The organism is Rhodococcus sp. NPDC076796, from assembly GCF_040702765.1.
Classification (GTDB): Bacteria; Actinomycetota; Actinomycetes; order Mycobacteriales; family Mycobacteriaceae; genus Rhodococcoides.
The window spans coordinates 691,551-749,221 of the sequence record NZ_JBFBMS010000003.1; the positions used below are offsets into that span (position 1 = coordinate 691,551).

Genomic DNA, 57,671 nt, shown 5'->3' on the forward strand with positions numbered 1-57,671 from the left:
TGCCCGTGCATCACATTGTGGCCGAGCTCCATGTTCTCGATGATCTTGGCGACACTGAGCATCGCCGTGCCTGCGATCCAGGCCGGCCGATACTTGCTGCCGAGCAGCACCGCACGGCCACCGAGCTCGAGCAGCCGCTGCAGCCTGATGGTCCGACGGATGTAGGCGGCATCGCGCTCGCCGCGGCTGTCTTCGACGTCTCGACGAATCGCATCCAGTTCACGACCGAACGCTTCCATGTCCGCTTCGCTGAGATGAGCGAACTCTTTGATGTCGGTGATGGCCACCGGGTCCTCCAACAGTTGAGTGCAGTGCCCGAAATATCGGGTTTCGACGTGGGCAACCTACGTAAGCGTAACCGAACAGCCTGAGAAGGCAGTGTGCGAAAAACAGACCTACAGTTCCAATGTGCAGTCGCCCGCAGCTGCGGAAATACACGTCTGGACGCGGTCGCCCTCGCTGTGTTCCTTACCGGAACGCAAGTCGATGACATGTCCTGCTGTCAACGGCACCACACACGTCTGGCAGATACCCATCCGGCAACCGAACGGCATCTGAACGCCGACGTTCTCGCCGGCTTCGAGCAGACTGGTCGCGCCGTCGACGGTGGTCTTCTTGTCCGACCTGGAGAACGTGACGGTGCCGCCGGCACCGGAGGTGTCGGCGCGCGAGATCTCGAACCGCTCCAGATGAAGCCTGTCCTCGATTCCCTCGCGCTTCCAGGTCTTCTCGATTTCTTCGAGCAGTGCTGCCGGCCCGCACGCCCAGGTGTCGCGCGTGCGCCAGTCGGGATAGAGCTCGTCGAGAGAGGCGAGTGCGAACTTGCCGTCCGATCGCGTCAACTGCACGTGCGAGGTGAAGTTGGGATGGGACTTCTCCAGCGCGGCGATCTCGGCGGCGAACATGACTTCGTCCTCGGTGGGTGCCGAGTGGATGTGCACGGTGTCGGGCATGTCGCCGTGCCGATCCAATGCCCGCAGCATCGAGATGATCGGCGTGATGCCGCTGCCTGCCGTGACGAACAAGATCTTGTTCGGCGGCGGCACGGGCAGCGCGAAATTGCCCTTCGGGGCGGCCAGCCGAACGATGGTTCCCTGAGGCACACCGCCGACGAGGTGCGAGGAGAGGAAGCCTTCCGGCATCGCCTTGACGGTGATGGAGATCAGCTTGTCTTCCCAGTTCGGTGGGGAGGTCAACGAGTAGGACCGCCAGTGCCATCGCCCGCCGAGGTGCAATCCGATCCCGATGTACTGGCCGGGCCGGTAGTCGAAGTTGAAGCCCCAACCCGGCTGGATCACCAGGGTCACCGCCGTGGCGGTCTCCTTCTCCACCCGCACGATCCGGCCACGGAGTTCGCGTGCCGACCAGAGAGGATTCGCCAGGTGCAGGTAGTCGTCGGGCAACAAGGGAGTGGTGATGCGGGTGAAGGCACCACGCACCATGTTCAGCCTGGGACGCTTGGGGGCCGATATACCGGCCGCCGGAGCCTCCAGCCACTTCTTCAGATCCATCGGGTGTTCCATCCCCTCGATCGAGATACTGAACCGCTTGCGGTCATCGAGGTTACGCTACCGTAGGTTCGGGTCCGGGAACACCTGTGCCGGTGTCGATAGTGCGCGAACGAACACCGCGGAGCTACAGCAGTTCGAGCAGAAACGACAATTCTTGCGGGGCGTACCACGCGAGCGTGTGATCCTCGGCGTCTCCGAGCACGAACTCCGCGTCCACGTCACCCATGTCCGCGGCATCGACAGCGGCAACGGCCTTCGCGACCGCCGATTCGGCCCCTTCGAGATCGACATGGACCGATGCGACCTGATCCATCCGCAACGGTTCCTTGAGCCGGACTACGGCATCGTCCAGATCGGGGCGCAGAGTGGGATCGTCCACATCGGCCGCGATCACCGCCCGCCGGTACACCACCCCTTCGGCGACCGTCCCGGTGTCGGTCTCGTCGTCGACTGCAGCAGCGATCAGACGCAGAGAGGCCCGAGCGGCCTCCCCCATCGCCACCTCGGAGAGCTCCTCGTCGTCGCCGGACGAGTACGCCTCACGCAGCGTCGGTGTCACCGCGAAGGCCGTGCGCGAGACCGGGCTGAACTCGCCCTCTGCCGACAACACTTTCAAGAACTCCAGCGTCGCCGGAACGTAGACACGCATTGCAGAAGACCTCACACTCTCGATTCGTTGCTGGCGTCGACCAACTCTTCCAGCGCCTCGTGCAGAAGCGCCGTGACGACGTCCACGTCCGGCATGGCACCTCGATCGGCATTGAGCCCGAAGAACACGTAGCCGTCGTAGGACGTCAACCCGATGCTCATCGCCTGGTTCTCGAACAGCGGCGACACCGGATACATCTCGAGCATGCGCGCACCGCCCACGTACAGCGGGAACTGGGGTCCTGGTGCGTTGGTGACGATCAGATTGAACACCCGCTGAGAGAGCCGACTGCCCGCTCGCGCACCCATCGCGTGCAGGCTCGCCGGGGCGAATCCGGAGATGCGCATCAGTGTCTGTGCAGTGACTCCGCGACTCTGTTTGGCGTGCGCCTCGGTGGCGTGCGCAATGTGCGAGAGCCGCACCACGGCATTCGATTCACCGACGGGCAGGTCGACCAGAAACGACGAGACCTCGCTGCGATCTTCCTCGGCCGGCTCGACCGGCCGGTCGGCCGCATCTCCGAAACCGACCCGATCGGCCGACACGTACACCGACATGGGGACCATGGCCCGCACCGTCGAGGAGGCCGTCACGGGCTCGCCCCGAGAGAGCAACCAATTGCGCAGTGCCCCGGTGACGACAGCGAGCACCACGTCGTTGATCGAGCAGTCGAACCTGTTGTGAATTCTGCGGTAGTCGGCGAGCTCGGTCTTGGCCACCGCGAATCTGCGGTTTCGCGAGATCGGGGCGTTCAGCGGACTCGACGGTGCACTCTGGGTCGCGGTGCGCAGCACCGCCGCGACCTTCGCTGCGGCCCGCAAGGCTTCACCCGCGACACCGGCAGCCCCGTGGACCGCGCCGCGCAGAGCCTCGACGCTCTCCCCCGGACGTACCACCAACTCGGTCAGCGCATCGATGACCAACGCCGAATCCTTGGGCTCGCGCGCAGGCATCCAGAGTTCCTCGGCCATCGGCGGTGGATTCTTGCTCGCATCCAGGATGACCTGACCGATGTCGAGCGCGTGTTCGCCGTCGACCAGCGCCGAGTGGGACTTGGTGAAGACGGCGAAGCGATTCTTCGACAACCCCTCGACCAGGTACATCTCCCACAGCGGCCGAGTGCGATCGAGTGGGCGCGAGGTCAGCCGCGCGATCAGATCGTGCAACTGATCGTCCGAACCCGGCTTGGGTAGTGCCGATCGCCGGATGTGGTAGGTGATGTCGAAATCCGCGTCGTCGACCCACACCGGCCGAGCCAGACCGAAGGCGACCTCACGCACCTTCTGCCGGTACCGGGGAACCAATGCCAACCGCTGCTCGACCAACGACAGCAGTCGGTCGTAGCTGAATCCACTGCGCGGAGTCCGGAAGATGGCGAGCGACCCGAGGTGCATAGGGCTGCTACTGGCCTCGAGAAAGTAGAACGACGCATCCTGCGCTGTCAGCCTGGTCGCCATCGCGTGTTCCAGTCCCCGTCCTCGCGTGAAGTACGCGCCGATTCCTGTGGCCGAGCGCGCAGTGTGCTCGAACCTAGAGTACGTGGCGGACATTTGTCGGTCTCGGGGTCGGTCGAGGACCGTGTCGCGGGCCGATCCAGAGTGCGGACGGGAACCGAACGCGCTCTCGGACCGTCAATGTCGGTGTGAGCGTCATCGAATCGAACGACCCGCCGGACATCACGGACACGTCGGACACGGGCCCGCGACTCCGCGCCGAACATCATTGCTTTCTCTCGCGTGCCGCACCGTTCGAGCCGCCGCTCAGCTCCGGCGCCGTGCACACGTGGGACCCGGCGGCAGCCACCGAACCGCGGCCGGCCCGACACCGACCATCCGTACGCAGCAGCCGTTCTCGACCACGCGTCGAGCCTCCCGGCCGGCCACCGGTGCCCGTCGATGCACGTTCGAGTGCCGACCGCGCGATGCGCATGATGATCGAGGTGATCGATCGACGACGCAGCGCAGACCAGCTGGCGCCGTTGTTCACTGCGTCGATGATCGATCTGGTGCGGACCATAGTGCGGAACCCGCCGCCGGGCAGACGACTCGGATTCGCAGCAGTGCGACGAGTCCATGTTGCGTATCAGTCGGATGTCTCGGCGGAGATCTTCGGCTCCTACACCCGCGGCCCGCGCACGTTCGCGTTCGCAGGCCGAATCGAGCTGGCGATCGACCCGCGCCGCCCCGGGTGGACGGTCACGTCGCTGCGAGTGGGGTGAGGGCCGCGTCGCCCAGTGGCGACGCGGCCGTCGTGCACTACCTCTTGCGCTTGGAGCGAGCTGCCTTCTTGGGTGCCTTGCTCTGAGTCCTCGCTGCTTCGCGACGCTCGCGGCGGGTGCCCTCGGCGGCGGACTCGCTGCCGGACGGAGACGAGCCGGAGCGGCGAACGGCAGTGCCACCGCCCTCGGCCGGACCGGAGAAGGTCAGTCTCTGCTCTTCCTGCTCGTCGAGACCCTTCGCCCGCAGAGCCGAGGGCACTGCAGGAGCGGAAGGTACCGGAGCCGTCGGTGCCGGAGCCGTCGGTGCGGGTGCCGTCGGCGCGGGTGCTGCGGCGGGTGTCGCTGCCGGGCGGCCGGAGCCCACCGGAGAGGACAGTCCCGGAGCCACGGCGAGACCCGCCGAGGCCGCAGGTCCTGTCGGAGCCGGCGTCGCCTCGACCTGCAGGTTGAACAGGAATCCGACCGACTCCTCCTTCAGGCCGTCGAGCATGCCCTGGAACATGTCGTAGCCCTCACGCTGGTATTCGACCAGCGGGTCGCGCTGCGCCATCGCACGCAGGCCGATGCCTTCCTTGAGGTAATCCATCTCGTAGAGGTGCTCACGCCACTTGCGATCGAGTACCGACAGCAGCACTCGGCGCTCGAGTTCGCGCATCCCGTTCTCGCCGGCGATACCGTCGATCTCGGCCTCGCGGGTGGCGTACGCAGATCGCGCGTCCTCGAGCAACGCCTCACGCAATTCGTCGCGGCTCAGGTCGCCCTTCTCGCCGTCCTCGTTCTCACCGGCGAGCACCTTGTGGTCGACTCCCACCGGGTAGAGAGTCTTCAGCGCGGTCCAGAGCTGTTCCAGATCCCAGTCCTCGACGTAGCCCTCGCCGGTGGCACCGTCGACGTAGGCGGTGATCACGTCGGTGATCATGCCCTCGACCTGGCCCTCCATATCGGCACCTTCGAGGATGCGGCGGCGCTCCTCGTAGATGACGGTGCGCTGCTGGTTCATCACCTCGTCGTACTTGAGAACGTTCTTGCGGATCTCGAAGTTCTGCTGCTCGACCTGCGTCTGAGCACTCTTGATGGCCTTGGACACCATCTTGGCTTCGATCGGGACGTCGTCGGGCAGGTTGAGCCGGGTCATGATCGACTCGAGTGCGCCGCCGTTGAATCGACGCATCAACTCGTCGCCGAGCGAGAGGTAGAAACGCGATTCGCCCGGATCTCCCTGACGACCGGAGCGGCCTCGAAGCTGGTTGTCGATACGGCGCGAATCGTGCCGCTCGGTACCGAGGACGTACAGCCCACCGGCCTCGCGCACGGTATCGGCGTCGGCCTTGACCTGTGCCTTGACCTCTTCGAGCGCGGGCTCCCAGGCGGTCTCGTACTCCTCGGGGGTCTCGACCGGATCCAAGCCCTGCTTGCGCAGCTTCAGGTCGGCGAGGATGTCCGGGTTGCCGCCCAGCACGACGTCGGTGCCACGACCGGCCATGTTGGTCGCCACGGTCACCGCGCCCTGCCGACCCGCCTCGGCGATGATCGTCGCCTCCTGCTCGTGGAACTTCGCGTTCAACACGTTGTGCGCGACGCCGCGCTTGGTGAACTGCTTCGACAGGTACTCCGAGCGCTCGACGCTCGTCGTGCCGATGAGGACCGGCTGGCCCTTCCCGTGCCGCTCGACGACGTCGTCGACGACGGCGTCGAACTTGGCCTCTTCCGTCTTGTAGATCAGGTCGCCGTTGTCCACTCGGACCATCGGACGGTTCGTCGGAATCGGAATGACGCCGAGGCCGTAGATCTGGTGGAGCTCGGCGGCCTCGGTCTCGGCGGTACCCGTCATGCCCGAGAGCTTGTCGTAGAGGCGGAAGTAGTTCTGCAGAGTGATCGTGGCCAGAGTCTGATTCTCGGCCTTGATCTCCACCTTTTCCTTGGCCTCGATCGCCTGGTGCATGCCCTCGTTGTAGCGGCGTCCCACCAGGATGCGGCCGGTGAACTCGTCGACGATGATGACCTCACCGTCGCGGACGATGTAGTCCTTGTCCTTCGTGTAGAGCTCTTTGGCCTTGATCGCGTTGTTGAGGTAGTTCACCAGCGGCGAGTTGGCGGCCTCGTACAGGTTGTCGATGCCGAGCTGATCCTCGACCAGTTCGACGCCTGCCTCGTGCACACCGATGGTCCGCTTGCGGATGTCGACCTCGTAGTGGGTGTCGACCTTGAGCATGGGCGCGATACGGGCGAACTCTCCGTACCACTTGCTCGACGCGTCGGCCGGTCCCGAGATGATCAGCGGCGTGCGGGCCTCGTCGATGAGGATCGAGTCGACCTCGTCGACGACGGCGAAGTTGTGGCCGCGCTGGACGAGGTCGTCGAGCGAGTGCGTCATGTTGTCGCGCAGGTAGTCGAAACCGAACTCGTTGTTGGTGCCGTAGGTGATGTCCGCGGCATACGCGGCGCGGCGTTCCACCGGGGTCATGCCGGAGAGGATCACGTCGACCGAGAGACCGAGGAAACGGTGGACGCGGCCCATCCACTCCGAGTCGCGCCTGGCGAGGTAGTCGTTGACCGTCACCACGTGCACACCCTCGCCGGAGATGGCGTTGAGGTAGGCGGGGAGAACACACGTCAGTGTCTTGCCCTCACCGGTCTTCATCTCGGCGATGTTGCCGAAGTGCAGGGCGGCACCGCCCATCACCTGAACGTCGAAGTGTCGCTGCGACAGCACTCGCCAGGACGCCTCACGGGCCACGGCGAAGGCCTCGGGCAGGAGCTGATCCAGGGTCTCGCCTGCGGAGTACCTCTCCTTGAACTCCGCGGTCTTGCCGCGCAGTTCGTCATCGGAGAGGCTCTCGACGTCCGGAGACAGGGTCGAGACGTGGTCGGCGATGCTCTTGAGCCGCTTGACCATGCGACCTTCACCGACACGGAGCAGCTTGGAAAACGACAGCGACGGCACGGGCTTTCTCGTCCTCGATCCTCGGTTCACGGGTACTGGTACGAACAACACTGCATACTGCACGAGCTCACGGGTCGTCACCACGACTTCTGCGCGGCGGGTAACCCGAACGCGTCCATGGTAGGCGGTGTCGCTGCGAACCCGGCAGCCCGACTATCGGTCGTCGGAGATCGCCGGTCGGCCATTCGGACAACACCGACACAGCACTGCAGGCTCGACGTGGGGATCGAGTCTCCGGTGTCGAGCCTGCAGCGGTGCAAAGATTTCACGGACGGCGAACGTGTCGAGCCGTCCCGGGCGGTCCGGTCAGGTGAGTCTGATCAAGCCGTAATCGAAGGCGTGCCGTCGGTACACAACCGAGGGGCGATCGCTTGCGCTGTCGTGGAACAAGAAGAAATCGTGACCGACGAGTTCCATTTCGTACAGTGCGTCGTCCACGCTCATCGGTGCGGCCGAGTGGATCTTCGTTCGCACGATGTGCCCGGGACCGCTCTTGTCGTCCTCGAACGAGTCGAGTTTCGTCTCGGGATCGAGTGCCAGCGTGTCGTCCTCGGCGAGTTCGGCAGTGGCCTCGGCAACGGACACGGGCCTCTTCTCGCCGTAGTGGACCTTGCGACGGTCCTTGGTGCGCCGGAGCCTGCTCTCGAGTTTCGACGTCACCGCTTCGAGTGCGGCATAGAAACTGTCGGCACACGCTTCGGCTCGAACGACCGGGCCCTTGCCCTTCGCGGTGATCTCCACGCGTTGACATGCCTTGGCCTGGCGGCGATTTCGTTCGTGCTGCAGTTCGACGTCGAACAGGTAGATGGAGGGATCGAAGCGCTCGAGGCGAGCCAATTTCTCGGAGACGTATATCCGGAAATGATCCGGTATCTCGACGTTGCGGCCCTTGACCACGACGTCCGCATTGCTCTTGGCGGGTTCTTCCGAGGGCTTCTCGTCGAAGAAAACCGAGGCTTGTGAAGGGGTCGTCACGCGTACCTCCCGATATCGGCCACGCCCACTGTTGGACGTGGCAAGTGTGCATGCCGAATGGGGAACCTTCCGGCATCTCGAGTCCGGGGCATCACCTCATATCTGGTCCAGTCGGTGCGTGTCCGCGACGTTAGTCGGTCATCGACTCGTGTGCCACCGTTCACCCCGAATTGGTTGTCGGCGTGTCCCCCTTCCTTTCCGTCACGCACTGGCCACAACCAGCGCGCCGGCCACCGGCACTCCGAAATCGGTTAGCACTCTTGCCGATTCGGCCAACGTCGCGCCGGTGGTGACGACGTCGTCGATCAGCAGAACGGTGAAGTCCGCCGACCCCGTCACACGTGCGCCTGCTCGCGGACCAGCCACCCCGACGGCCTCGATCCGGCCCGCCACGTTGTGCTGGCGTTGCCCGGCCGACAGTCCGACCGAATCGCGGACTCCGCCGGTCATGCGGAGCAACTCGGGAACGAGCACTCGCTCCGGTGCCAACTGTTCGGCAGCGATTCGAGCGCATCGCAGAACGGGATCACCCCCGCGAGCGCGGGCCGCACGAGCCCGAGAGGGCGCGCAGATCAGAATCAGCGAACTCAGCTCGGGTGGATCGATCTCACCCGCGTCGCGAAGATGTCCGACGGCCTCGGCGAGCGCTCGCCCGAAAGGCCGGGCCACCGACCGTCGACCTCGCTCCTTCAGGGCGATCACACCACTGCGGCGCGGCCCGCTGTAGGTACCCAGGGACCAGCACGGCACACCGGGATCGACTCGTGGTCGAACGGCGATGGGCGGGACGAACAGGGCCAGGGAACACACCGTGCACCAGTGCTCCCCCGGCACACCGCACCCGGCGCATTCGAGGGGCAGAACCAGATCGAGGAGCGTCCGCATGGATGCAGAGTCTGCCCGGGCCCACCGACAGACATCCCCGGCCGACGTCAGCCGGGCAGAATCGGCACTGCTTTGACTCCGGCCAATCCGGTGACCTCGCGCCAGTACCGGTCGCCGACCGGATCGGCATTGTTGAGGGCGAACACGGCCCGTGCATCGGCCACGTACTCCGTTTCCGGCGAGGCATCGACCGCCAGCACCGGAGTGGTCAGATTGCGTGAGGGCAGCGGATCCATCCGGGATCCGTCGACGGTCACCTGGACCACCGGTGTGTCGGTGGCGACCCGCGCGATCACGATGGTGTCGCCGGTACTCCAGTCCAAACTCGTGGCGTCGCTACCGAGTCCGATGGCCACGGCCCTGGGCTCGGTCAGGGAGTACACGCCCGAGGGCTCGCGCACCACCGTCGCCACGTACACGACGCCGTCGACGATGAGCGCCGCTCGCACTCCGTCTCGGGCAAGTCGCAGTTCGGTGATCCGGTTGCCGAGTGTCGTGACGGCGGTGGCCTCGACCGGTATCACCGATACCTGACCGGTGGAAGGATCGCGGGCGGCGCGGATGACGTTGGTGCCGTCGATCACCGCCCACGCCGCGTTGTCGTCGGCCCCCCACGTGGGCCGCGTGATCGATTGCCCCTCCGCTACGGGGAACGCGCCGCCGTCGTAGCTGCCGACCATGAGCGTGCTCGACGGCGCAGGGGAAGGCCGTCCGGTGTCCGCGACGCCTGCCACGAGTGTGCCGTCGTTGGACAGCGCCACCGAGCGCAGGTTGCGGGCCTGCCCGAAGTACCCGGGAGCGGGAGTGGTCTCCGCCTCGTCGACGCGAAGCAATGTGCCGGACGCCAGTGCATGCAGTCCGACACTGTCGTCGGTGCTGCCCAGCGGATCGAACGAGTCGACGCCTGCGGTCGTCCACCCGTCGGGCTTGGTGGTGTCGATGGGTTGGCCGTCGGCGAGCAACACGTACGGCCCTGCCACCTCGGCCGAGGCGAGGGTCCAGATCACCTGAGCAGCAAGCAGTTCGCGGTCGCGGTCACCCTTGTTCTGCAGGCCGCCGAAGTCGATCTTGATGCCACCGAGCCCCACCCCCACCTGCGCGGTCTGACCGTCGGCCTTGGTGATGGGCCCGCGAATGCTCACATCCTCGGACAGTTCGTTGCTCACCGCGGCCGACAGCGCCGACTTGGGGCCGTCGATGAGCAGCTGCACGAGTTGGTTGGCGAGTTGGTCCTGCGATCCGCTGGTCCACCGGACATCGGGCACGAGCACGCCACCGAGCGGATCGACGAAGTAGAGCGATCGCTGCTGATAGGTGTTCAGAAACGCGGATCGATCGATGACGACGCCGGGCGGCAATTTCGAGATGCGCCACTGCCCGTCCACTCGCGCCATCTCGATCGCGGCGTCGAAGGTGTCCGAGCCGGCCTGGTATTCGCCGCCGGAGGCCAGCATTCCGGCCGTCGCCGAGCGGATCGTGAACTGCGCGGTGTCGGAGGTACGCGGTCCGGACAGGGTGTCGATCCGGTCCGCGACAACGGTGCGTGCGCCGTCGTCCCAGGTTCCCGACGCCTCCTCGGTGAGAAACTGGCGGGCGGCCTGGTGCCGGTTGGCCGAGACGGCGCTGGCCTCGAAGAAGTCGTCCAACAAGCGATCGGGCTCGCGTCCCGGCTCGGGAGCCGGAGCACTGGTGGGCACGGCACCGGCGGTCAAGGTGCCGATGGCCTGGGGGCTGGACGACTCGGGAAGGCTCGCGCATCCGCCGACGAGGGCGACGACGAGCGCGCACATCGCCAGCACGCGGGTGCTGCGACGAAACGAGAAGGTCACGTCGCAGGCTCCGACGCGGATGTCCTCGGCGCGGATGTCTTGGGGGCGGTTATCGCGGGAATCGGTTGTCCTTGTGCGAATTTCTTGGTGCTGGGCTTGAGGGGCAGTGGGGATCCGATCACCTTGTGCCCGCGCACGAGCGGCAGGGTGAGTCGGAAGCATGCGCCTTCGCCTACTGCTCCCCACGCTTCGAGCTTACCGTCGTGCAGGCGGGCGTCCTCGACGCTGATCGCCAGCCCCAGGCCGGTGCCGCCGGATCGCCTGACGCGGGAGGGATCCGAGCGCCAGAACCGGTTGAACACCAGCTTCTCTTCTCCTGGTCGCAGACCGACCCCCTGATCGCGCACCACGAATGCTGCCGCATCGGCGTCCGAGCGCAGCCGCAGCAGGACCGGCTTGCCTTCGCCGTGGTCGAGTGCGTTGGCCAGCAGATTGCGCAGAATCCGTTCCACCCGTCGGGGGTCGACCTCGGCGACCACTGCGGTCTCGGGCATGTCGACGATCACTTCGGTACCGGTCTCGCGCGCCAGGTGCCGCACGGTCGACACGGCCGCTCGCGCGCACATGCGCAGGTCGAGCTGCTCGGCGGCCAGTTCGGCGACGCCCGCATCGTGACGGCTGATCTCGAGCAGGTCGCCGAGCAGGGTCTCGAACCGATCGAGCTCGTTGACCAGCAGCTCCGAGGATCTCTTGAGTGCGGGCTCGAGGTCGTCGCTGGCGTCGTGGATGAGGTCTGCGGCCATCCGCACGGTGGTGAGCGGGGTGCGCAGTTCGTGGCTGACGTCGGAGGTGAATCGGCGCTGCAGGTTACCGAATTCTTCGAGCTGGGTGATCTGCTTGGAGAGGCTCTCGGCCATCTCGTTGAACGACATCGCGAGTCTGGCCATGTCGTCCTCGCCGCGGACCGGCATGCGCTCCTTGAGCCTGCCGTCGGCGAACCGCACCGCGATTCTCGACGCCGAACGGATGGGCAGGACCACCTGACGTGCGACGAGCATCGCAATCGCCGCGAGCAGTACCAGCAGCACCACCGCGCCGATGAACAACGTGCCGCGCACCAGAGAGAGCGTGCGATCCTCGCTGGCCAACGGGAAGATGAGATAGAGCTGCAGAGCCGAGATGTCGGATCCGGTGGGAGATCCCATGATCAGCGCAGAGCCGGTATATCCGCCGTCACTGTCGGTGACCGTCGCATACTGCGAACTGATCAAGCCCTTCTTGACGAAGTCGCGCAGGCTGTTCGGGATCTGATCGACCGGACCGACCGAGGCCTCCGCGCGGGTGGCGTCGCCTTCGACGATCAGGACCGGGTCGAACGATCCCGCCGACCCGGTGGTCGACGCGGCGTCCAGGTCCTGATTGGTCAGTGCTGCTCTGGCTCGTTCGAGGCGCGTCGCGAGCCCGCTCGAATCGTCGGCTCCGGCCAGGTTGCCCTCGACGGTGGTCCGCGAACGGTCGAGTTCCTCGGTGGCGGCGGACAGCTTCGCTTCGAGTAGTCGATCGGTGATCTGACTGGTCAACACCACCCCGAGGATGAGGATAACCACCAAGGACAGCGTCAACGTCGACACGACGACGCGTAGCTGTAGTGATCGACGCCAGGCATGGCCCAGCGACGTACTCAGCGAACGAAACCAACGCAGCACGGGAGAGAACTTGCCGTTGATTCGCCGCCGAGAATGGGAGAAACGGATCACGGCGGTCCGGCCTTGTAGCCGACCCCCCTCACGGTCAACACCACCTCGGGGTTCTCCGGATCCTTCTCGACCTTGGCGCGCAGGCGCTGCACGTGCACGTTGACCAGTCGGGTGTCGGCCGCGTGGCGGTAGCCCCAGACCTGTTCGAGCAACACCTCTCGGGTGAACACCTGTCGCGGCTTGCGCGCCAATGCCACGAGCAGATCGAACTCGAGTGGGGTGAGGGAAACGAGTTCGTCGCCGCGACTGACCTTGTGGGCCGGAACGTCGATGACGATGTCTGCGATGGACAGCAGTTCGGCCGGTTCGTCCTCGGTCCTGCGCAGGCGCGCGCGCACCCGAGCGACCAGTTCCTTCGGCTTGAAGGGCTTCATGATGTAGTCGTCCGCACCGGACTCGAGACCCAGGACGACGTCGACGGTGTCGGTCTTGGCCGTCAGCATGACGATCGGCACGCCCGAGTCGGCTCGCAGCACGCGGCAGACGTCGATGCCGTTCATGCCGGGAAGCATCAGATCGAGCAGCACCAGGTCCGGCCGGTTCTCGCGCACAGCAGCCAGTGCTTGAGTGCCGTCGCCGACCACGAAGGGCTCGAATCCCTCACCGCGCAACACGATGGTGAGCATCTCCGCCAGAGCCGAATCGTCGTCCACAACCAGAATCCGAGGCTTCATGGTCCTATGGTGTCACTTTCCGAACGCCTGATGGCTGATTGAACATGTCGGCGGCGAGTCGATCGGGATCGACGTCGGCGCTGACGACTCGCCACGGCGACACCCAGTGCGAGGCAGCGAGGCTGCCGTACGCAGCCGAGGTTCGGTTCTGCAGCGAACTGTCACGTTCGTAGGCATCCCTGGTGCGAGCGGCGTCCGCACTCTCACGGGCCGCAGCCCGCTCGGCGGCCAGCGCCACCGGGACGTCGAGGAGAATTTGGACGTCGGGAACAGGTACTACGAATCGGTCGAATTCGAGCGACCTGATCCATTCGACGGCCTCGCCGTCGGCGGACTGCTCGAGCCGAGCGGCGGTGTAGGCCGCATTGGATGCCACATACCGATCGAGCAGAACGATATCGTTGTCCGCGAGCAACTTTCGGATCTCGTCGCCCGCGTCCCGGCGATCGAGCGCGAACAACAGGGCCATCGCGTGCACGCTGCCCGCGGTGTCACCGTGTTCGCCGTGCAACGCCTCCGCCGCCAGATCGGCATGGATCGACCGGTCGTACCGGGGAAACCCGATGCGCTCGACCGACAGGCCGTCACCTTCCCACGCCGAAACGAGCCGACGGGCGAGCGTGTTCTTGCCCGCTCCGTCGACTCCTTCGATGACGAACAGTTTTCCCACTGCCGGACCGGTCCTTCGGTCAGTAGCGGTAGTGCTCGGGCTTGTACGGGCCCTCGACGTCGACGCCGATGTACTCGGCCTGCTCCTTGGTGAGCTTGGTGATCGAGCCACCGAGCGCCTCGACGTGGATGCGTGCGACCTTCTCGTCGAGGTGCTTGGGCAGGCGGTAGACCTCGTTGTCGTACTCGTCGGGCTTGGTCCACAGTTCGATCTGAGCGATGACCTGGTTGGAGAAGCTGTTGCTCATCACGAACGACGGGTGGCCCGTTGCATTGCCGAGATTGAGCAAGCGGCCCTCGGACAGCACGATGATCGAGTGCCCGTCCTTGAACTGGTACTCGTCGACCTGCGGCTTGATGTTGATCCGCGTGACATCGGGGGCCTTCTCCAGCCCGGCCATGTCGATCTCGTTGTCGAAGTGGCCGATGTTGCCCAGGATTGCCTGGTGCTTCATCTTGCGCATGTGCTCGAACGTGATGATCGACAGGTTGCCCGTCGAGGTGATCACGATGTCGGCCTGCTCGATGAACTCCTCGACCGTGCGTACGTCGAAGCCGTCCATGAGCGCCTGCAGCGCGTTGATCGGGTCGGCCTCGGTGACGGTCACCCGTGCGCCCTGGCCCTTGAGCGCCTCGGCACAGCCCTTGCCCACGTCGCCGTAGCCACAGACCAGCACGGCCTTGCCACCGATGAGGACGTCGGTGCCGCGGTTGATGCCGTCGATCAGCGAGTGCCGGGTGCCGTACTTGTTGTCGAACTTGCTCTTGGTGACCGAGTCGTTGACGTTGATGGCGGGGAACGTGAGCTCTCCCGCGGACGCGAACTGGTAGAGCCGGAGCACGCCGGTGGTGGTCTCCTCGGTGACGCCCTGCACGGACTCGGCCACCTGCGTCCACTTGGACTTCGATGCCTCGAGCGAGCGACGAAGCAGGCCGAGGAACACCTTGTACTCGTCCGAATCGTGATCGTCGTCGGTCGGCGGGACGACGCCTGCCTTCTCGAACTGCGCGCCGCGCAGTACCAGCATCGTGGCGTCGCCACCGTCGTCGAGGATCATGTTGGCGGGCTGCTCGGGCCAGGTGAGCATCTGCTCGGCCGCCCACCAGTACTCTTCGAGGCTTTCGCCCTTCCAGGCGAACACCGGGACGCCCTTGGGCTCCTCGACGGTGCCGTACGGGCCGACGACGACGGCCGCTGCTGCGTGATCCTGGGTGGAGAAGATGTTGCACGACGCCCAACGAACTTCGGCTCCGAGTGCAACCAAGGTCTCGATCAGCACGGCTGTCTGCACGGTCATGTGCAGCGATCCCGAAACCCGTGCTCCCTTGAGCGGCTGAACGTCGGCGTATTCGCGACGCAGCGCGATCAAGCCGGGCATCTCGTGTTCGGCGAGTCGGATTTCCTTGCGGCCGAATTCCGCGAGCGACAGGTCTGCGACCTTGAAGTCGATTCCACCGCGGTGATCCACGGTGAGTGCCGATCCTGACGTAACTGAGGTCGTCATCTTGCCTCTCCTGTTGACTGAGTATCTGTGGTCCAGGCTATCGGGTCCGCGCGGCGGCACCCCCGGCTGCCCGAGCGTGCAGGAGTGGAACCGACGAAACGACCGATTGTCGAGAACCCGCTCTATCCGTTTCGTCCGGCTCGCGCCAGGATTCGTTCCCTTTTGCGGGGCAGGATGTTCGCGCGGGTGATATCTCCCTGGTAATGCGCCGATACCCGCGGATCCATCACCCGACGCCACAGCGGCGGAATTGCGGCGAGCATCACCATCGACGCGTAGCCGGCGGGCAGCTGCGGAGCCTCGTCGCAGGAGAGCAGGGTCTGATAGCGCTTGCCCGGATTGGCGTGGTGGTCGCTGTGTCGCTGCAGGTGGTACAGAAAGATATTGGTGCAGATCCTGTCGCTGTTCCAGCTGTGGCGGGGCGAGCACCGAACGTATCTGCCTCGATCGTTCGTTTCGCGGAGCAGGGCGTAGTGCTCCACGTAGTTCACCATCTCGAGCAGGACGAATCCGACGACGGCCTGCAGCAGCAGGTACGGCGCGATGGACCAGCCGAACACGATCAGCAGCGCGCCGAACAGCACGACACTGAGCAGCCACGTGTGCAGCAGGGCATTGGTCGGGCTCGCGACCGAGCGGCCCTTGCGGCGAAGTCGCTGCGCCTCGAGCTTCCACGCGGAGGCGAGTCCCAAGACGGTACTGCGCGGCACGAACGTCCAGACGCTCTCGCCGAGTCGTGCGCTCGCGGGGTCGTCGGGCGTCGCCACTCGGACGTGGTGTCCGCGATTGTGTTCGACGAAGAAGTGCCCGTACAGCGTCTGGGACAGGGCGATCTTGGCCAACCACCGCTCGTGTTGCTCGATGCGATGGCCCAGTTCGTGAGCGGCATTGATACCGGTGCCTGCCACCAGGCCCACCGTCACCGCGAGGCCGATCTTGTCCACCACGTTCAGCTCGCCGTACGCCCACATCCAGCATGCGACGAAGAGTCCGACGAACTGAACGGGCAGGAAGAGGTATGTGCACCACCGGTAGTACCGATCGTTCTGCAGCTTTTCGCTGGCCGAGGCATCCGGGTTGTGCCCGTCCTCGCCTGCGATCAGATCGATCACCGGAATGATCACGAAAAACACCAGCACGCCGCTCCACCAGAACAGCGGCATGCCCGTCCAGTAGACCAACTGCGACGGCAGTAGCGCCGACGCCGGGGCCAACAGCCCCAGCATCCACAGATAACGTTTGTTGTCCTGCCAGCGAACCGACCGTTCACTGGCCTTCGAATCCCGCCCCCCGAAAGCGACACCCGAACCCTCCATCGAAGGAATTCGGCCGTCCACACTCACTGTTGCAACACCCTCTCATCGAACTTTTTGAGTCCTCCAAGTCTGTTTTCGAGGGTATAACATTCCAGCGGTTTGATGTGACGCTATCTAAAGTCAGCCGGAAGTCCCTGCTCAGGACGTAACTCGGCGCTTACGCGTCGCCGATGCCGGGTCAGTGCTCCGACTTTTCGACACGAACTTTTTCGGCTTCCCGCATTCCCATCACCGAGTGCCGTCTGCTGTACACGACGTAGATGACGACACCGGCGGCCATCCAGACCAGGAAACGCAGCCATGTTTCGACCGACAGGTTCAGCATCAACCACAGGCACGCGAGGACCGCGAGAATCGGCACCAGCGGAACCCACGGAACGCGGAAACCACGCTGGAGGTCGGGGCGAGTTCTGCGCAGTACGAGAACCCCGGCCGAGACCAGCACGAACGCGAACAGCGTACCGATGTTCACCATTTCCTCGAGCGTGCCGAGCGGAACGAAAGCGGCGAGCAGGCCGACGATGACACCGACGAGAATCGTCGTCCGAACCGGCGTGCCCTTCTTTCCGGTGCGCGCCAATGCCCGCGGCACCAGCCCGTCTCGCGACATCGCGAAGAGCACCCGGGTCTGCCCGAGCATCAACACCATCACCACGGTCGTCAGACCGGCGAGTGCGCCGAACGAGATGATGTTCTTGGCCCAGGTCAACCCGTTCAGCTCGAATGCCGTCGCCAGCGTGGAGCTGTCACCGGCCAGATCGGTGTACTTGACCATCCCGGTCAGAACCAGCGTGACGGCCACGTACAGCACGGTGACGATCGCGAGCGATCCGAGGATTCCGCGTGGGAGCGCCTTCTGCGGTTCCTTGGTCTCTTCGGCGGTCGTTGCCACCACGTCGAATCCGATGAAAGCGAAGAACACCAGAGACGCCGCGGCCAGCAGTCCGTACCAACCGAACGTGCTGCCTCCCGCACCAGTGACGAACGAGAGCAGAGACTGATGCAGCCCCTCGCCCGTCGAGCCCGGTTCCGACGACGGAATGTAGGGGTCGTAGTTGGCGACCTTGATGTAGAAGGCTCCGAGCACGACGACGAACAGAACGACGATCACCTTGATGGCGGTGATGACCAACGACACCCGTGAGGACAATTTGGTTCCCGATGCGATGAGCACCGTCAGCACCACCACGATCAGCAGTGCACCCCAATCGAAGTTCAGTGAGCCGATCTCGAGCACCGGGGCGGCCGTACCGAGCAGATCGCCCAGATAGAGCGACCACGCCTTCGCTACCACGGCTGCTGCGAGGCCGAACTCGAGGATGAGATCCCATCCGATGATCCAGGCGATGAACTCACCGAACGCCGCGTACGAGAACGTGTACGCGCTTCCTGCCACGGGCACGGTGGACGCGAACTCCGCATAACACAGCGCCGCGAGGCCACAGGCGATCGCCGCGAGCACGAAGGCCAACGACACTGCCGGCCCCGCAACGTTTCCGGCGGTCCGCGCGGTCAGGGTGAAGATGCCTGCACCGACGGCCACGGCGACGCCGAACACGGTCAGATCCCAGGATCCGAGTTCCTTCCGAAGTTTCGTGTCCGGTTCGTCGGTGTCCTGGATCGACTGCTCGATCGATTTGGTCCGGAACCAACCCGTCGTGCGTGGGGTCTTCGCGGGCCGGTCTGCTCTGGTCATCGGGTCTCCGTATCGCCACTTCACATCTACCGACGGATCACCGAACACATCCGTCACTTCGATTCACTGTGGCATCAGACTATTGCCTCCGGACGGACCGTTCGCACAATTACGCAGTTCGAAACCGCAAGCGGCGCAACGATGCCCGAATTGCCCGATCTACACGCGTCCGACGGAGGCCACGAACACCTCGGCCTCGCCCGAATCGGCGGTCACGGTGACGGATTCGTCTGCAGCGGGTATCCAGGCAGAGCTGCCCTGCGGCACCGTCAGCTCGACCTGTCCGCCTTTCGTACCGGCCACGACGGTGCCACTGGTGCACAACAGAATTCTCGGGCCGGAGCCGGGAACGGCGACCGTCTCCCCCGCCGCAACCGCAGTCCGGCTCAGTGCGAATTCGGGTGCAGGCGTCGGATAGAGGTAGGTCGGTCGATCGTCGACACCCGGGGTGATGGGCGAGATGTCGGCAGGCTCGAAATCCAACACACGCAACAGTTCCGGAACGTCGACGTGTTTGGGAGTCAGTCCGCCGCGCAGCACGTTGTCGGAGTTCGCCATGATCTCCACGCCGGTACCGCGCAGATACGCGTGCAGGTTCCCAGCGTCGAGGTACAGACCCTGGCCGGGAGTCAGTGTCACCCGATTGAGCAGCAGCGCCGCGAGCACTCCGGCGTCACCGGGATACGACTCCCCGAGCTCGAGCAGAGTTCTGGCCTCGGCGGCGAATCGTCCACCGTCCGTGCGTGCGGGACCGGAGAGATAGTCGATGCATCCCTGGGCGACGGCAGGCAAGATGTCGTCCAATGCCTGCCCGGGCAGCGTGATCCACGAGGTGAACACGGTGCGCAGCCCGGAAGCGTCCGGCTGGGCGGCCAGCAGGGTTCGATACCCACCCAGGGCGGGGACGGCCAACGCGTCGAGCAGTTCGACGGTGTCGGCGGGCCGCCGGAAGCCCGCCAACGCCTCGAACTCGGTGAGCGCGACGATCAGCTCGGGCTTGTGGTTCGGATCCCGGTAGTTGCGTACCGGAGAGTCGATGGGGACACCCGCGGCGTTCTCGCGTGCAAAGCCTTCCCGGGCCTGAGCACTGCTGGGATGCGCCTGCAGCGACAACGGCTCTTCTGCGGCAAGCAGTTTCAGCAGATACGGCAGGCGCGACTCGAAGTGCTGTGCAGAGCCGCCCAGGTGCGTGCCCGGGTCGCCGTCGATCAGCGTGAGCAGTGGTGTGCTGCCGCCCTCGTGCACGACGTGCGCGGAGTCGGCCGGGTGAGCGCCGAGCCAGATCTCTGCCTCGGGATGATCGGACGGCACCTGGCGGCCTTGAATCCGAGCCAGCGCCGTTCGCGAACCCCATGCGTAGGACCGCACCGCGCCTCGCAAGAGCTGCACTAGCTACCGCCCATCAACAGCAGATACGCGGCAGTGGTGTCCAACCGCGTCGCCAACACGGACATCGTGTCGAGCACCGAAAGTCTATCCGGATCCGGCACCGGTGCGGGGTTGTCGAATTCGGATCTCACGCGATCGCCGCCGAACAGCGGCTCACTCGAATCGGCGAGCAACAACTCCGATTCCGGAACACCGGCGATTCGTCGTTCGGTCATCGCGCGATCGGCCTCCGAGGCCACCACGACGACGCGCATCGGCAGCACCGGCGGTGGTCCGTCGAGCTGCTCGTCGTGAAAGAACGAGTCGAATGTCTGTGGTGTGCCGGATGATTCGACGACGGACGCCCGGATGGATGCAGCAATGACGTCGCCCAGCTCCCCCGCACCGACGACGACACCCGCAACGCGCAGCAGCACCTCGCTGCCGTGCCGAGCGACCTCGACCGCAGCGGGACTGCCCCCGGTCAGCACCACCCGCCGACCGTTCAACCCACTGGCGAGGGCCTTGGCCGGATTGTGGAACATCTCGTTGGACGGACTGTTTCGTACCGCCTCTGCGTCGAGCAGGTCTGCAAGACGAGACAAATTGGGCAGCAACGTCTTCCACGACCCGCCGGCAACCGCCCCCAGTACGGCCACGAACGCGGCGAGGTAGCGCATCAGAGCATTGTGGTCACGGACTGCGATTCGCGGCGGCAGCCACATGACTCTGGCTCCCCGAACGGCACGCAGAGGCCCCTCCTCGGGGGCGACCACCACGACTTCGGCACCGCGCCGGGCTGCCGCGTCGACCGACTCGGCCAGTCGTGGATCCCCGGCGTCGTCGCCTGCCACCACCACCACGTCGAGTGGGCCGATCCACGGCGGAGTTCCGGTGCTTCGTACGAGAGGGACCCCGAGGCGATCACCGAGCGCGGCGACGAGCAGTGACGCTGCCCGGCTGCTCCGTCCGTCGCCGGTGACGATCACCACGCTCCGGGGACGCAGATCGGCCAGCCGGGCCAGAACCGATTCGTCGACCGCGGTCGCAACGGCACGAACCTGCGCGCCCGCCAGCGCTGCGCTACGCAGGGAGCCCTCACGATCGGCTGCGATGAGAGCATCCGAATCGTCGAGATCGACCAGAGACGACACTGCCGTCATGGCTGCGACACCTCCCCTTACCTCACCCGCTCGAAACGTCTGCATACCCACTCATGAACCCTTGGTAACCACTATTCCAGTCCAGCGCGAACGATGCTCAATATCTCTGTCGAAAGCGCGTCGACATCCGCTGCGGTGCGTGCTTCGACGTTGAGCCGCAGCAGCGGTTCGGTATTCGAGGCCCGCAGGTTGAACCAGGCACCGTCGGCGAGATCGACCGTCACACCGTCGAGTCGGTCGATACCCGCAGTCCGATCCGCGAACGCCGCCAGTACCGCCTCGGTGCGTTCTGTTGCATCGTCGACGGTCGAGTTGATCTCGCCCGATGCACTGTAGGTCTCGTAGGTGGCCATCATTTCCGAGAGCGGGCGATCCTGTGCCCCGAAGGCAGCGAGAACGTGCAGCGCGGCGAGCATGCCGGAGTCTGCACCCCAGAAGTCACGGAAGTAGTAGTGCGCAGAGTGCTCTCCGCCGAATATGGCTCCGGTGTCGGCCATCTCCTGCTTGATGAACGAGTGCCCCACTCGGGTGCGGACCGGCGTGCCACCGAGCTTCTCGACCAGCTCCGGTACTGCTCGCGAGGTGATCAAATTGTGGATGACGACCGCGCCCGGCTCCTTGGCCAGTTCGCGTTCGGCCACCAGGCAGGTCACCGCCGATGGTGACACCGGGTCGCCCTTCTCGTCGACGACGAAGCACCGGTCGGCGTCGCCGTCGAAGGCAAGGCCGATCTCGGAACCGGTCTCGACGACGAATCGCTGCAGGTCCACCAGGTTCGCCGGGTCGAGTGGATTGGCCTCGTGATTGGGGAAGCTGCCGTCGAGTTCGAAGAACAACGGTTCGATCGTCACCGGCAGCGGCGCGAACACGGCGGGCACGGTGTGTCCGCCCATGCCGTTGCCTGCATCCACCGCGATCTTCATGGAGCGAATACCCGACAGATCGACCAGGTCGCGCAGGAACTGGGCGTACTCGGCCAGCACGTCACGAGACGCCACGGTCCCGGCGGGGCCGTCGAACTCCGGCACCCCGTCCACCAATTCGGCCTTGACCGTGGCCAGGCCGGTGTCCTGGCCCACCGGCTTGGCACCGGCGCGGCAGAGCTTGATCCCGTTGTACTTCGCCGGATTGTGACTGGCGGTGAACATCGCTCCCGGGCATTCGAGCATGCCGGAGGCGAAGTAGAGCTGATCGGTCGACGCCAGCCCGATGTGCACCACGTCGAGGCCCTGAGCGGTGACGCCGTCGGCGAACGCCCGCGACAGTGCCGGCGAGGAATCACGCATGTCGTGCCCGATGACGACCGATCGCGCGGCCCCGGCCTCGTCACGAACCAATCGTGCGAACGATGCACCGACGTCACGCACGAACGCCTCGTCGATCTGCTCACCTACGACGCCACGGACGTCGTAGGCCTTGATGACGGCGTTCACGGACTCTGCGGTTCGGGCCACGAAGATTCTCCTGGTGATCGTTGTCGACGACGCCGCACATCGGCGTCGGATATCGAGCGTCGGTAGCGGTGCGATCCACACCAAGTATCGGCGGACCGTCGCGGTCCGTTTCGGTCCTGCTCACGGAACCTTGCCAGACGGCAGACGGACCGGCCAGTCGGACCGATGCACACCACACTCGGTGTGCTCGGACGGCTCAGGACGTGGGGTCGGGAAGAACTCGAAGGTGCCCGCGCCTGCCCGTTCGGACGGCCGGAGCGGATCGGCGTTCGGTGTCGGACGGCCGAGAGATCGAGCGGTCGGAGCTCTCGCGATCCTCGGAGCGGACGCGATCGCCGCGGCCCGCTTCGCGTACGGCTTCCGCGAGGGCCGTCAGATCGTCCTCGTCGGGGCTCGACGTCGAGTAGCCGCCTTCGTACCGCACCAGTTCCCAGCCCTTGGGAGCGGTGGTGGTCGACGCGTGCACCTCGCACAGATCCCAGGAATGCGGCTCGTCGACTGTGGCCAGCGGTCCGACGACCGCGGTGGAATCGGAGTAGACGTATGTGAGCGTCGCAACGGCAGAACGGTTGCAACCAGGCCTGCAGCAGCCACGCAGTGATCTCACGAGTGCAGAGTATCCGGTGGGTGCAACCGACCGAACGACCGACACACCGGACGAGCGCGATAACCTCCCCCTATGCCTCGATTCTCTTCCGCGCGCAGGATCACCTCTCGATCCGTGGCCCGGCACGGCCGCGGCGTGCGCGGACCGGTTCTGCCCGAGGACATCCCGGCCAGGCGTTCACGAGCGGAGAAGTTCGACCGGCTGGTGCTCGAGGCGTTCGCTCGGATCGATCATCGGTGGCACGAGAAGCTCTCGAAACTCGACATCGCCGTGGACGAGGTACCCAAGATCAGGGCGTTGGATCCGGAATCGGTGACGTGGCCACCCGAGGTGGTGGCGGAAGGCCCGGTACCGCTCTCACGACTGGTACCCGCCGGGATCGACAAGCGCGGGGAGACGACACGCGCCAGGGTGGTGCTGTTCCGGCGACCGCTGGAACGGCGGGCCAAGCACCCGGAGGATTTGGAAGATCTGTTGTTCGAGGTTCTGGTCGAGCAAGTGGCCACGTATCTCGGCATCGACCCCGACGAGATAGACCCGGCCGGGGAATGATCGATCCGCCCGGAGACGGAACCGAACCACTCAGCCGATTCCGCGCTTGAGCCTGCGACGTTCCCGCTCGGACAGCCCACCCCAGATGCCGAACCGCTCGTCGTTGGCGAGCGCGTACTCGAGGCACTCGTCCTTGACCTCACAGCCGAGGCAGATGCGCTTCGCCTCGCGGGTGGAACCACCCTTTTCCGGGAAGAAGGCCTCGGGGTCGGTCTGCGCGCACAGAGCGCGCTCCTGCCACTGGTCCTCGATCTCCTCGAACATCTCGTCGAAACCCGCGACGAGACTGAGAAACGGCTTGGCCGGTGGAACCGACTCGGCGACGAACGGCATCGAGTCGGCGTCGGAATCCGAGTCGAGTTCGACGTCGGTGTCGATGACGTCGACGTCGGTCTCGTCCGTCGGTTCGACGTACGCAGAACCCGCGTCGATCGAGACGCTCGAATCTGCGCCGATGCCGGACTCGGTTTGCGGCGCGTCGTCGACAGCGCTGAGATGTGCAGTGGGTCCGCCCCGCTGATCACGTGTCACGTGCTGGTCATACATCGCTTCCGCCTCCTCACCTGTGGTAGCGCAGATACTTTCGGTCCTCGTGTTCTCGAATACCTTGCCCCGCGCCGATATTCGATCGAGCTGGTCCAACGTGTCGGTCCGACTCTCGACCTCTACTCGACGTCCAGTCAGGGACGAACAGAAAGGGAACGAGTGTTCGAAACCAGGTTCGCTGCAATCGAACTCGTGCTGCGAACACTGAATGACATACCTGTGATTAGACACGTCCAGGTGTGTCGCGGTCAAGCCGATCGAGCAAATCCAATACCATCACATGCCCGAAATCGGCGCTCTCCCCGGATCGGAGCCCGTCCCGTGCGTGTCGCGGCGGTTATGGCACCTGCACACCGTCCTCTCGCACGGGTGCGGCACCGGGTGGGCGCTCACCACGCACCACCGCAACCCCACTAGGCTCGCGTGTTGTGAAAGTTACTGTTCTGGTCGGTGGTGTCGGTGGCGCTCGGTTCCTTCAGGGTCTCAAATCCTTGTTCGGCGACAACCCCGAGCACGAGATCACCGCCGTGGTCAACGTCGGCGACGACGTGTGGATGCACGGACTCCGTATCTGCCCGGATCTCGACACGTGCATGTACACCCTCGGCGGAGGAATCGACACCGATCGCGGCTGGGGTCGCATCGCGGAGACCTGGAACGCACGGGACGAATTGGCAGCCTACGGTGCCGATCCCGACTGGTTCGGACTCGGCGACCGCGACATCGCCACGCACCTGATCCGCAGTCGTATGTTGCGCACCGGCTATCCGCTGTCGGCCGTGACCGAAGCCCTGTGCAACCGTTGGCAACCCGGAGTCCGGCTCCTGCCCGTCACCGACGATCGCTCCGAGACCCACGTCGTCGTCACCGATCCCGACGACCCGAGCGGGGAGCAGCAGCGCGCAATTCACTTCCAGGAGTGGTGGGTTCGGTACCGCGCACAGATTCCGACCCACAGTTTCGCCAACATCGGGGCCGAACAGGCAACTCCGGCACCGGGAGTCGTCGAGGCGATCACCGAGGCCGACGCCGTCGTTCTCGCGCCGTCCAATCCGGTGGTGAGCGTCGGTGCGATCCTCGCGGTGCCGGGTATCCGCGGGGCGCTTCGCACGACGGCTGCCAAGGTGGTCGGGCTCTCCCCCGTCGTGGACGGTAAGCCGTTGCGCGGCATGGCCGACGAGTGCCTGTCCGTCATCGGAGTCGAGACCACGGCGCAGGCGGTGGGCCGTCACTACGGAAGCCGAAGCGGTACCGGCATTCTCGACGCATGGCTGGTGCACACCACCGATACGGCGGTCGTCGACGGGGTGGACGTGCAGTCGGTTCCGTTGCTGATGACCGACCCCGAGACCACAGCGGTCATGGCCCGCACCGCTCTGCGCGCAGCCGGACTCGACCTGTGACCGACTCCCACTCCACACACACTGCACCGGGTGATCACGCTCCCGGCGGGGCGATCGAAATTCTGCCGGTGACCGGGCTCCCCGAGTTCCGGCCGGGCGACGATCTGGCTGCGACCGTGGCGGACCGAGCGCCGTGGCTACGTGACGGCGACATCCTGATCGTCACCAGCAAGATCCTCTCCAAGGTCGAGGGCCGTCTGGTGCAGGCACCCCGTGATGCGGACGAGCGAGATGCCGCCCGCAGAGTCCTGGTGGAGCAGGAGGCCGTGCGCATCGTCGCCCGCAAGGGCCGAACCCTCATCACCGAGAATCGACTCGGCATCGTGCAGGCCGCGTCGGGAATCGACGGCTCCAACGTCGACGGTGGCGAACTGGCACTGCTGCCCGAGAACCCCGACGCCAGTGCCGCAGCGCTCCGCACTGCACTCGGCGCGCTGCTGGGGGTGACGGTCGCCGTGGTCGTCACCGACACCATGGGTCGGGCATGGCGGATCGGCCAGACCGACGCCGCCATCGGTGCCGCCGGCCTGGGCGTCGTACATGCGTACGCCGGAGCCGAGGACGGTCAGGGAAACGAGCTCGTCGTCACCGAGGTCGCGATCGCCGACGAGCTCGCTGCCGCGGGCGATCTCGTGAAGGGGAAGCTCGGCGGGGTTCCGATCGCCGTCGTGCGTGGACTGACTCCCGTCGACGACGGTTCCACCGCCGCGACGCTGCTGCGCGGCGGTGAGGACGACCTGTTCTGGCTCGGCACCGCCGAGGCACTCGATCGTGGTCGACGCGAGGCGCTGTTGCGTCGACGGTCGGTGCGCTCGTTCACCGACGAACCGGTCGATCCGGACGCCGTTCGCGGCGCCGTTGCCGATGCCCTCACCGCCCCGGCCCCGCACCACACCCGTCCGGTTCGGTTCGTCTGGGTCAGGACCCCTGCGCTCCGACGCCGGCTACTCGAGACGATGCGTGAGCAATGGCGAGCCGATCTGGCCGGCGACGGGCTGAGCGAGGAGCGGATCGCCGCCAGACTCGGCCGCGGCGACATCTTGTTCGACGCCCCCGAGATCGTGATCCCGTTCTGCGTGCCCGACGGCGCGCACTCGTATCCCGACGAGAGGCGTCGGGCCGCGGAGGACACGATGTTCACCGTCGCGGTCGGTGCCGCCGTTCAGGGGCTGCTCGTCGCCCTCGCGGTGCGCGAACTGGGCAGCTGCTGGATCGGTTCGACGATCTTCGCCGCCGATACCGTGCGCGCCGAACTCGGCCTGCGCGCAGACTGGAAAGCGATGGGAGCCATCGCAATCGGGCACCCGAGCGAAACGCTGACCGTCAGGGATCCGGTGGTTCCCGGGTCCTCGCTACTGGAGCTCTGAGTCGTGTCGGAGTCGCCACTGCCTCATTCGACACTGCCTCACTCGAAACTGTGGCACTCGGCTGCAACGACACTCGACCGGTGGGCACCGTCGGATGCGGGCGAGGAATCGCTTCGGCATACCATGCTGGCGTTTCTCGACAGCAACCCGAACGCCTGCCTGCGCGCCAACGAGGCAGGCCATTTCACCGCATCCTCGTTGGTACTCGACACGTCGGGAACCCATGTGCTGCTGACGCTTCACCCGAAGGTCGGTCGGTGGATTCAACTCGGCGGCCACTGCGAACCGACGGACGACACGGTTGTCGACGCGGCGCTGCGGGAGGCCACCGAAGAATCCGGGATCGCCGAGCTGACGGTCGATCCGATTCTGCTCTCCGCGCACACGCACCCGATCACCTGCTCGCTAGGAAAGCCGACGCGGCACCTCGACCTGAGGTTTCTGGTGCGGGCTCCGGACGGCGCGCGAGCAGTGCGCAGCGAGGAATCGACCGATCTGCGCTGGTGGCCGGTCGATGCCCTGCCCGACGACGCCGAGCGCGAGACGATCGATCACCTCGTCGCGCTTGCCGCGCTTCGCTGATCGATCGCCCCCACCGGCGTCGTGACGTCAGACGTCGGTCGAGAAACGCACTCCACCGTCGGGCAATTTGACCCCGGGCCACACGCGCGCGCCGCGGAGCAACTCGCAGCGAGCCCCGATGTCGGCACCGTCGCCGATGACTGCGTCGCGCACCAGTGCACGGGGTCCGATACGGGCACCGAAGCCGAGAATGGATCGCTCGACGACGGCCCCTGCTTCGACGATCGCACCGTCGAACACGACGGCACCGTCGAGGCGGGCACCCGCTCCGATTTCGGCACCGCGTCCGACGACGGTTCCACCGATCAGCAAGGCACCCGGTGCCACGCCTGCACCTGGGTGGACCAACGATTCGCCGCGATCACCGTGCAGTGCGGGCGACGGCGCGATGCCGCGAACCAGATCGGCCGAGCCCTTGACGAAATCCTCCGGTGTTCCCATGTCTCGCCAGTACGCACTGTCGACGTGCCCGTAGACCTTCTTGTCCTCGGCGAGCAAGGCGGGGAACACCTCTCGCTCCACCGACACCGGGCGATCGGATGGAATGGACTCGATGATCTCGCGCTTGAAGACGTAGCAGCCCGCATTGATCTGATCGGTCGGCGGATCCTGAGTCTTTTCGAGAAACGCTGTCACTCGGCCGGATTCGTCCGTCGGCACGCAACCGAACGCGCGCGGGTCACCGACGCGAACCAGGTGCAACGTGACATCGGCCTCGGTGGTTCGATGCGTGTCGAGGACAGCTGTCAGATCGGTACCGCCCAGGACGTCACCGTTGAAGACCATGACGTTCTCGGCGCGCAGACGCGGCAACACGTTTCTGATGCCACCGCCGGTGCCCATCGGCTCGGTCTCGAAGACGTACTCGAGTTCGATACCGAGCGAGGATCCGTCCCCGAAATGCTGCTCGAACACTTCGGCTTTGAACGAAGTACCGAGAACCACGTGCTCGATACCCGCAGCCTTGATGCGCGCCAGCAGGTGCGTGAGAAACGGCAGCCCTGCGGTGGGAAGCATCGGCTTGGGTGCCGAGAGCGTCAGCGGCCGGAGCCGAGTTCCCTTGCCGCCCACCAAGATGACTGCGTCGGTACGTGCGGCGACCGATGTGGAACTATCCGACATGTCCAGCCTCTGTTCTCTCGTCCGATTCTCGTCCGTCAACTGCACGCGCCCGAAGCGCCGAGGCCACAACGATCTTCGAGCGAAGACCGAGACCGCCGCGCAGTGCCCATCGTAAGGGAGCCTGCCACGTCCGGTCGTGCCGATCGGCCTGGAACCGGTACGCGCTGGTGTGATGCGCGGGCAACATCACTTCCGGATGCCGTCCTGCCGCATGGCCTTTCGAGTGGGTCACCTCGACATCGGGAACGTAGACGTTGTGCCAGCCCGCTCTGCCGAGCCGGTCGCCGAGATCCACGTCCTCCATGTACATGAAGTAGCGCGAGTCGAATCCACCGATCGAGTCGAACGCCGAACGCCGCAGCAACAGGCAGGATCCCGACAGCCACCCCACCGGCCGCTCGCTGACCGTCTCGTTCTCCTGGCGATACCGCCGAGTCCACGGGTTCGTCGGCCAGAGCTTGCCCAACACCGCGTGGCCCGCACCGGACGTGAGATCGGGCACCGACCGTGCCGACGGGTACCGCGAGCCGTCGGGCTCGCGAATGAGCGGTCCGAGGGCACCCGCCCGTGGCCACCGCGCCGCAGCGTCGAGCAGGCCGTCGAGCGATCCGGGATGCCACCGCACGTCGGGATTGGCCACGACGACGAACTCGATGTCGGGGTCGATCTCGGCCACCGCGCGATTGACTGCTGCGCCGTAGCCGATGTTCGCGCCGGTTCGCAGCAGCTCCGCCTCCTCGAACGCGACCTCGGCTGCCTCGGGCGTACCGTCGACCGAGCCGTTGTCCGCCATGATCACCCGAAGGGGACGCGTCGTCGCCTCACGTAGAGACGTCAGGAACTGGTCAAGGTATTCGCCGGGTGAATAGGTCACCGTCACCACGGCCAGCTCGGAACTCACGCGGGCAAGACTAGCCCGATCTCGCGTCGAACCCTCATGTCGACTGCGCCAAGGCTGCTGTCAACGCGTCCGACCACGGCCGCGCCTGCGTCAAACCGGACTCGACCCACGCGGTCGGTGAGAGCACCGAGTACGCCGGGCGAGGTGCCGGAACCACGTACTCGGCACTCGAGCACGGCTGCACTCGCTCGGGATCGGCTCCGATCCCCGCGAACACCGCGCGTGCGAGGTCGAACCAGCTGGCCTGCCCCGCATTGGTGTAGTGCAGCGTTCGTGCGCGCACAGCAGGGTCGGCTTCTATCTCGAGCAGGCCCGACGCCAGATCGAGGGCGAACGTGGGCGAGCCGATCTGGTCGTTCACCACAGAGAGCGTCTCGCGCTCACCTTCGAGTCGGCGCATCGTGGTCACGAAATTCTTGCCCGTGTTGTCGTACACCCATGCGGTCCGCACGATCACGGCCTCGGGCAGCTCCTCGTGCACAGCGAGCTCGCCGGCGAGCTTGGTGCGTCCGTACGCCGACTGCGGCGCGGTCTCGGCATCGACCTCGTACGGTTCGGTTGCTGTGCCGTCGAACACATAATCGGTGGAGACGTGGATCAGCCGGGCTCCGACACGCCCGCAGGCGCGCGCGAGATTTCGAGGGCCGTCCGCGTTGACCGCGGACGCCCTGGCCTCGTCGGTCTCGGCGGCATCGACGGCGGTGTACGCAGCACAGTTGATCACCGTTGCCCCCGCGCTCACCGCGGCAGCCACGGCGTCGGGGTCGGTGATGTCCAGGTCGGCGGAGGAATATCCGGACACCTCGACACCGTCACCTCGTTCGGAGGCCAGAGACATCACTCGGCGGCCCAACTGGCCGTGTGCACCGGTCACCACGATCGCATTCACGGTTGCCAAGTGTGGCACGCCGCGTTCGCTTCGGCGAGGCAGCGACCGGCGACAAGTAACCTTCGAACGGCGGGGGGAGAACAACGAAGTAGGCGGGTGTTTCAGACCGGCCGGAAACGAGAGAGGGTCGTCACGGTGCCACGAGATCCAGGCACGCCCGGAGGTGAGCGCACTCCCCCGCCGAGGCGGAGCGCTCCCCGGCGACCCGACGGTCCCCGAGCGCGCACCACGGGCCGCCCCAGCGACCGAGGCGGCGCTGCCCACCGATACGGCGACGACGAACTCCGCGGAGAACGCAGGCAGAGAACCCGCAGCGAAGGTACGGACAGACCGCGCCGGCCGGATCGGCGCAACCCACGCGGTGGCGTCGAGCAACCCGAATCCGGCGGCAGGTCGCCTCGCGCCGCCGGTACCCGGTGGCCGGCGACCCACGTCGCGGTCGCCGTGCTCTCGATCCTCGTCCTGCTGGTGACCGGTTTCGCATGGCGCAGTGTCGACAGCCTGCGCTCCAACATCGCCACCGCGGGTGGTCTCGGTCTCGGCGGAGCCGCCGACGGTGCCGTCGACATTCTGATGGTCGGCACCGACAGTCGTACCGATGCCCACGGCAACGCGTTGTCCCCCGCGGAACTGGCGTCCCTCAATGCCGGCGAAGAGGTGGCGTCCAACACCGACACGATCGTGCTGATCCGCGTCCCGAACGACGGTTCGTCGGCCACCGCGATTTCCATCCCGCGAGACTCGTACGTCGAGGTACCCGGCATCGGAATGTCGAAGATCAACGCTGCGTACGGCGCGACCAAGGAGAACAAGCGGCTCGAATTGGTGGAGCAGGGTGTCACCGACGCCGATGCCGAATCCCAGGCCACCGAAGCCGGGCGCGAGGCCCTGATCGACTCCGTCGCCAACCTCACCGGTATCACCGTCGATCACTATGCCGAGGTGGGGCTGCTCGGTTTCGTGCTGCTGACCGATGCCGTCGGCGGTGTCGAGGTGTGCCTGAACAACGCTGTGCAGGAACCACTGTCGGGTGCGAACTTCCCGGCGGGCGTGCAGAAGCTCGCCGGTTCGCAGGCTCTGAGTTTCGTCCGTCAGCGGCACGATCTTCCCCGCGGAGATCTGGACCGCATCGTGCGCCAGCAGGTGTTCATGGCCTCGCTCGTGCGGAGTGTGCTCAGTGCCCAGACGCTGAGCAACCCCGGAAAACTGGGCCAACTCAGCACTGCTGTGCAGCGATCGGTGACGCTCGATTCCGATTGGGACATTCTGCAGTTCGCCACTCGCCTGCAGGATCTCGCCGGCGGCAAGGTCAAGTTCGAGACGATCCCGGCAGTCGACATCAATGCGACGACCGAGTTCGGCGAATCGATCGTGCAGGTCGATCCGGCTGCGGTGAAGAAGTACGTCGAAGGACTGCTCGGCGACGGCAATTCGGCAGAGACCAACGCCGAGGATTCGGACGCACCGGTTGTCGATCCGTCGACGGTGACGGTGGATGTCGCGAACGACAGCGGGATCGACGGACTCGCCAACGGTGTCGCCGGTTCGCTGACCGCATTGGGATATGTCGACGGCACCATCGGCAACTACGAGGGCACGTCGATCTCGGCGAGCCGCATCCAGGCTGCCGATGTGGACAGTGACGCCGCGCGCGCCGTCTCGGCAGCGCTCGGCGGACTACAGATCACCGCCGACGACTCGCTGTCGGCGGACACTGTGCGCGTGGTACTCGCGAACGACTACGCGGGGCCCGGCTCGGGTCAGGCCGCGACTGCGGAAACCATTGCTCCCGAATCGGGTACGGCGATTCCCGAGGCACCGGCCGCTCCGATCGACGCCGGCTCCACCGGTCCGATGTGCGTCAACTGATCGGTACCGCTCACAGCGTGTGAATCGGTGTCGGCGAGCGTCATCTAGGGTCGTGGGGTGGCTTCGAATCTGACTCAGACCCTGCTCGACCCGATTCTCGCCGCCGATCCGGCCGGTCCGCGCGTGACGTTCTACGACGATGCGACCGGTGAGCGGGTCGAGGTGTCGGCGGTGACCCTCGCGAACTGGGCGGCCAAGACCGCCAACCTGTTGCGCGACGAGTTCGGCTTCGAGGTGGGTGGCAGGGTGAGTGTGCTGTTACCCGCGCATTGGCAGACGGCTGCGGCGCTGCTGGGAATCTGGTGGGCAGGCGGCGAGGTGGTCGTCGGGGCCGACGACTCCGCGGACGTGGCGATGGTGTCGGGTGATCGGCTCGATGAGTCTCCCGACGCCGACGAGGTGCTGGCGTTCTCGCTCGACGCATTCGGCAAGGCAGTCCCCGATCTGCCGATCGGTATGACCGATTACGCAACGTCGGTGCGGGTGCACGGCGATCAGTTCAGGGTCGCGGGTTCCGGGAGCGGAGGCGCGGCGCTGGACGGGCGTTCGGTGGACGAGGTACTCGCTGCCGCTCGTGAGAGAGCCGACGCGCGGTCGTGGTCGGCCTCGGACCGAGTCATGTCCAGCGCGTCCTGGACGACGGCCGACGAGCTGGTCGACGGTCTGCTCTCGGTTCTCGTCGTGGGTGCGTCACTGGTTCAGGTGGCCAATGCGGACGAGGCGAAGTCGCAGCGGCGCGCCGAGACCGAGAAGGTCACCGCTACTACTGCTCAGCCGGGCTGACGGTAGCCACCGTCGGCGAGTCCGGCCTCTATCTCGTACTTGTTCGCCGGGCCCCGATGTCGCGCTTCTTCGGCGAGGTAGCGGAACGGGAAGGTGAGCCCGAAGTTCGCCCATTGGTCCGCATGTACGGCCTCGTGCCGCAGTACCCGACGGGCGGTGTTGCCCTTCGTCAGATAGGCACCGCCGAATGTCGTTCCGCCGCGGCCGAACCCACCGCGCAGCCCGGTGCACACGAACAGGGAGAACTCGTCGTCGAAGCGCGCCGTGCCGCGCCAGAGCCGGGCATAGAGCAACGCCGACCGCGTCACGAACATGGACTGCCGACTACCGCGACCCGCGCGTCTGATCTGCTCGCTCCGAGACACGGCTGCGTTCACCCGAGCAGAGTGGTGCGCAGCGCTTTGTCCTTCTCCAGCACCATGGCCTCGAGAGTGGCCTGGAACGCAGACATCCGTTCTTGCAGAGCCGGATCGGACGCACCGAGAATCCGGACCGCGAGCAGCCCGGCGTTGCGTGCACCACCGATGGAGACCGTGGCCACGGGAACACCGGCAGGCATCTGGACGATCGAGAGCAGTGAGTCCATACCGTCGAGGTACTTCAGGGGCACCGGAACGCCGATGACCGGCAGCGGCGTCGCCGACGCGACCATGCCGGGCAGGTGGGCCGCTCCCCCGGCCCCGGCGATGATCACCCGGATCCCGCGGCCTGCGGCCTCGCGGGCGTAGTCGAGCATGCGCTGCGGGGTGCGGTGCGCCGACACCACGCCGACCTCGAACCGAATTCCGAACTCCGCGAGCGCTTCTGCCGCGGATTCCATGGTCGGCCAGTCGGAGTCGCTGCCCATGATCAGGCCGACGGCAGGAGTGGAGCCTGCGGAACGACCATCGGGGGCAGGAGTGGAGCCTGCGGAACGACCATCGGGGGCAGGAGTGGAGCCTGCGGAACGACCATCGGGGGCAGGAGTGGAGCCTGCGGAACGACCCTCGGACGCAGGCCCGGCCGGATCGAGAGTGGAGTTGTCAGTCATCGTGCGGGTCCCATCCGTCGGTCCATTCGGCGTGCGACATCCAGTGCGCTGCGCGTTCGGCTCGCTCGCGCACCGAGGCCACGTAGGCGGGGTCGGCGAGCGAACCCGACTGCGCGCCCAGGATGTTCACGTGGCCGATCTTGCGATCCTTGCGCTCACTCTTGCCGTACAGATGCACTTTTGCATCGGGCATGCGGGCGAACAGGTGATGCAGCCGCTCGTCCATCGTCATCTCGGGGGCCTCGGGCGCGCCCAGAATGTTGGCCATCACGGTCAGCGGAGCGAGTGGATCGGTGTCACCGAGCGGGTAGTCGAGTACCGCACGTAGGTGCTGCTCGAACTGCGAGGTGCGGCACCCGTCCATGGTCCAGTGACCGGAGTTGTGGGGTCGCATGGCGAGTTCGTTCACCAGGAGCTTGCCCGAGGTGGTCTCGAACAGTTCGACCGCGAGGTCGCCGACCACACCGAGCGCACCTGCGATGTCGAGGGCCAGCCTGCCTGCGAACGTGGCCACGTCCTCGTCGAGGTCGGGAGCCGGGGCCAGCACGACGGCGCATTGGCCGTTGCGCTGCACCGTCTGCACGACGGGCCATGCAGCTCCCTGGCCGAACGGCGACCGTGCAACCATGGCCGACAGCTCGCGGCGCATGGCGACCTTCTCCTCCACCATGAGCGGTACACCCAGGTCGAGTTGGGCCGTGACGATCGCCTCGGCTTCCTCGGCGTCGGCGGGCATCCACACTCCGCGCCCGTCGTAGCCGCCGCGAACGGCCTTGAGTACCACCGGCCACCCGTGCTCGTCTCCGAACGCGATCGCGTCCTGCGCCCACGAAACCTCGGCGTAGGCGGGGCCGGGCGCGCCGAGTTCGGCGAGCTTGCGACGCATCCGAAGTTTGTCCTGGGCGAAAATCAACGCGCTCGGCGGCGGTTGTACGTTGACGCCTTCTGCCACGAGAGTCTCGAGGTGCTCGGTGGGCACCTGCTCGTGATCGAAGGTGAGCGCATTGGAACCGGTCGCGGCCGTACGCAGCGCATCGAGATCGTCGTGGTGCCCGAAGACGACGTCGGGGCTGACCTGAGCTGCCGGCTCGTCGGCCCCCGCGGCGAGGACGCGAAGAGTCTGTCCGAGCTCGATCGCGGACTGATGAGTCATTCGGGCGAGCTGACCGCCGCCGATCATCGTCACCACGGGCATTCCGGTCGACGACGGGCGCGCAGCAGTGGGGCGCGGTTCGGTACCTGTCACGGCTCACCATGGTGTCATGTCGCGCGCATTCGGTCCGACCCGGCGTCTGGCACGGAAGACGGCAAGCTGGGCGAGGACCTGTGGAAACCCTGATGATCAGAGCCTCGGTTCGGCGAAACCGGGGTGTGTTTCGTAGACTTCACCGTTGTGCCGACGATCGCAAGCGTGCTTCAACGCTTACCCACGCCCATTCGGGATCTCGCGATTCGGCACAGTGAGCTGATCAAGTTCGCCATCGTGGGTGGCACGACGATGGTCTTCGACCTCGTCATCTTCTACTCACTGAGCCTGACGGTGCTCGAGCAGAAGCCCGTGATCGCCAAGATCATCTCGGGTGTTCTCGCCACCCTGCTCAGCTACTTCCTCAACCGCGAGTGGGCCTTCAAGCATCGCGGCGGACGCGAGCGACACCACGAGGCACTGCTCTTCTTCGCGATCAGCGGCATCGGCGTGCTCATCGCAGCCGGTCCCCTGTGGATCGCGAACAACATCTTCGACATTCGCGACACCAGCGAATCCCTGACGACGGTGGTCATCATCGACTTCGTCCTCAACTACATCATCGGCAACCTGCTGCAAATGGCATTCCGGTTCTGGGCACTGCGCCGCTTCGCTTTTCCCGAGGACAACGCGCGGACGATCCTGGAAGTGGACGCCGAACGCAACGAGGACCCGACCGACGCAGCGGACGCACTCGACCAACCCTGAGACGCTCAGCGCGGCTCGCGTCGAGGCACGGCAGGCGACGGTTCACGCCACGCAGGCAGGAACACCGAGAAGAGCGCGGGACGGCGTCGCTGCAATTCCAGCCTGCCGCCGTCCGCCTCGATCAGGGCCCGGGCCAGAGCGAGCCCGACACCGGTGGAACCGGCTCCGGAGAATCCACGGTCGAAGATGTGCGGAGCGAGTTCGTTGCTCACCCCTGGCCCCTCGTCCGAGACCTCGACACAGACCAGTCGTTCACGGCGTCTCTCGGTGCTCTCGACGGCCGAGACGGCACGAACCGCCACCGTGCACGCCCCGTCCCCGTGCACCAGAGAATTGTCGATCAGCACCGAGACCGCTTCGCGCAACCGCGATCCGGTCACCGAGGCCTTCAGATCCACGTCACCCTTGATCACCAGGGTCCGCCCCGCGTCCTCGAAGTTTCGCTGCCATTCGACGATGGTGCCGATCAGTTCCTCGACGACCGAGACCTCGTGCGCGTCGGCCGCGCCGTCACTACGAGAGGATCGAACGAGCTCGTCGATGGCAAGGGTCAGTCGGTCCACCTGATCCATCGCCTCGTTGGCCTCGTCGACCACCGCCGGATCCGGGTGCGTGGAAATCTCGTCCAGGCGTAGGCGGACAGCGGTCAGGCGGCTGCGGAGCTGATGCGAGACATCGGCAACCAACGTGTGTTCACGCTGCAGCCGTCCGGCGATCTCGACGGTGGCCGAGTCGAGAACTTCCGAGACCCGATCGAGCTCGGCGATGCCGTGCCGTCGTGGGTCCGGCCGGAAGTCGCCCTCCGCCAGGCGAGCAGCTCGCCGCGCCACATCCTGCAGCGGATCGGCCAGCCGCTTGGCTGTCACGACGGCCACGACGGTGCCTGCCATTGCAGAGGCGAGAACGACGAGGGTCACCGCTCCGAGCGCCTGACGCTGAAGAGAACGCATGTCGTCGGACGGCACTTCGAGCCGAAGCGAACCCGAGGTACCCATCGACAGCGACTCCACCAGTGGTCGAGGCACGGAGGACTGTCCGATGTCCGCGCGCGATGCGGCATCCTCGGGGGTCGGGTAGATGACCACGAGCCGGCCACCCTGCGGGATCGCCAACCGAAGCGAGCCGATGTCGAGCTGGCCCTCGATCAGCCCGGTCGACCCTTCCTGCGAGATGATCTCCGCCGCCATTCGATCCAGGCGTGCCTGCAGGTCGTTGCGCGTGAAATCCTCCACCCACAACCAAGCGGTGTACATCAGCGGCAAACCGAGCAGCAACGCCGTCATGACGACGACAGCGAGAATCGAGACCAGAATTCGACGCCGCATCGACCGCTAGTCGCTGTTGATACGGAAGCCGACGCCGCGCACCGTCGCGATACGACGCTCGGCCACCGGTCCCTCGTCGCCGATCTTGCGACGCAGCCAGGACATGTGCATGTCGAGGGTCTTCGATCCACGCAGCTCCGCGTCGCCCCAGACCTCACGCAGGATCACTTCGCGAGAGACGACTTGGCCCGCATGGTCGAGCAGAACCTTGAGCAGCTCGTATTCCTTGTTGGCGAGAGATATCTCGCTGCCGCCGACCAGGACGCGTCGAGCAGCGGGTTCGAGGCGAATGGCACCGACCTCGATCGGGGAGTCCTCCCCGGCACCACGGCGACGAAGCAACGCACGTACGCGGGCCATGAGCTCGGCGAGCCGGAAGGGCTTGCCGACGTAGTCGTCGGCCCCGGCGTCGAGACCGACCACGAAGTCGACCTCGTCGGTTCGTGCGGTGAGCATGAGTACGGCAACCTCGGATCGGTTGGCACGCACCTGCCGACACACTTCGAGGCCGTCCATCCCCGGTAGGCCGAGGTCGAGTATCAGCAGATCGAATTTTCCGTCCAGCGCGCGCTGAAGGGTTGCGGGGCCGGTCTGTTCGACGGTCACCGTGTAGCCCTCACGCCCGAGAGCTCGGGACAGGGGCGCAGCGATGGCTTCGTCGTCTTCGGCAAGCAGCACGTCGGTCACATCGGTCACCATACGGTTCGAAGGTGAGAACAGCCTGTGTTACCTGCGTTTCCCAGCTCGCCAACCGGGCTTGGACTCGGCAGCCGAATCCTCGGGCATCGGCTCGAACGCAGCCTCCCGGCCGTGCACGGATTCGCGGCGGTACTCCATCGAATCGAATACCTGCTGGTAGAGCAGGGAATGCACTCGTTGCACGTGCGGAATGTCGTCGAACTCGAGTGGATCGTCCGATGCCGAGGCGATGATGAGCGTGCCGGTCCGCAACATCCGGTCGATCAGTCCGTGTCGAAACTGGACGTTGCTGATTCGGCTCATCGGAATGTCGATGCCGGAGTGGGTGAGCACGCCCTGCCTGATCAACACTCGTCGATCGGTGACGATGAAGTGCGTGCACTTCCAGCTGATCAGCGGCACCAGGCACCGCCACACGACGATCGCCGCCCACAGCACAGCGGTGGCGATCATGGCGACGTTCGCAGCGGTCGATTCGAGCCGCGCACTCGCGACCCCGAGGCCGACGCCTGCCAGGCCCGTGACGAGCACGAAGGTCACCGACGGCAGGACGAGCATCTTCCAGTGGGGGTGATGATGAAGCAGGAGCTCTTCCTCGTCGGCCAACGCGTCCTGTGGATAAGCCACGTGCACTCCTGACTACTCGCTACGACTTCCGTCGAGTCGATATGGTCTCACGAGAGAGGTCGGAGATGAGTGACATCACCGGCCGCTACGGCCAGCACCGACGGCCGGTCGGACCCGGGTTGCTCGACCTCGATCACGATCCGGCCGTGCTCGTCGACGTCGACCGCGGTTCCGACCTTCTCGTCGCCGCCGGGCAGATCGACTCGCACGCGCTGCCCGATGGTGCCGCACCTCTCCCGGTACCGGTGGACGAGGGCGTCGGTGTTCCAGTTCGAGTCCCGCCACGAGTCCACCTCGGCGGCCATTCCACGCAGAATCGCCCGAACCAACGTGTCGCGGTCGAGAACCGCGGCCCCCTCCAGCGCCAGTGACGTCGCCGTGGGTACCGGCAGCTCGTCGACCGTCATCGACACGTTCACTCCGAGACCGATGACGACAGTGGGCGACGGTCCGTGTGCGGCGACCTCGGCCAGGATGCCCGAGACCTTCTTGCCACCGATGAGGACGTCGTTGGGCCATTTCAGTCGAGCATCGACTTCACCGACGGTGCGCAACGCGTCGACCAGAGCGATTCCGGTCATGAGCGACACCCACCCGAGCACCGCAGGATCGATTCCCGGGAACTTCAGCAGCATCGACACCAGAATCTGTGACCGCGGCGCGCCGGAGAACGGTCGCGCGTGCCTGCCGCGTCCGCTGTCCTGATGTTCGGCGATCAGTGCCGTGCGGTCGGCGTAGTTCGCTGCCCCCGCGATCAGGTCGGCATTGGTCGAACCGGTTTCCGCTACCACGTCCACCCGCGACCAGGAGGCCTGCGGGCCGTCCACCAGTGCCCGGCGAAGCGCGCGAACGTCCAGTGGTGGGCGGTCGAGGTTTGTCCACATGCGCACCAGCATATGGGCTCGTCCGACAGGCCGACGACCTCGGCGAACCACCCTCGGTCGGGGCGCAGATCACACTCGCAGTTAAAGTGGTTCCCCATGACCAGCGTCCAGGATTCCACTGCACACGGGTCGGCCGAAGCCCCCGATATCCATACCACTGCGGGTAAATTGGCCGATCTTCGTAAACGTCTCGCGGTTGCGGAGATTCCGTCCGGTGAGGCAGCGGTGGACAAGGTCCACGCCAAAGGCAAGCTGACCGCCCGCGAGCGGATCACCGCCCTGCTCGACGAGGGCTCGTTCGTCGAACTCGACGCCCTGGCCAGGCACCGCTCCCAGAACTTCGGGTTGGCCGACAACCGGCCCTTCGGTGACGGTGTCGTCACCGGCTACGGCACCGTCGACGGCCGCGATGTGTGCGTGTTCTCCCAGGACGCGACCGTCTTCGGCGGCTCGTTGGGGGAAATCTACGGCGAGAAGATCGTCAAGGTCATGGACCTGGCCGTCAAAACCGGACGCCCCCTGGTCGGCATCAACGAAGGCGCCGGAGCCCGCATCCAGGAAGGGGTCGTCTCCCTCGGACTGTACGGCGAGATCTTCCACCGCAACGTCCGCGCCTCCGGGGTGATCCCGCAGATCTCGGTGATCATGGGACCCGCCGCGGGCGGGCACGTCTACTCCCCGGCGTTGACCGACTTCGTGGTCATGGTCGACGGCACGAGCCAGATGTTCGTCACCGGACCCGACGTCATCAAAACCGTCACCGGCGAAAACGTCACCATGGAAGAACTCGGCGGCGCGAGAACCCACATGGAGAAATCCGGGGTCGCACACTACGTCGCCTCCGGAGAACAGGACGCCCTCGACTACGTCCGCGACCTCCTCTCGTACCTGCCGTCGAACAATCGCGCCGACGCCCCCCGCACCGCACCCTCGGACCCCGTTGTCGGGTCGATCGAGGACTCGCTCACTGCCGAGGATCTCGAACTCGACACCCTGATCCCCGACTCGCCGAACACTCCGTACGACATGCACGAGGTCATCACCCGGATCCTCGACGACGACGAATTCCTCGAAGTCCAGGAAGGTAGGGCCCGCAACATCATCGTCGGGTTCGGGCGCATCGACGGCCGATCGGTGGGGATCGTGGCCAACCAACCCACCCAGTTCGCGGGCACATTGGATATCGACGCCTCCGAGAAAGCGGCGCGGTTCGTGCGCACCTGCGACTGCTTCAACGTCCCGATCATCACCCTGGTCGACGTACCGGGCTTTCTGCCCGGCACCGGCCAGGAATACAACGGCATCATCCGACGCGGCGCGAAACTGCTCTACGCCTACGGCGAAGCGACCGTCGGGAAGATCACCGTCATCACCCGCAAAGCGTACGGCGGGGCGTACGACGTGATGGGATCCAAGCACATGGGAGCCGACGTCAACCTCGCCTGGCCCACCGCGCAGATCGCGGTCATGGGAGCCTCCGGTGCCGTCGGGTTCGTCTACCGCAAACAGTTGCTCGACGCCGCGAAGAACGGTGAAGACGTCGACGCCCTCCGCCTGACACTGCAGCAGGAATACGAGGACACCCTCGTCAACCCCTACATCGCCGCCGAACGCGGCTACCTCGACGCCGTCATCCCCCCGAGCCACACCCGCGGCCAGATCGTCACCGCACTACGACTACTCGAACGCAAACAAGTCACCCTCCCACCCAAGAAACACGGAAACATCCCACTATGAGCGGCGAAGCGAATCATGACGCAGTGAGCGCCGAAACGAATCCCGAAGAGGTGGTCTCTCCGACCCCCGCTGCCGTTCGAGTGGTGAAGGGCAATCCGAGCGACGAGGAACTCGCCGCGCTGGTGACGGTTCTGACGGCTGCGCAGAGCGGATCGGAGTCGACGGGCGATTCTCGGCCCCGTGAGCTGTGGGGTTCGCCGGAGTTGCTGCACCGCCGGTTCGCGGCTCAGTCGGCGTATTCGTACGCCGCGTCGGGCCGCCACACCCGGTGACGCTCCGGTCCTCCGACGCGGTGCCTGGCGCTGTTCGTCTCGTCCTGGCGTCGGCGTCGCCTGCGCGCCTGTCGGTGCTGCGCGGTGCCGGGGTGGAGCCGATCGTCCGGGTGTCGGGTGTCGACGAGGATGCGTTGACCGCAGCACTGGGGCCGTCGGTGACTTCGGAAACGGTGGTCACGGAACTCGCCCGGGCCAAGGCTGCGGCGGTGGCCGAGACGTTCGCGGATTCGACCGACGATCTGGTGATCGTCGGTTGCGATTCGATGTTGGCCATCGGCGGGGAGCTGCACGGAAAGCCACACTCGGTCGAGGTGGCGCGCGAGCGATGGCAGTCCATGGCGGGCAACAGCGGCGAATTGCTGACCGGCCACGCTGTGCTCCGGGTGACCGACGGCGTGGTCGTGGCGCAGGCCGCAGCGCACAGCACGACCGTCGTGCATTTCGCGACGCCGTCCTCGGTGGACCTCGAGGCCTACCTCGACTCCGGTGAACCGCTGGCGGTGGCGGGGGCGTTCACGCTGGACGGTCTCGGCGGCTGGTTCGTCGACCGCATCGAGGGCGATCCGTCCTCGGTGATCGGGATAGGCCTACCGCTGGTGCGCACCCTGCTCACTCGTGTGGGTACGTCTCTCGCCGCTCTGTGGGACGGAACCGCGTCCTGATCGTTTCGGCTCCGCCGGCCGCTGGGCCATCGGAGCCGATTCCTACCGTCAGGGCAGCAGGTCGATCAGTTCGCGAGCCCACTCCTCGGCCATCGTCTTCGGCTTGATGTTCGACGAGCTGTCGTGCCGAGCGTGGGTGCCGACCTGCTTGCCGCCGAGTTCGGTGAGCTTCTCGGCCATGATCTCGCCGCCGCGGTTGAACGTGTCCTCGTAGACCCGGTCGCCCAGTCCGAACACCGCGAACTGCAGTCCGGCGAGGTCCGGCGCGTCCTCGACGAGTGCTTCGTAGAAGGGTTCTGCCCCGGTGGGGAGCTCTCCGTCTCCGTAGGTGGAGCAGATGACCACGTGGAAGTCGTCGGTGTCGATGTCGGACACCTCGTACTCGAGCATGTCGCGTACCTCGGCGTCATGATCGCTGAGGACGTCCGCAATCTTGTCGGCGACCTCCTCGGCCGTACCGGTCTCGGACCCGAACAACACGACCACTGCCATGGATCGCTCCCCTTTCTCACACCTGCCCGAACACTCGAACAGTCGGAAAGCATAGCCTCACCGGCGATCCGGTCGAAAATCCGTCCTCGCATGCAGTTGTGACTTGTCTCGAGGTCACCAGAATTCGGGCGTCAGGCCCCATCGATCGAACTCCGCCTCCACCAGCCCTCGCAGGTGTTCCTTGCTGGGAAAGCTGTCCGGATCGAGCCCGGTGACGCACAGGGTCGCGCGTTCTCCCGATTCGTTCCACCAGGCACTGACGCCACCGCCGGTGCGGCGCAGCAAGGCCACGTCGGTGTTCTGCGTGATCGACCTCATCGCCACCGCGGTGGCGTCGACACCACCGATGGTGCGCAGTGCAACACCTCTGGCACCGAGATTCGAGCACAGGCACAGCGGAGCCGAGCCCGACGCGGCGAGTTTGGCCACGATCGCGTCGGGCAGCAACTGCATCAGCGGTTTGAGGAGCTCGAACGTCGTCGTGACCGTGCGATCGGCCTGGGTCCTGAATGCCTGCTTGCTCGACGCTCGAATCGCACCGAGATCGTCGAGGTACGCCGCACCCGGGTCGACGTGGATCGAAACACCGGATGTCGCGTTGGCGCGTCGATCTCCCGCGGTCCTGGTACTGACCGGGAGGGCAACGCGTACCCGGTCCTCCGTGGACACTCGGCCGCTCCCGGTCAGGATGCCGAGCACCACCGCGACCAGCAGACTGTTGGAACTGCCGCCTTTGCTCGCCGCGGCAGCAGACCACTGCGCGGACAGGCAATCGACGACGACGGTGCTCGGCGTCCACGCACCCTCCGCAGGTGCGACGATCACACGTGGACGGTCCGCAGCGGTCCCGCTTCCGTTCGGCATGCCCGCGCTCGGGTCGGCGGACGCCGTGGATCGTGCCCGTACCGCCTCCACCGCGGTGCGGCCGAGCGCTCGTGCCGCACCCGAGAGCGCCGCACCGACACGGCCGACACCATCGAACAGATCGGCGCGCGAGATCACCGACGCGGACGCGGAACCGTCATCGAGCCCGACCCGCGCGAAATCGTCGGGAACAGCGTGTCCGGCCAGTGCGGCCGCGGCCGCGCTGGTGAGGGCTCCGCCGTCGCCGACGACGTGAGAGCCGACCAACGACACGACCGTGCCGCCGTCGTCCACCGAGGTGGCCGACAATCGCCACGCCGGTCCCCCGATCGGGTCCAACGACACCGCGGCCTCGTCCTCGATCCACCTGTCGACCGCCGCGCGGGCGATCGGTGATCCGATGACCACGGGATCGGCGGATCGACGCGCTGCGGTCCAGCTGTCACGGGCTCCGGGCACCCGGGCCCGCCGAACGGTTCGATCGATGGGGCCCGAGGCGAGCATTCGCCACATCGATCGGAGCGCGTCCGGTGCGACGGCGCGGTCGAACCGCCAGACGATCTGGTTCACCACGGGTACCCCGAGAACGCATTCCATGCGGAGGAACAGGTCGTCGTCGTACGTCAGTCTTTCCACCACGCGAGACTATCGCTGCGCGAGTGCGGACGCAGGTGGGCCGCAAATGTGTTTCCCGCCATATGTTTTCCGACCCGGACTGCGGCGGGCGGGACTGATAGGTTGAGGACGTTTTCCACGCCGACGCGACTGCGAGTGACCCTATGAAGTTCGTGATGCCATTCAACGGCAGTCGCGGTGACGTGACGCCCGGTCTTGCACTCGGCGTAGAGCTCGCGGATCGCGGACACGACGTGGTGTTCGGCGCACCACCCAATCTGATGGAGTTCGCTCGCGCGAAAACGGCTGAGTCCGAACGCGTCAGCGTGGTCTCGTTCGGGCCCGACACCCAGCGGCTGTTGGAGTCGGAGTTGATCAGGGTGCGCATCAAGTCGCGTAACCCGCGAACCAGGATGGCGGCACTCGCGGAACTGGCCAATCACGGCTGGGATCGGATGACCACCGAACTCGAACGGATGGCCCAGGGTTGCGACGCGATCGTCACCGGTTCACTGGGGCAGGAGATGGCGTTCAACATGGCGGAGTCGGCGGGCAATGCCTTTGTGGCACTCCATTATTGCCCGCTTCGACGCAACGACGTGGTGCCCGTGACCCCGGGTGTCGCGTTGCCCGGATACGTCAATCGATCGATGTGGGCGCTGGCGGAGTCGATGCGCTGGAAGTCCATGAAGGCTCGCGAAAATGCGCAGCGAGTGTCTCTTGGCCTGGCACCGACGAGGAATTCACTGCCCGTTCGATCCGAACGCTACGGCGGAGTGGAGATTCAGGCCTACGAGTCGGCACTGTTTCCTGGGCTCGCCGAACAGTGGGGCCCGCAACGGCCGTTCGTCGGATTCCTGGGGCTCAGCAGCGTTCGCGTCGACGCCGATCCCGCGCTCGAACGATGGCTGCAGGCGGGCTCCGCGCCGGTGTACTTCGGATTCGGCAGCATGCCCGTGCCCGATCCCACGGCGCTGTTGCGCATGATCGAGAACGTGACCGGGCGGCTGGGCGTTCGCGCTCTCGTCTGTGCCGGCTGGAGCGACCTTGCCGGTGCCGATCCTGGTGCCGCCCAGTCGAACTCGAACATCATTATCGTCGAGTCCGTCGATCATGCGAGCATTCTGCCGCGCTGCCTGGCTGCGGTCCACCACGGCGGCGCGGGTACCACGGCCGCGACGGCGCGGGCCGGAGTGCCGACGCTCGTCTGCTGGTTCAGCGCCGATCAGCCGTTCTGGGGAGCCGCGCTGCGCCGGATCGGAGCTGGGACCAGCACGAAATTCTCGGCGTTGACCGAATCCGTTCTACAGCAGGGCATTTCCGATATCACCACCGACCGAGCCAGGCAGGCGGCACGCCGACTCGCCGACACCGTCGCCCCGACCACAACAGCGGTGGCCGCAGCTGCCGACATCACCGAGGCGGCAGCGCGGAACCGCTGACGCACTCACCAGAAGCGCGCAGTCAATTCCCAGCGACCGAGCGCCTCCGCCAGGTGGTCACGCAGCGCCTGGTCGTCGGCGAATCGATCGGGATCCATGGCGTGGACGGTCACGGTGACGCTCGCGCCCGTCTCGCACACCCACGCCGTGAGGCCACCGTCCAACGACCGCGCGAACGCGGCGTCGGCACCCGCGAAGGTCGCTCTGCCCGATACTGCGCGAGCTCGAATACCGGCCACCGTGGTGAAGACCTCGGGCAGAACACCCAGGTTCGACGCCAGACCTTCCGCGCCGTCACGCGGTTGCGGAACACGCGCGACCACGGCGTCGGGCAGCATCTGCACGAGGGCCTGCGAGATGCCTGCGGGCGGCAGACCGGCAGCCTGCCTCGCAGCGAAGGCGGTGAACGCCGCCTTGCTGGTTGTCCGAATCGTCGACAGATCGCGGTCGGCCGCGTCGGTGACGGGGACCTCGATCTTGACGATCTTGGTGGCATTGGAGCGGGTGTCGTCGGCGGTGCGATCGCTGACCGGCAGTGACCACTGCACCGAGTCTCCGATCGAGGCTCGCCCGGCCTGCCCGGAGGCTGCCGTGAGGACCGCGATGAACAGGGAGTTCGACGTGCCACCCCATCGCTGGGCGGTTGCTTTCCAGGCATCTGCGTCCACCTCTGCCACCGCGTGGGGCGATACCCAGTCGGCGTTCACCGCCCCGGCGGTCGGCTGCGAGCGAGTCGGCTGCGAGCGCGGGACAGCAGCGTCCGGACCGGGTCGGGTGGGAATCGGGAGTGCGGACGCCGCGGTGTTCACCAACCAGCCGGCGACGGACCACGCCTGCTCCACGGCGTCTCGTAGGTCCGAGCCGATTGCCGCGGCGATGCCGTCCGCCGCCGGAACCGATCGAGGTTGCTCGGACGATGAATTGGCAGCACCGAACGCGGCGATCAGGGCGCCGCCGTCGGCGACCATGTGCGAAGCGACCAACGACAGCACCGTCCCTCCGTTCGCCAACGGTGCCGCTGCCAGTCGCCAACCGAGCCCGGTCTCGGGATCGATGTCGCGATCGAGGCAGCCGTCGGCCCAGGCCAACACGTCGGTCGATTCGATGAAGTGTGGGTGAAAATCCAGTGAATGGGAGACGTTCGAGGCGACCCATCGATCGCGGGCACCAGGCACCGTCGACGCGACCACTCGGCGCGCGAGCAGACCGTCGGACAGGTTGTCCCGTAGTTTTTCCAGGTCGATTCGCTGGACGGATTCGTCGAACCACCACAGGAACTGGTTGTAGACGGGATATCCGATGCCGTGATGCATTCGCAAGAATAGGTGATCGGCAAATCCAATTCGAGTCACGCGCCGAACCTACTACATGGGAGAAACAGGGGCAGCGGTGTCAATTCGCCACCACCGATGCATTCACATTCGGCAATAGATGCACAAAAAGGGGACCTGATTGTGTCCCTCACCATGTTCGGGCCATTCAGTGACGTAGGTCGTGCGCCGACCTATGAGGCAGTCCGCATCACGCTCCGACTGTGAACTGTCATCACTACGACCAGCAAAATCAGTGATCCGATCGTAGGATACGACAATCGGACACACCGACGACTCCTGATCGGAGACCGGCGGGTCAAGACGCTCGACAGTGAGAAGTATTACTTTTTTGCGTCGCGAAATAATTTCGCTTTCGCCCTATCGTGAGTGCTGATCTCACTTCGGGTCGACGGCAATGACGTTGTTCTTTCAATGCGGAAAGCAGCAATCAAACAGCAATCCAACAGCAATCGGATAAACGACTGATCGACTGAACCAGCACCGCTGACAGGTTTACACGATCGACTCGACCGTAATCGAACGTGAAATACCGAACCAACGCCGCACACCGCCGACCGAGCCCGGAACGGAAGAGGACTCCCATGGAATACACCGAACTCGCCGACTACCCCCTCCCCGCCGGTCGCCTGACCGAGTGGGTCCCCCGCGTCGAGGACGACCGTTGGGCACCGGACCCCCGCGGGCTGTCGTTCACGCACCAGGACCATTGCGAGCGAAGCGCACCGGGCTCGTGGATCGGCACGGTGTTCGAGATTCATCGCCGCTACGACGTCGAGGCAGTGCGCGCAACCATCGCCGCATACATGGGCCGTCACGAGGCATTTCGGACCAAGGTTCGGCGGGACGAGGAATCCGGTTCCTGGCTGCGTTACACCGCACCGACAGATGCGGTGCAGGTGATCGACCGGGCACACACCGAACCTCGGACCGAGACTCAGGTCTTCAGCCATCTGCACTCCTGGTTCGGCGAAACCGTGTCTCCGACGGCATGGCCGCACTTCGTCCTCGCCACCATCGAACCGGACGATGCCTCACGTGCTCTCTCGAACGGGCCAGGAGAGTCGTTCCTGCTCGCGTTCGCTGCCGACCACTCGGTGATGGACGCCTACAGCCAGATCTACGCCATCAACGAGATCGACCGGCTCTACGCACACGCCCTCGAAGGCATCGACCCGGAGTTGCCCGAAGTGGGCAGCTATGTCGACTTCAGCGAGTCCGAGAGGGCCCTCGGTGAGACGCTGACCGGTGACCACAGCGCCGTGCGCACCTGGCAGGACTTCCTGGCCGTCGAGGACGGACGCTTCCCCGCGTTTCCGCTTCCGGTCTCGGTCGACCGTTCGCTCACCGGCACCGGCCCGGCCGCGCAGAGCAGCATCTCGTCCTGGCTGCTGACCGCCGAACAGTCGGATGCCTTCAACGCCGCATGCCGCGCCGGCGGGTACAACATGCAGGCCGGGATACTGGCCGCTCTGGCGCTGACCAACGTCCGCCTGTCCGGCCGTACGACGTTGCGCACCGTGATGCCGATGCACACCAGAGACGAACAGAAGTGGGCCGCGGCGGTCGGCTGGTACGTCGGAATTCTGCCCATGGAGATCGAGCTCGACAACGCTCACACGTTCGGGGAGGCGCTGGAGGCGGCGGCAACTGCAGGCGCGGCCAACAAGGGGTTGGCGCGTATGCCGTACTCGAAGATCGCTCAGATCCTCGAATCGACGGAAATTCCTAGATTCGTGGTGTCCTACATCGACCTTCGGTTCCTCCCGGACGCCGAGCAGTGGCAGGGCCGAAAGGGTCGGGCTCTGCGGAGCAACTGCCACGCCGACGACGAGGTCTACTTCTGGGTCAACCGGACGCTCCAAGGGCTCAACATCTCCGCTCGATTCCCCAGCTCGGACGTCGCGTCCACCAACGTCCACCGCTTCATCACCGAGTTCGTCGCGGTGTTGACGGCAGTGATCGACTCCGACGGTGGTACCGATACGGTGCTCACGTCGGCCTCTCGGTCGGTGACCGTCGCCGCAGAGTGAGCCATCGAATCAGCCCGCGGCCCTTTTCGAGGAGGATGAAGCGACGATGATCATCACCGCTATGGGCAGGTGGAATCCTGCTCCCGGCCGGCTGCTCGAATGGCACCCCACTTCGGCTGCCCGGGCGAGTGCCGAAGCGGCTCCTGTCGATTCGGCTCCGGCCTCGTTTCTCCAGGAGGACCACCTGAAGGCCGCGTGGGCGGCCCGCGAACGCGGCGATGTTCACACCGCGTACACCGGGGTGGCAACCGAGATCGACGGTGACGTGGACACCGACGCGATGAGCCGCGCGCTGGCCGCCTACGTGCTGCGGCACGAGGGTCTTCGATGCTGGTTCGAGGTCGAGGGAAACGACGTCGTTCGGCATCTCGCTCCACCCGAGGTCGCGGCGTTCGAAGTGTCCGACGCCGGAGAAGCGACGGACGACGACGAATTCCAACGGTACGTACGTGGGCGCTTTTCGTCCGAGGCGACCGCGGACGCCTGGCCCGGATTCGTCGTCGGCGTCGTGGCCAGGCCCGGCAGCTTCACCTTGTACTACGGCGCAGATCACGCATTCACCGACGGCGGCTCGCAGGCGTTGGTCATCAGCGAGTTGGCCGATCTGTATGCGCTGGAGACCGGTGCGGACGTACCGATCCCGGCGGAGGCAGGTAGCCATCTGGTCTACGCGGCCGACGAGCGGACGCGGGCCGCGACGTTCGGGGCCGATTCGCCCGAAATCGCCGCTTGGCGAGACATTTTCACCCGGCACGACGGCCGAATGCCTCGGTTCCCGCTCGACCTCGGACTCGCGCCGGGCGAGAAAGCTCCGGTTCGGATCGTCGAACGCGACCTGTTGAGCAAAGAACTGACTGCCGCCTTCGACGCCGCATGCAAGGCCGCCGGGGCCCGGATGAGCAGCGGCATATTCGCCGCCGTCGGGATCACCGACTTCGAATTGGCCGGAAACACCGACTACTTCGGGATCACAGTGCTCAGTACCCGGCACCACGGTGACTACGGACAATCCCAGGGGTGGTTCGTCAATTTCGCTCCGGTCGCGTTCGAGGTGGCAGGAAACGACACCTTCGCCGACGTCGCCGTTCTGGCCCACCGCGGCTTCGAGCAGGCCAAGCAGATCGCGGAGGCCCCGGTGCACGCCGTACTGGGCGCTCTGGCCGCCGACGGCACTCTCGGTAGCGAGTTGGCAGTGAGCCCGAACATGCTCTCGTACATCGACTTTCGCTGGTTCCCCGGCGTCGGGCGAGACGCGGACACGCGCGCCGAGCATTTCACCGGTGAGGGCTCGACGTCGAACGCATCGATGTGGATCAACCGAGACGGTGAGCACCTGTACCTGGTGGCCCAGACTCCCGATACCGACGTTGCCGCCGCAGCGGTGAAGCGGTACCACGATCATCTGGCGCACGTATTGGAAACCATTGCACGCGAAGGTGACTACAGCCTGACGCTCGACGATCTCGTTCAGGAGCCGGCCGGTGCGGGTCACCTCGATCACTGAGTACACACCACGCGCGGGCACGGTCGTCGAGTTCACCGCCGTCGTCACCGGGGAGCCGCAGCCGTCACCGATTCCACCGTCGTTCAACCAACGGTTTCACCTCGGTGATCTGGACGAGGCCGAGCGCGTCTGGATAGCCGGAGCCTTCGAGGTGGAGGGTAGCCTCGATACTCGGGCACTCGGGTGGGCCTTCGAGCACCTGATCGACCGCCACGACACCCTGCGCAGTTCCTTCGTTCGCGTGGCGGCCGGAATCGAGCGGACGGTCTACGAACCGGGTTCGGTGCAGATGAGGCAATCCACTCGAACCACCTTCTCGTCGGCCTCGACGCTCCGGAATCATCTCCGAAGCACACTCGAACTGCACTGCGATGCACGACGATTCCCGTCGTACACCTGTTTCGGAATCGACCGGCCGGACACCTCGACGATTCTGTGCGCATTCGACCACTCCAACGTCGACGCTATGTCGATCGCCGTCGTGGTCGACGAGATCCACACCCTGTACGACGCCTACCGCCGCTGCCCGTCGAACCCGGAAGCAGACCTGCCTCCGGTCGGCGGGTTCGTCGAGTACTGCCGCGTCGAAGCAACCCAGCCACTCGTCGACCCAACGGACGAGCGCATGGTGCGGTGGTCGAACTTCCTCACCGAGTGCGGGGGCACCACGCCGCGCTTCCCGCTCGACCTCGGCGTCGCCGAGGGTGAAACCGCGCCTCAGGCAACGACTGTCACTTCCCTACTCGACGCGCAGCACACCCTCGGCTTCGAGCAGCTCTGTGCCCGGTCCGGAGCCGGAATGTTCGCCGGCGTCGTAGCTGCGATCGGGCAGGCGTGCGTCGGCATCGGCGGGCCGAGCCGTGTGCCGTTCCTGTTCCCGTTGCACACCCGCCATCAGCAGCAATTCTCGCGAGCACTGGGCTGGTTCACCACCAACGCTCCCATGACCGTGGAGGTCGAACGCGACCTCACGGACACGATCACCGCGGCCCACACCGCGTTTCGCGTTGCACTACCGCTGAGCACCGTTCCGATCCCCCAGGTGCTGAACAACCTGGGTGAGGCCTTCACGTTGTCGCGTCGAGACGTGTTCATGGTGTCCTACATCGACTACACCAGAATCGGTGGGCACGAACGCTTCGATCGAACCGATGCGCACCACATCAGCAACGCCACGGTGTCCGACGACGCACAGTTCTGGGTCTCCCGCACCACATCGGGCCTGGCCCTGCGGTCACGATTTCCCGACACTGCAGCGGCACACTCGGTGATGGATGCGTTCACCGCCGAACTCGTCGCCCTCATGCGCGCCTCCACAACGAAGCCCGACATCGCTGCCCTGACGCCCTGACGAACCGATTCCGCATAGGATCGACAGTGCAGACCGTTCACCCCCGGGCGGGCCGCCAGCCGAATATCTTCCGTAGGAGCCGATACGTGCCTGTACCAACCGATTCCACCGCAACGTTCGCCGACTATGCGCATCCGGATCGTCTCGTATCGACCGAATGGCTGTCCGCTCATCTCGGCACCCCCGGCCTTCGCGTCGTCGAATCCGACGAGGACGTGTTGCTCTACGACGTCGGCCACATTCCCGGCGCGGTCAAGATCGATTGGCATCTCGACCTCAACGATCCGGTCACCCGTGACTACATCGACGGCGAGCAGTTCTCGAAACTGATGAGCCGCAAAGGTATTTCCCGGGAAGACACCATCGTCGTGTACGGCGACAAGAGCAACTGGTGGGCAGCGTATGCACTGTGGGTGTTCACTCTGTTCGGACATCAGGACGTCCGTCTGCTCGACGGCGGCCGCGACGCCTGGTTGTCGGAGAACCGCGACACCACCCTCGATGTGCCCGAGTTCCCCGCAACCGACTACCCGGTGATCGAACGCGACGACGCACCCATCCGCGCGTTCGCCTCCGACGTCCTCGGCTCGCTCGGAACGGTGCCGTTGATCGACGTCCGCTCCCCCGCCGAGTACACCGGCGAGCGCACCCACATGCCCGACTACCCGGAGGAAGGTGCTCTGCGCGGAGGTCATATCCCCACCGCCGTGAGCATTCCCTGGGCCAAGGCAGCTGCACCGGACGGACGCTTCCGTTCTCGCACGGAACTGGACGAGATCTACTCCGGTACCTCCGCGACCGACGATGTGATCGCGTACTGCCGTATCGGTGAGCGTTCGAGCCACACCTGGTTCGTGTTGACCCATCTGCTCGGGTACCAGTCGGTTCGCAACTACGACGGCTCGTGGACCGAATGGGGCAACGCCGTTCGCGTTCCGATCGCCAAGGGCGAGGAGCCCGGATCGGCTCCGGCCGCTCGATGAGTGCCCTGCCGGAGTCGCTGGCCGAGATCGTCGAGGACTTCGCCGCGGTGGAGGGGCAGGACAAGCTGCAGCTACTGCTGGAGTTCAGTCGCGAACTGCCCCCGCTGCCGGAGCACCTTGCTCAGGATGCGATGGAACCGGTGCCGGAGTGCCAGTCTCCACTGTTCCTGTCGGTGGATGCGGGCGATCCGGCGCGGATCCGGCTGTTTTTCAGCGCCCCGCCGGAAGCTCCGACCACGCGGGGGTTCGCCTCGATCCTGGCGCAGGGACTCGACGGTCTCAGCGCACAGGAGATCCTCGACGTACCGGACGACTTCTACTCGGCTCTGGGCCTGAGCGACGCGGTCAGTCCGCTGCGACTGCGCGGTATGTCGGCGATGTTGGCGCGGATCAAGCGTCACCTGCGTTGACGGGCGACGGCGCAGGTAGTGCGCCGTCGTCTTGATCGATACAACGGGTCGTCGTTAGACTCCGCGTCAGGGCAACTGAGCCCAGTCCCCCCGATGCGTACGACGAAGGTTGGTTGCTGCCGATATGGAGTTCACGGAGTTGGCGGACTACGCGGTTCCCGCGGGCACGCTCACCGAGTGGATACCCAGCGTCGGCCCGCAGGCCCGCACTCCGGAAGCCGCAGGGTGGCATCCCGACGCGAGGCCGACGTCCTACGTGCACGAGGCGCACCTTCGCACGAGCCTGAGCAGTCCTCGTCGGGGCCGTGAATCGTGGCTCGGCGCGGCCTTCGAAGTAGCGGGCCCCTTGAACAAGCCCGCGTTTCGCCAGGCAGTTCTGAACTGGATAGACCGGCACGAGGCGATGCGTTCGAGCGCGTCGATCGACGAGGTGACAGGCGAGATGACGCGGGTGACCGCGGCGCAGGGTGCCATCGACATCTGGCAGGTCGAGCAGGAACGATGCGCGCAATCGAGCGAGGTGTTCGAGCACCTGCAGTATCTGTTCGACGAGTTCACCTCACCGTTGATCTGGCCCGCCTACGCCTTCGTGACTCTCGAACCAGTGGACGAGACGCGTCCGATCACCGTGTTCTTCGCCGCGGATCATTCGATCATCGACGGTCTGTCCACGGTGTTGGTCGCGCACGAGATCGCGGCTCTGTACGGCGAAGAACTGGGTGGTGCGCCTGCTGCCCTGTTCGAGGCCGGCAGCTACCTCGACTTCGGTTCCTCCGAACGCGAGCGGAATGCAGAGCTGGAGCATTCGCACGACGCCGTGCGGATATGGCGGGATTTTCTCGTCGACGGCGACGGTGAGCTACCGGCCTTTCCACTCGACATCGGCGATCCGAGCCCGGACGATCTGCCCCAGGGTGGTTTGTCCGCGTGGGTGCTCGACCCCGATCAGGCCGACTCGTTCTCGGTCGCCTGCCGCAAGACCGGACACAGCCTGTTCGCGGGATTGCTGGCAGTGCTCGCCATCGCCGGCTCCGAATTGGGCGGCGGCACTCGTTTCCGCACGGTGACTCCGGTTCACACCCGAGACGAGCCGCAGTGGGCCTCTGCGTTGGGCTGGTTCGTCGGACTGTGCCCCATCTCCTTCGACTTCGCCGGTGCGGACTCGTTCGGCTCGGTGGTCGCGGCGGCCTCGGCCGAGGTGAAGAAGACGAAACCGATCGCCCGCGTTCCTCTCGATCGCGTGTTCACCACTCTTGGCTATTCCGCCCGTCCGCGTTTCGTCGTCTCGTTCATGGATGTGCGGTTCGCACCTGCCGCCGAGCACTGGCCGGACTGGAATGCCCGCGCGCTGCGCAGTAAGCAGTATCAGCACGATGTGTACATCTGGATCAACCGCACGCCGCAGGGAATCAACATCGCGGCTCGCTATCCCAACACCGAGCAGGCGACCGCTCGGGTTCACGAGTACGTCGGTGCCTTCCGGAAGCTGTTGACCGATGTGGCGGACACCGGTACCGCCCGATTCCCTCATGCGGGCGACGATCGGTCCGATATCGGACATACCGACACCGGTCAGATCGCTACCAATCAGTAGCTCACTGCGGGTCGCGGCCGATCCGCTGCAGCTGTGCGGACCGATTGCAGCGATGACAGTGCCGGTGCTTAGACTCCGACGTGACGTTCGCAACGAAGCACGCGAGAAATACATCTGTAGGAGGCTCAGTGCCCAGCCATGCCAGTGCTCAGATCACCAAGGTTCTTGTCGCCAATCGTGGCGAGATCGCGGTGCGGGTGATCCGGGCGGCCGCCGATGCCGGGTTGGCCAGTGTCGCTGTGTACGCCGAGCCCGACGCCGACGCACCGTTCGTCCGCCTCGCCGATGAGGCCTTCGCACTCGGCGGGCAGTCCTCGGCGGAGTCGTATCTGGTGATCGACAAGATCTTGGATGCGGCCGCCAAGTCCGGTGCCGACGCCATCCACCCCGGCTACGGATTCCTCTCCGAGAACGCCGACTTCGCCCAAGCGGTAATCGATGCCGGACTGATCTGGATCGGCCCGTCACCCCAGTCGATCCGCGACCTCGGCGACAAGGTCACCGCCCGCCACATCGCCGCCCGCGCCAAAGCCCCGTCGGTCCCCGGTACTTCCGAACCGGTCAAAGATGCCGACGAAATCCTCGCGTTCGTCGACGAACACGGCCTCCCGATCGCGATCAAAGCCGCGTTCGGTGGCGGCGGACGCGGCATGAAAGTCGCCCGCACCCGCGAGGAAATTCCCGAACTGTTCGACTCCGCCACCCGCGAAGCCGTGGCCGCGTTCGGGCGTGGGGAATGCTTCGTCGAGCGCTACCTCGACAAGCCCCGCCACGTCGAAGCCCAGGTCATCGCCGACCAACACGGCAACGTCATCGTCGCCGGCACCCGCGACTGCTCCCTGCAACGCCGCTTCCAGAAACTCGTCGAAGAAGCCCCCGCCCCGTTCCTCACCGACGCCCAACGCAAAGAAATCCACTCCTCGGCCAAGGCGATCTGCCTCGAAGCCGGCTACTACGGTGCCGGGACCGTCGAATACCTCGTCGGCCAAGACGGATTGGTCTCGTTCCTCGAAGTCAACACCCGACTGCAGGTCGAGCACCCCGTCACAGAGGAAACCTCCGGCATCGACCTGGTGCTGCAACAGTTCAAGATCGCCAACGGCGAAGAACTGTCCATCACCGACGATCCCGAACCCCGTGGCCACTCCTTCGAGTTCCGGATCAACGGCGAAGACGCCGGACGCGGGTTCCTGCCCGCCCCCGGACCGGTCACCACCTTCACCGCCCCCTCCGGACCCGGTGTGCGCGTCGATTCCGGAGTCGAATCCGGCTCGGTGATCGGGGGCCAGTTCGACTCGATGCTCGCCAAACTCATCGTCACCGGAGCCACCCGCGACGAAGCATTGGCGCGTTCGCGTCGAGCGCTCGCAGAGTTCACCGTCGAAGGGTTGGCGACGGTCATCCCGTTCCACGCCGCGGTGGTCTCCGATCCCGCGTTCATCGGCGACGGCGAATCCTTCGACGTCCACACCCGCTGGATCGAAACCGAATGGGACAACCAGGTCCCCCCGTTCACCGCCGGACAACCCATCGACGACGACGAGGTCCTACCCCGACAGTCGGTGGTCGTCGAGGTCGGCGGCCGACGCGTCGAGGTCTCCCTCCCCGGGGAACTCACCCTCGGCAACGGCGGCGGTAACGCGGGAGCAGTACGCCGCAAACCCAAAGCCCGCACCCGCGGCGGAGCCGGCGCCGGCGCCGCATCCGGCGACTCGGTCACCGCACCCATGCAGGGCACCGTGGTCAAAGTCGCCGTCACCGAAGGCCAAACCGTCGACGCCGGCGACCTCATCGCCGTCCTCGAAGCAATGAAAATGGAAAACCCCGTCAACGCCCACAAAGCCGGCACCATCACCGGCCTGACCGTCACCGCAGGCGACGCCATCACCCAAGGCACCGTCCTCGCAGAGATCAAATGACGTAGCGATGTCCGAGCTTCCGGAAATTCGGATCGGTACGGCTGATCGGGAGAAGGCCCTCGAGGCGCTGAGTCTGCACTTCAGCGAGGGTCGGCTGACTGTGCCCGAATTCGACGAGCGCAGCGCCGTCGTCGCGTCGGCGACGACGCGTGGGGAGATCGACAAGGTCTTCGTCGATCTCCCCGCTGCTTCGACGTCGCACACACCCGCCCAGCTCGGGAAATCTCCGGCACCGACCGAGGGCGCTGCCGGAATCGATTGGCGCGCAGTGGTGATGCCCCTGGTCATCTTTGGTTCTCTGGCATTGTTCTTCCTCACCGACTTCGATCAGAAATGGCTCTTCTTCCTTCTCATCCCACTGGCGGGTGCGCTGCTGTCGGCAGGTGGACATTCCAAGGACGAGAAAAAGAAGAAAAAGAAGAGAGATCGTTGAAGGCGCTTCTGTTCGATGTGTTCGGCACAGTGGTCGATTGGCGCACCAGCGTGGCCCGCGAGGTCGAATCCGTGTGTGGTCCCGACGTCGACAGTCATGCATTCGCCGACCGCTGGCGCAGCCTGTATCAACCGGCGATGGAACAGGTTCGATCGGGCAGTCGACCGTTCACCCGGCTCGATGTACTCCATCTCGAGTCGCTTCGAGTCGTACTGTCGGAGTTCGATATTCGGCTCGACGACAGCGATATCGCATCCTTGAATCACGCGTGGCATCGATTGGATCCGTGGCCGGACTCGGTGCCCGGCCTCACGCGACTTCGTACCCAGTTCA

The 57,671-nt window shown here is 65.6% G+C and carries 53 protein-coding genes (2 of these 53 cut by a window edge); 21 read left to right on the forward strand and 32 right to left on the reverse strand.

Features of this window, described 5'->3' with window-relative positions; all coding sequences use genetic code 11:
- The 4 genes from AB0366_RS13490 to AB0366_RS13505 form a co-directional block, all read right to left on the reverse strand.
- A protein-coding gene (locus AB0366_RS13490; protein WP_121872527.1) for a fatty acid desaturase crosses the window boundary here: on the reverse strand, positions 1–287 show its 5' end (the start). 1,015 nt of this gene lie to the left of the window's left edge; 287 of the gene's 1,302 nt are visible here — the first part of the coding sequence; it begins with the start codon at positions 285–287; its stop codon lies beyond the left edge, outside the window.
- 108 nt (positions 288–395) lie between these two features.
- A complete protein-coding gene (locus tag AB0366_RS13495) occupies positions 396–1,511 on the reverse strand; it encodes a ferredoxin reductase (protein WP_366244321.1) in 1,116 nt (371 codons plus the stop codon).
- Positions 1,512–1,635: 124 nt separating this feature from the next.
- Positions 1,636–2,160, reverse strand: coding sequence for a hypothetical protein (locus AB0366_RS13500; RefSeq protein WP_094614262.1), 525 nt, complete (start codon positions 2,158–2,160; stop codon positions 1,636–1,638).
- Between the two features lie 11 nt (positions 2,161–2,171).
- Positions 2,172–3,617, reverse strand: a complete 1,446-nt coding sequence (locus AB0366_RS13505) for a wax ester/triacylglycerol synthase family O-acyltransferase (RefSeq protein ID WP_121872529.1) — start codon at positions 3,615–3,617, stop codon at positions 2,172–2,174.
- 185 nt (positions 3,618–3,802) lie between these two features.
- Here AB0366_RS13505 and AB0366_RS13510 point away from each other — a divergent pair, with 185 nt between their 5' ends.
- The gene (locus tag AB0366_RS13510) at positions 3,803–4,378 is read left to right on the forward strand and encodes an Rv3235 family protein (RefSeq protein WP_366244322.1); all 576 of its coding nucleotides are present in this window, start codon (positions 3,803–3,805) and stop codon (positions 4,376–4,378) included.
- 37 nt (positions 4,379–4,415) lie between these two features.
- Here the strand turns inward: AB0366_RS13510 and secA are convergent, their stop codons facing one another.
- The 14 genes from secA to AB0366_RS13580 all read right to left on the reverse strand — a co-directional run bounded on the left by secA (position 4,416) and on the right by AB0366_RS13580 (position 23,160).
- Positions 4,416–7,322, reverse strand: coding sequence for a preprotein translocase subunit SecA (secA, locus tag AB0366_RS13515; protein WP_366244323.1), 2,907 nt, complete (start codon positions 7,320–7,322; stop codon positions 4,416–4,418).
- A gap of 306 nt (positions 7,323–7,628) precedes the next feature.
- Complete coding sequence (raiA, locus tag AB0366_RS13520; RefSeq protein WP_366244324.1) at positions 7,629–8,297, reverse strand: ribosome-associated translation inhibitor RaiA; 669 nt, start codon at positions 8,295–8,297, stop codon at positions 7,629–7,631.
- A gap of 201 nt (positions 8,298–8,498) precedes the next feature.
- On the reverse strand, positions 8,499–9,182 hold the full coding sequence (locus tag AB0366_RS13525) for a ComF family protein (protein ID WP_121870286.1): 684 nt from the start codon (positions 9,180–9,182) through the stop codon (positions 8,499–8,501).
- A gap of 47 nt (positions 9,183–9,229) precedes the next feature.
- Positions 9,230–10,972 carry an MtrAB system accessory lipoprotein LpqB gene (gene lpqB / locus AB0366_RS13530; RefSeq protein WP_128646473.1) on the reverse strand — a complete coding sequence of 581 codons (1,743 nt, stop codon included), beginning with the start codon at positions 10,970–10,972 and terminating at the stop codon, positions 9,230–9,232.
- 35 nt (positions 10,973–11,007) lie between these two features.
- Entirely contained in the window at positions 11,008–12,708 is a 1,701-nt protein-coding gene (mtrB, locus tag AB0366_RS13535) for an MtrAB system histidine kinase MtrB (RefSeq protein WP_121870287.1), read from the reverse strand.
- Positions 12,705–13,382 (reverse strand): MtrAB system response regulator MtrA, encoded by a 678-nt coding sequence (gene mtrA, locus AB0366_RS13540; protein WP_027496508.1) that lies wholly within the window; start codon positions 13,380–13,382, stop codon positions 12,705–12,707. Before mtrA ends, mtrB begins: the two co-directional genes overlap by 4 nt.
- A gap of 4 nt (positions 13,383–13,386) precedes the next feature.
- On the reverse strand, positions 13,387–14,052 hold the full coding sequence (locus tag AB0366_RS13545) for a dTMP kinase (RefSeq protein ID WP_366244325.1): 666 nt from the start codon (positions 14,050–14,052) through the stop codon (positions 13,387–13,389).
- A 19-nt stretch (positions 14,053–14,071) separates the two neighbouring features.
- Positions 14,072–15,556, reverse strand: coding sequence for an adenosylhomocysteinase (gene ahcY, locus AB0366_RS13550; RefSeq protein WP_366244326.1), 1,485 nt, complete (start codon positions 15,554–15,556; stop codon positions 14,072–14,074).
- Positions 15,557–15,678: 122 nt separating this feature from the next.
- Entirely contained in the window at positions 15,679–16,782 is a 1,104-nt protein-coding gene (locus AB0366_RS13555; protein ID WP_366244453.1) for an alkane 1-monooxygenase, read from the reverse strand.
- 268 nt (positions 16,783–17,050) lie between these two features.
- Positions 17,051–18,568 carry an amino acid permease gene (locus AB0366_RS13560; protein WP_366244327.1) on the reverse strand — a complete coding sequence of 506 codons (1,518 nt, stop codon included), beginning with the start codon at positions 18,566–18,568 and terminating at the stop codon, positions 17,051–17,053.
- Positions 18,569–18,727: 159 nt separating this feature from the next.
- Positions 18,728–19,957, reverse strand: a complete 1,230-nt coding sequence (gene manA / locus AB0366_RS13565) for a mannose-6-phosphate isomerase, class I (RefSeq protein ID WP_366244328.1) — start codon at positions 19,955–19,957, stop codon at positions 18,728–18,730.
- Entirely contained in the window at positions 19,957–21,099 is a 1,143-nt protein-coding gene (locus AB0366_RS13570; protein ID WP_121870292.1) for a tobH protein, read from the reverse strand. The genes manA and AB0366_RS13570 overlap by 1 nt, the downstream gene beginning before the upstream one ends.
- A gap of 71 nt (positions 21,100–21,170) precedes the next feature.
- Positions 21,171–22,553: a phosphomannomutase/phosphoglucomutase gene (locus tag AB0366_RS13575; RefSeq protein WP_366244329.1), complete on the reverse strand. Its 1,383-nt coding sequence runs from the start codon at positions 22,551–22,553 to the stop codon at positions 21,171–21,173.
- A 196-nt stretch (positions 22,554–22,749) separates the two neighbouring features.
- A complete protein-coding gene (locus tag AB0366_RS13580) occupies positions 22,750–23,160 on the reverse strand; it encodes a DUF3499 domain-containing protein (RefSeq protein ID WP_183130194.1) in 411 nt (136 codons plus the stop codon).
- A gap of 72 nt (positions 23,161–23,232) precedes the next feature.
- Between AB0366_RS13580 and AB0366_RS13585 the strand changes: the two genes are divergently transcribed.
- The gene (locus AB0366_RS13585) at positions 23,233–23,712 is read left to right on the forward strand and encodes a metallopeptidase family protein (protein ID WP_121870293.1); all 480 of its coding nucleotides are present in this window, start codon (positions 23,233–23,235) and stop codon (positions 23,710–23,712) included.
- Between the two features lie 30 nt (positions 23,713–23,742).
- Here the strand turns inward: AB0366_RS13585 and AB0366_RS13590 are convergent, their stop codons facing one another.
- Positions 23,743–23,976, reverse strand: coding sequence for a WhiB family transcriptional regulator (locus AB0366_RS13590; protein WP_027496498.1), 234 nt, complete (start codon positions 23,974–23,976; stop codon positions 23,743–23,745).
- 710 nt (positions 23,977–24,686) lie between these two features.
- Here AB0366_RS13590 and cofD point away from each other — a divergent pair.
- The 3 genes from cofD (at position 24,687) to AB0366_RS13605 (ending at position 27,610) form a co-directional block, all read left to right on the forward strand.
- Positions 24,687–25,661 carry a 2-phospho-L-lactate transferase gene (gene cofD / locus AB0366_RS13595; RefSeq protein ID WP_366244330.1) on the forward strand — a complete coding sequence of 325 codons (975 nt, stop codon included), beginning with the start codon at positions 24,687–24,689 and terminating at the stop codon, positions 25,659–25,661.
- Positions 25,658–27,028 (forward strand): coenzyme F420-0:L-glutamate ligase, encoded by a 1,371-nt coding sequence (locus tag AB0366_RS13600; RefSeq protein WP_366244331.1) that lies wholly within the window; start codon positions 25,658–25,660, stop codon positions 27,026–27,028. Before cofD ends, AB0366_RS13600 begins: the two co-directional genes overlap by 4 nt.
- Positions 27,029–27,151: 123 nt before the next feature.
- Entirely contained in the window at positions 27,152–27,610 is a 459-nt protein-coding gene (locus AB0366_RS13605; protein WP_121872534.1) for an NUDIX domain-containing protein, read from the forward strand.
- Between the two features lie 27 nt (positions 27,611–27,637).
- On the opposite strand, the gene AB0366_RS13610 is transcribed toward AB0366_RS13605, so the two are convergent.
- Genes AB0366_RS13610 through rfbD form a run of 3 tightly spaced genes read right to left on the reverse strand, consistent with a single transcriptional unit; the run spans position 27,638 to position 30,522 of the window.
- Positions 27,638–28,732 (reverse strand): sugar phosphate nucleotidyltransferase, encoded by a 1,095-nt coding sequence (locus AB0366_RS13610; RefSeq protein WP_121870296.1) that lies wholly within the window; start codon positions 28,730–28,732, stop codon positions 27,638–27,640.
- The gene (locus tag AB0366_RS13615; protein WP_121870297.1) at positions 28,722–29,633 is read right to left on the reverse strand and encodes a glycosyltransferase family 2 protein; all 912 of its coding nucleotides are present in this window, start codon (positions 29,631–29,633) and stop codon (positions 28,722–28,724) included. Before AB0366_RS13615 ends, AB0366_RS13610 begins: the two co-directional genes overlap by 11 nt.
- A gap of 34 nt (positions 29,634–29,667) precedes the next feature.
- Complete coding sequence (gene rfbD, locus AB0366_RS13620) at positions 29,668–30,522, reverse strand: dTDP-4-dehydrorhamnose reductase (protein WP_366244332.1); 855 nt, start codon at positions 30,520–30,522, stop codon at positions 29,668–29,670.
- Between the two features lie 444 nt (positions 30,523–30,966).
- Between rfbD and AB0366_RS13625 the strand changes: the two genes are divergently transcribed.
- Both AB0366_RS13625 and AB0366_RS13630 read left to right on the forward strand, forming a co-directional pair.
- Entirely contained in the window at positions 30,967–32,391 is a 1,425-nt protein-coding gene (locus AB0366_RS13625; RefSeq protein ID WP_121872535.1) for an LCP family protein, read from the forward strand.
- Positions 32,392–32,448: 57 nt separating this feature from the next.
- Positions 32,449–33,174 (forward strand): TIGR03089 family protein, encoded by a 726-nt coding sequence (locus AB0366_RS13630; protein ID WP_121870299.1) that lies wholly within the window; start codon positions 32,449–32,451, stop codon positions 33,172–33,174.
- Here the strand turns inward: AB0366_RS13630 and AB0366_RS13635 are convergent.
- From AB0366_RS13635 to AB0366_RS13645, 3 genes are all read right to left on the reverse strand, one after another.
- Positions 33,162–33,488, reverse strand: a complete 327-nt coding sequence (locus AB0366_RS13635) for a hypothetical protein (RefSeq protein ID WP_121870300.1) — start codon at positions 33,486–33,488, stop codon at positions 33,162–33,164. The two genes, AB0366_RS13630 and AB0366_RS13635, sit on opposite strands and share 13 nt — an antisense overlap.
- A 59-nt stretch (positions 33,489–33,547) precedes the next feature.
- Positions 33,548–34,021, reverse strand: coding sequence for a 5-(carboxyamino)imidazole ribonucleotide mutase (gene purE, locus AB0366_RS13640; protein ID WP_366244454.1), 474 nt, complete (start codon positions 34,019–34,021; stop codon positions 33,548–33,550).
- Positions 34,022–34,196: 175 nt separating this feature from the next.
- Complete coding sequence (locus AB0366_RS13645; RefSeq protein ID WP_121870301.1) at positions 34,197–35,450, reverse strand: 5-(carboxyamino)imidazole ribonucleotide synthase; 1,254 nt, start codon at positions 35,448–35,450, stop codon at positions 34,197–34,199.
- 147 nt (positions 35,451–35,597) lie between these two features.
- Between AB0366_RS13645 and AB0366_RS13650 the strand changes: the two genes are divergently transcribed.
- Complete coding sequence (locus tag AB0366_RS13650; protein WP_183130195.1) at positions 35,598–36,158, forward strand: GtrA family protein; 561 nt, start codon at positions 35,598–35,600, stop codon at positions 36,156–36,158.
- A 5-nt stretch (positions 36,159–36,163) separates the two neighbouring features.
- Here the strand turns inward: AB0366_RS13650 and AB0366_RS13655 are convergent, their stop codons facing one another.
- Genes AB0366_RS13655 through AB0366_RS13670 form a run of 4 tightly spaced genes read right to left on the reverse strand, consistent with a single transcriptional unit; the run spans position 36,164 to position 39,693 of the window.
- The gene (locus AB0366_RS13655; RefSeq protein WP_366244333.1) at positions 36,164–37,483 is read right to left on the reverse strand and encodes a HAMP domain-containing sensor histidine kinase; all 1,320 of its coding nucleotides are present in this window, start codon (positions 37,481–37,483) and stop codon (positions 36,164–36,166) included.
- Positions 37,484–37,489: 6 nt separating this feature from the next.
- Entirely contained in the window at positions 37,490–38,170 is a 681-nt protein-coding gene (locus tag AB0366_RS13660; protein WP_121872536.1) for a response regulator transcription factor, read from the reverse strand.
- 39 nt (positions 38,171–38,209) lie between these two features.
- Positions 38,210–38,809 carry a PH domain-containing protein gene (locus AB0366_RS13665; RefSeq protein WP_237669608.1) on the reverse strand — a complete coding sequence of 200 codons (600 nt, stop codon included), beginning with the start codon at positions 38,807–38,809 and terminating at the stop codon, positions 38,210–38,212.
- 47 nt (positions 38,810–38,856) lie between these two features.
- Positions 38,857–39,693, reverse strand: a complete 837-nt coding sequence (locus tag AB0366_RS13670; protein WP_121872537.1) for a biotin--[acetyl-CoA-carboxylase] ligase — start codon at positions 39,691–39,693, stop codon at positions 38,857–38,859.
- A 96-nt stretch (positions 39,694–39,789) separates the two neighbouring features.
- Here AB0366_RS13670 and AB0366_RS13675 point away from each other — a divergent pair, with 96 nt between their 5' ends.
- The 3 genes from AB0366_RS13675 to AB0366_RS13685 are packed head-to-tail and all read left to right on the forward strand — an operon-like array spanning position 39,790 to position 42,367.
- Positions 39,790–41,430, forward strand: coding sequence for an acyl-CoA carboxylase subunit beta (locus AB0366_RS13675; RefSeq protein WP_121870305.1), 1,641 nt, complete (start codon positions 39,790–39,792; stop codon positions 41,428–41,430).
- 23 nt (positions 41,431–41,453) lie between these two features.
- Positions 41,454–41,702 (forward strand): acyl-CoA carboxylase subunit epsilon, encoded by a 249-nt coding sequence (locus tag AB0366_RS13680; protein WP_366244336.1) that lies wholly within the window; start codon positions 41,454–41,456, stop codon positions 41,700–41,702.
- Positions 41,699–42,367, forward strand: a complete 669-nt coding sequence (locus AB0366_RS13685) for a Maf family nucleotide pyrophosphatase (RefSeq protein WP_366244337.1) — start codon at positions 41,699–41,701, stop codon at positions 42,365–42,367. Before AB0366_RS13680 ends, AB0366_RS13685 begins: the two co-directional genes overlap by 4 nt.
- A 48-nt stretch (positions 42,368–42,415) precedes the next feature.
- On the opposite strand, the gene AB0366_RS13690 is transcribed toward AB0366_RS13685, so the two are convergent.
- Positions 42,416–42,859: a flavodoxin domain-containing protein gene (locus AB0366_RS13690; RefSeq protein WP_366244338.1), complete on the reverse strand. Its 444-nt coding sequence runs from the start codon at positions 42,857–42,859 to the stop codon at positions 42,416–42,418.
- A 114-nt stretch (positions 42,860–42,973) separates the two neighbouring features.
- Entirely contained in the window at positions 42,974–44,359 is a 1,386-nt protein-coding gene (locus tag AB0366_RS13695) for a hypothetical protein (protein ID WP_366244340.1), read from the reverse strand.
- Between the two features lie 155 nt (positions 44,360–44,514).
- Between AB0366_RS13695 and AB0366_RS13700 the strand changes: the two genes are divergently transcribed.
- Positions 44,515–45,780, forward strand: a complete 1,266-nt coding sequence (locus tag AB0366_RS13700) for a glycosyltransferase (protein ID WP_366244341.1) — start codon at positions 44,515–44,517, stop codon at positions 45,778–45,780.
- A gap of 5 nt (positions 45,781–45,785) precedes the next feature.
- Here the strand turns inward: AB0366_RS13700 and AB0366_RS13705 are convergent, their stop codons facing one another.
- Positions 45,786–47,093 carry a hypothetical protein gene (locus AB0366_RS13705; RefSeq protein ID WP_366244342.1) on the reverse strand — a complete coding sequence of 436 codons (1,308 nt, stop codon included), beginning with the start codon at positions 47,091–47,093 and terminating at the stop codon, positions 45,786–45,788.
- A gap of 602 nt (positions 47,094–47,695) precedes the next feature.
- On the opposite strand from AB0366_RS13705, the gene AB0366_RS13710 reads away from it, so the two are divergent.
- The 9 genes from AB0366_RS13710 to AB0366_RS13750 all read left to right on the forward strand — a co-directional run.
- Entirely contained in the window at positions 47,696–49,144 is a 1,449-nt protein-coding gene (locus tag AB0366_RS13710) for a condensation domain-containing protein (RefSeq protein ID WP_366244343.1), read from the forward strand.
- 46 nt (positions 49,145–49,190) lie between these two features.
- Positions 49,191–50,648: a condensation domain-containing protein gene (locus AB0366_RS13715; protein WP_366244344.1), complete on the forward strand. Its 1,458-nt coding sequence runs from the start codon at positions 49,191–49,193 to the stop codon at positions 50,646–50,648.
- Positions 50,626–51,999, forward strand: a complete 1,374-nt coding sequence (locus tag AB0366_RS13720; RefSeq protein WP_366244345.1) for a condensation domain-containing protein — start codon at positions 50,626–50,628, stop codon at positions 51,997–51,999. Before AB0366_RS13715 ends, AB0366_RS13720 begins: the two co-directional genes overlap by 23 nt.
- 86 nt (positions 52,000–52,085) lie before the next feature.
- Positions 52,086–52,982, forward strand: a complete 897-nt coding sequence (locus AB0366_RS13725) for a sulfurtransferase (RefSeq protein WP_094614118.1) — start codon at positions 52,086–52,088, stop codon at positions 52,980–52,982.
- Positions 52,979–53,392 carry a SufE family protein gene (locus AB0366_RS13730; RefSeq protein ID WP_366244346.1) on the forward strand — a complete coding sequence of 138 codons (414 nt, stop codon included), beginning with the start codon at positions 52,979–52,981 and terminating at the stop codon, positions 53,390–53,392. The genes AB0366_RS13725 and AB0366_RS13730 overlap by 4 nt, the downstream gene beginning before the upstream one ends.
- A gap of 124 nt (positions 53,393–53,516) precedes the next feature.
- Positions 53,517–54,986, forward strand: coding sequence for a condensation domain-containing protein (locus AB0366_RS13735; protein WP_366244347.1), 1,470 nt, complete (start codon positions 53,517–53,519; stop codon positions 54,984–54,986).
- 128 nt (positions 54,987–55,114) lie between these two features.
- Positions 55,115–56,905, forward strand: a complete 1,791-nt coding sequence (locus AB0366_RS13740; RefSeq protein ID WP_366244348.1) for an acetyl/propionyl/methylcrotonyl-CoA carboxylase subunit alpha — start codon at positions 55,115–55,117, stop codon at positions 56,903–56,905.
- A 7-nt stretch (positions 56,906–56,912) separates the two neighbouring features.
- Positions 56,913–57,338: a DUF1707 domain-containing protein gene (locus AB0366_RS13745; RefSeq protein WP_366244350.1), complete on the forward strand. Its 426-nt coding sequence runs from the start codon at positions 56,913–56,915 to the stop codon at positions 57,336–57,338.
- Positions 57,335–57,671 carry the start of a haloacid dehalogenase type II gene (locus tag AB0366_RS13750; protein ID WP_366244351.1) on the forward strand. It continues 350 nt past the right edge of the window, so only the first 337 of its 687 coding nucleotides appear in the window; the start codon lies at positions 57,335–57,337; the stop codon falls past the right edge of the window. The genes AB0366_RS13745 and AB0366_RS13750 overlap by 4 nt, the downstream gene beginning before the upstream one ends.

Excerpts from the sequence above, each read along its gene's own strand:
- ahcY (WP_366244326.1), bottom strand. The coding sequence starts at position 15,556 with ATGACGACCTCAGTTACGTCAGGATCGGCACTCACCGTGGATCACCGC.
- AB0366_RS13635 (WP_121870300.1), bottom strand. The coding sequence starts at position 33,488 with ATGTTCGTGACGCGGTCGGCGTTGCTCTATGCCCGGCTCTGGCGCGGC.
- AB0366_RS13570 (WP_121870292.1), bottom strand. The coding sequence starts at position 21,099 with ATGACGGCAGTGTCGTCTCTGGTCGATCTCGACGATTCGGATGCTCTC.
- mtrA (WP_027496508.1), bottom strand. The coding sequence starts at position 13,382 with ATGAAGCCTCGGATTCTGGTTGTGGACGACGATTCGGCTCTGGCGGAG.
- AB0366_RS13610 (WP_121870296.1), bottom strand. The coding sequence starts at position 28,732 with ATGTCGGATAGTTCCACATCGGTCGCCGCACGTACCGACGCAGTCATC.
- AB0366_RS13745 (WP_366244350.1), top strand. The coding sequence starts at position 56,913 with ATGTCCGAGCTTCCGGAAATTCGGATCGGTACGGCTGATCGGGAGAAG.
- AB0366_RS13730 (WP_366244346.1), top strand. The coding sequence starts at position 52,979 with ATGAGTGCCCTGCCGGAGTCGCTGGCCGAGATCGTCGAGGACTTCGCC.
- AB0366_RS13670 (WP_121872537.1), bottom strand. The coding sequence starts at position 39,693 with ATGTGGACAAACCTCGACCGCCCACCACTGGACGTTCGCGCGCTTCGC.
- AB0366_RS13700 (WP_366244341.1), top strand. The coding sequence starts at position 44,515 with ATGCCATTCAACGGCAGTCGCGGTGACGTGACGCCCGGTCTTGCACTC.
- AB0366_RS13715 (WP_366244344.1), top strand. The coding sequence starts at position 49,191 with ATGATCATCACCGCTATGGGCAGGTGGAATCCTGCTCCCGGCCGGCTG.
- AB0366_RS13560 (WP_366244327.1), bottom strand. The coding sequence starts at position 18,568 with ATGACCAGAGCAGACCGGCCCGCGAAGACCCCACGCACGACGGGTTGG.
- AB0366_RS13605 (WP_121872534.1), top strand. The coding sequence starts at position 27,152 with ATGCTGGCGTTTCTCGACAGCAACCCGAACGCCTGCCTGCGCGCCAAC.
- AB0366_RS13500 (WP_094614262.1), bottom strand. The coding sequence starts at position 2,160 with ATGCGTGTCTACGTTCCGGCGACGCTGGAGTTCTTGAAAGTGTTGTCG.
- AB0366_RS13705 (WP_366244342.1), bottom strand. The coding sequence starts at position 47,093 with ATGCATCACGGCATCGGATATCCCGTCTACAACCAGTTCCTGTGGTGG.
- AB0366_RS13555 (WP_366244453.1), bottom strand. The coding sequence starts at position 16,782 with ATGCTGGGGCTGTTGGCCCCGGCGTCGGCGCTACTGCCGTCGCAGTTG.
- AB0366_RS13495 (WP_366244321.1), bottom strand. The coding sequence starts at position 1,511 with ATGGATCTGAAGAAGTGGCTGGAGGCTCCGGCGGCCGGTATATCGGCC.
- AB0366_RS13710 (WP_366244343.1), top strand. The coding sequence starts at position 47,696 with ATGGAATACACCGAACTCGCCGACTACCCCCTCCCCGCCGGTCGCCTG.
- AB0366_RS13735 (WP_366244347.1), top strand. The coding sequence starts at position 53,517 with ATGGAGTTCACGGAGTTGGCGGACTACGCGGTTCCCGCGGGCACGCTC.
- AB0366_RS13690 (WP_366244338.1), bottom strand. The coding sequence starts at position 42,859 with ATGGCAGTGGTCGTGTTGTTCGGGTCCGAGACCGGTACGGCCGAGGAG.
- purE (WP_366244454.1), bottom strand. The coding sequence starts at position 34,021 with ATGGGCAGCGACTCCGACTGGCCGACCATGGAATCCGCGGCAGAAGCG.
- AB0366_RS13590 (WP_027496498.1), bottom strand. The coding sequence starts at position 23,976 with ATGTTCGAGGAGATCGAGGACCAGTGGCAGGAGCGCGCTCTGTGCGCG.
- AB0366_RS13505 (WP_121872529.1), bottom strand. The coding sequence starts at position 3,617 with ATGGCGACCAGGCTGACAGCGCAGGATGCGTCGTTCTACTTTCTCGAG.
- lpqB (WP_128646473.1), bottom strand. The coding sequence starts at position 10,972 with ATGTGCGCGCTCGTCGTCGCCCTCGTCGGCGGATGCGCGAGCCTTCCC.
- AB0366_RS13585 (WP_121870293.1), top strand. The coding sequence starts at position 23,233 with ATGCCTCGATTCTCTTCCGCGCGCAGGATCACCTCTCGATCCGTGGCC.
- AB0366_RS13675 (WP_121870305.1), top strand. The coding sequence starts at position 39,790 with ATGACCAGCGTCCAGGATTCCACTGCACACGGGTCGGCCGAAGCCCCC.
- AB0366_RS13655 (WP_366244333.1), bottom strand. The coding sequence starts at position 37,483 with ATGCGGCGTCGAATTCTGGTCTCGATTCTCGCTGTCGTCGTCATGACG.
- AB0366_RS13525 (WP_121870286.1), bottom strand. The coding sequence starts at position 9,182 with ATGCGGACGCTCCTCGATCTGGTTCTGCCCCTCGAATGCGCCGGGTGC.